The sequence below is a fragment of the Methanomassiliicoccales archaeon genome, from assembly GCA_013415695.1.
Lineage (GTDB): Archaea > Thermoplasmatota > Thermoplasmata > Methanomassiliicoccales > JAAEEP01 > JAAEEP01.
Genome location: JAAEEP010000014.1, coordinates 1 through 57671 on the forward strand (window position 1 = coordinate 1; position 57671 = coordinate 57671).

Annotated in this window: 54 protein-coding genes and 3 tRNA genes (1 of these 57 running past the window's edge); 26 read left to right on the top strand and 31 right to left on the bottom strand. The window is 50.3% G+C overall.

The genetic code is table 11. The features are described 5' to 3' along the window. Positions 1-80 precede the first annotated feature (80 nt). Both GKC03_07630 and GKC03_07635 read left to right on the top strand, forming a co-directional pair. Positions 81-1187 carry a glycosyltransferase gene (locus GKC03_07630; protein ID NYT12399.1) on the top strand — a complete coding sequence of 369 codons (1107 nt, stop codon included), beginning with the start codon at positions 81-83 and terminating at the stop codon, positions 1185-1187. Positions 1188-1236: 49 nt separating this feature from the next. Then, positions 1237-2118, top strand: a complete 882-nt coding sequence (locus tag GKC03_07635; protein ID NYT12400.1) for a glycosyltransferase — start codon at positions 1237-1239, stop codon at positions 2116-2118. On the opposite strand, the gene GKC03_07640 is transcribed toward GKC03_07635, so the two are convergent. Genes GKC03_07640 through GKC03_07650 form a run of 3 tightly spaced genes read right to left on the bottom strand, consistent with a single transcriptional unit; the run spans position 2115 to position 5488 of the window. Continuing rightward, positions 2115-3137 carry a hypothetical protein gene (locus tag GKC03_07640; protein NYT12401.1) on the bottom strand — a complete coding sequence of 341 codons (1023 nt, stop codon included), beginning with the start codon at positions 3135-3137 and terminating at the stop codon, positions 2115-2117. The two genes, GKC03_07635 and GKC03_07640, sit on opposite strands and share 4 nt — an antisense overlap. Then, positions 3121-4581 (bottom strand): hypothetical protein, encoded by a 1461-nt coding sequence (locus tag GKC03_07645; protein NYT12402.1) that lies wholly within the window; start codon positions 4579-4581, stop codon positions 3121-3123. The genes GKC03_07640 and GKC03_07645 overlap by 17 nt, the downstream gene beginning before the upstream one ends. After that, a complete protein-coding gene (locus tag GKC03_07650; GenBank protein NYT12403.1) occupies positions 4565-5488 on the bottom strand; it encodes a glycosyltransferase family 2 protein in 924 nt (307 codons plus the stop codon). The genes GKC03_07645 and GKC03_07650 overlap by 17 nt, the downstream gene beginning before the upstream one ends. 325 nt (positions 5489-5813) lie before the next feature. Here GKC03_07650 and GKC03_07655 point away from each other — a divergent pair, with 325 nt between their 5' ends. The 3 genes from GKC03_07655 to GKC03_07665 all read left to right on the top strand — a co-directional run bounded on the left by GKC03_07655 (position 5814) and on the right by GKC03_07665 (position 7283). Then, on the top strand, positions 5814-6257 hold the full coding sequence (locus GKC03_07655) for a capsular biosynthesis protein (protein ID NYT12404.1): 444 nt from the start codon (positions 5814-5816) through the stop codon (positions 6255-6257). Beyond that, positions 6257-6739 (top strand): beta-1,4-galactosyltransferase, encoded by a 483-nt coding sequence (locus GKC03_07660; GenBank protein ID NYT12405.1) that lies wholly within the window; start codon positions 6257-6259, stop codon positions 6737-6739. The genes GKC03_07655 and GKC03_07660 overlap by 1 nt, the downstream gene beginning before the upstream one ends. A gap of 145 nt (positions 6740-6884) precedes the next feature. Further along, positions 6885-7283 (top strand): ACT domain-containing protein, encoded by a 399-nt coding sequence (locus GKC03_07665; GenBank protein NYT12406.1) that lies wholly within the window; start codon positions 6885-6887, stop codon positions 7281-7283. Here GKC03_07665 and GKC03_07670 read toward each other — a convergent pair. The 4 genes from GKC03_07670 to GKC03_07685 all read right to left on the bottom strand — a co-directional run bounded on the left by GKC03_07670 (position 7280) and on the right by GKC03_07685 (position 11300). Then, on the bottom strand, positions 7280-8116 hold the full coding sequence (locus GKC03_07670; GenBank protein NYT12407.1) for an EamA family transporter: 837 nt from the start codon (positions 8114-8116) through the stop codon (positions 7280-7282). The two genes, GKC03_07665 and GKC03_07670, sit on opposite strands and share 4 nt — an antisense overlap. Positions 8117-8230: 114 nt before the next feature. Beyond that, complete coding sequence (locus tag GKC03_07675; protein ID NYT12408.1) at positions 8231-9256, bottom strand: NDP-sugar synthase; 1026 nt, start codon at positions 9254-9256, stop codon at positions 8231-8233. A gap of 12 nt (positions 9257-9268) precedes the next feature. Continuing rightward, positions 9269-10399 carry a dipeptide epimerase gene (locus GKC03_07680; protein ID NYT12409.1) on the bottom strand — a complete coding sequence of 377 codons (1131 nt, stop codon included), beginning with the start codon at positions 10397-10399 and terminating at the stop codon, positions 9269-9271. After that, a complete protein-coding gene (locus tag GKC03_07685) occupies positions 10392-11300 on the bottom strand; it encodes a DUF89 family protein (protein NYT12410.1) in 909 nt (302 codons plus the stop codon). Before GKC03_07685 ends, GKC03_07680 begins: the two co-directional genes overlap by 8 nt. 72 nt (positions 11301-11372) lie before the next feature. On the opposite strand from GKC03_07685, the gene GKC03_07690 reads away from it, so the two are divergent. Further along, positions 11373-13574: a CDC48 family AAA ATPase gene (locus GKC03_07690; GenBank protein NYT12411.1), complete on the top strand. Its 2202-nt coding sequence runs from the start codon at positions 11373-11375 to the stop codon at positions 13572-13574. 132 nt (positions 13575-13706) lie between these two features. Then, a complete protein-coding gene (locus GKC03_07695) occupies positions 13707-13946 on the top strand; it encodes a PRC-barrel domain protein (protein NYT12412.1) in 240 nt (79 codons plus the stop codon). Between the two features lie 44 nt (positions 13947-13990). Here GKC03_07695 and GKC03_07700 read toward each other — a convergent pair whose 3' ends face one another. From GKC03_07700 to GKC03_07720, 5 genes are all read right to left on the bottom strand, one after another. Further along, on the bottom strand, positions 13991-16195 hold the full coding sequence (locus GKC03_07700; protein NYT12413.1) for a tetratricopeptide repeat protein: 2205 nt from the start codon (positions 16193-16195) through the stop codon (positions 13991-13993). Then, positions 16192-16956, bottom strand: coding sequence for a tetratricopeptide repeat protein (locus GKC03_07705; GenBank protein ID NYT12414.1), 765 nt, complete (start codon positions 16954-16956; stop codon positions 16192-16194). Before GKC03_07705 ends, GKC03_07700 begins: the two co-directional genes overlap by 4 nt. A gap of 106 nt (positions 16957-17062) precedes the next feature. After that, positions 17063-18607: a tRNA uridine(34) 5-carboxymethylaminomethyl modification radical SAM/GNAT enzyme Elp3 gene (locus tag GKC03_07710; protein ID NYT12415.1), complete on the bottom strand. Its 1545-nt coding sequence runs from the start codon at positions 18605-18607 to the stop codon at positions 17063-17065. A 16-nt stretch (positions 18608-18623) separates the two neighbouring features. Beyond that, positions 18624-18893, bottom strand: coding sequence for a hypothetical protein (locus GKC03_07715; GenBank protein NYT12416.1), 270 nt, complete (start codon positions 18891-18893; stop codon positions 18624-18626). Further along, positions 18890-19348: a helix-turn-helix transcriptional regulator gene (locus GKC03_07720; GenBank protein NYT12417.1), complete on the bottom strand. Its 459-nt coding sequence runs from the start codon at positions 19346-19348 to the stop codon at positions 18890-18892. The genes GKC03_07715 and GKC03_07720 overlap by 4 nt, the downstream gene beginning before the upstream one ends. Before the next feature lie 236 nt (positions 19349-19584). On the opposite strand from GKC03_07720, the gene GKC03_07725 reads away from it, so the two are divergent. The 3 genes from GKC03_07725 to GKC03_07735 all read left to right on the top strand — a co-directional run bounded on the left by GKC03_07725 (position 19585) and on the right by GKC03_07735 (position 22400). Then, on the top strand, positions 19585-20673 hold the full coding sequence (locus tag GKC03_07725; protein ID NYT12418.1) for an ABC transporter substrate-binding protein: 1089 nt from the start codon (positions 19585-19587) through the stop codon (positions 20671-20673). 87 nt (positions 20674-20760) lie between these two features. Then, positions 20761-21621, top strand: coding sequence for an ABC transporter permease (locus GKC03_07730; protein NYT12419.1), 861 nt, complete (start codon positions 20761-20763; stop codon positions 21619-21621). Next, positions 21603-22400 carry an ABC transporter ATP-binding protein gene (locus GKC03_07735; GenBank protein NYT12420.1) on the top strand — a complete coding sequence of 266 codons (798 nt, stop codon included), beginning with the start codon at positions 21603-21605 and terminating at the stop codon, positions 22398-22400. Before GKC03_07730 ends, GKC03_07735 begins: the two co-directional genes overlap by 19 nt. Here the strand turns inward: GKC03_07735 and GKC03_07740 are convergent. From GKC03_07740 to trxA, 3 genes are all read right to left on the bottom strand, one after another. Next, complete coding sequence (locus tag GKC03_07740) at positions 22369-22890, bottom strand: helix-turn-helix domain-containing protein (GenBank protein NYT12421.1); 522 nt, start codon at positions 22888-22890, stop codon at positions 22369-22371. The two genes, GKC03_07735 and GKC03_07740, sit on opposite strands and share 32 nt — an antisense overlap. A gap of 5 nt (positions 22891-22895) precedes the next feature. Then, a complete protein-coding gene (locus GKC03_07745) occupies positions 22896-23780 on the bottom strand; it encodes an FAD-dependent oxidoreductase (protein NYT12422.1) in 885 nt (294 codons plus the stop codon). Positions 23781-23940: 160 nt separating this feature from the next. Further along, on the bottom strand, positions 23941-24336 hold the full coding sequence (gene trxA, locus GKC03_07750; protein ID NYT12423.1) for a thioredoxin: 396 nt from the start codon (positions 24334-24336) through the stop codon (positions 23941-23943). A 212-nt stretch (positions 24337-24548) separates the two neighbouring features. Here trxA and GKC03_07755 point away from each other — a divergent pair, with 212 nt between their 5' ends. After that, positions 24549-24812 (top strand): photosystem reaction center subunit H, encoded by a 264-nt coding sequence (locus GKC03_07755; protein ID NYT12424.1) that lies wholly within the window; start codon positions 24549-24551, stop codon positions 24810-24812. Positions 24813-24855: 43 nt separating this feature from the next. After that, entirely contained in the window at positions 24856-25365 is a 510-nt protein-coding gene (locus GKC03_07760) for a gamma carbonic anhydrase family protein (protein NYT12425.1), read from the top strand. Here the strand turns inward: GKC03_07760 and GKC03_07765 are convergent. Genes GKC03_07765 through GKC03_07775 form a run of 3 tightly spaced genes read right to left on the bottom strand, consistent with a single transcriptional unit; the run spans position 25316 to position 26925 of the window. Continuing rightward, positions 25316-25912, bottom strand: coding sequence for an HDIG domain-containing protein (locus tag GKC03_07765; protein NYT12426.1), 597 nt, complete (start codon positions 25910-25912; stop codon positions 25316-25318). The two genes, GKC03_07760 and GKC03_07765, sit on opposite strands and share 50 nt — an antisense overlap. Next, entirely contained in the window at positions 25893-26408 is a 516-nt protein-coding gene (locus GKC03_07770) for a tRNA (cytidine(56)-2'-O)-methyltransferase (protein NYT12427.1), read from the bottom strand. The genes GKC03_07765 and GKC03_07770 overlap by 20 nt, the downstream gene beginning before the upstream one ends. A gap of 19 nt (positions 26409-26427) precedes the next feature. Next, entirely contained in the window at positions 26428-26925 is a 498-nt protein-coding gene (locus GKC03_07775; GenBank protein NYT12428.1) for an ArsR family transcriptional regulator, read from the bottom strand. Positions 26926-27047: 122 nt separating this feature from the next. Between GKC03_07775 and GKC03_07780 the strand changes: the two genes are divergently transcribed. Then, positions 27048-27194: a hypothetical protein gene (locus GKC03_07780; GenBank protein ID NYT12429.1), complete on the top strand. Its 147-nt coding sequence runs from the start codon at positions 27048-27050 to the stop codon at positions 27192-27194. Here GKC03_07780 and GKC03_07785 read toward each other — a convergent pair. Genes GKC03_07785 through GKC03_07795 form a run of 3 tightly spaced genes read right to left on the bottom strand, consistent with a single transcriptional unit; the run spans position 27191 to position 29971 of the window. Further along, positions 27191-27760, bottom strand: coding sequence for a hypothetical protein (locus GKC03_07785; protein ID NYT12430.1), 570 nt, complete (start codon positions 27758-27760; stop codon positions 27191-27193). The two genes, GKC03_07780 and GKC03_07785, sit on opposite strands and share 4 nt — an antisense overlap. A gap of 44 nt (positions 27761-27804) precedes the next feature. Then, positions 27805-29262 (bottom strand): hypothetical protein, encoded by a 1458-nt coding sequence (locus tag GKC03_07790; GenBank protein NYT12431.1) that lies wholly within the window; start codon positions 29260-29262, stop codon positions 27805-27807. Beyond that, complete coding sequence (locus GKC03_07795; protein NYT12432.1) at positions 29246-29971, bottom strand: ABC transporter ATP-binding protein; 726 nt, start codon at positions 29969-29971, stop codon at positions 29246-29248. Before GKC03_07795 ends, GKC03_07790 begins: the two co-directional genes overlap by 17 nt. A gap of 427 nt (positions 29972-30398) precedes the next feature. Between GKC03_07795 and GKC03_07800 the strand changes: the two genes are divergently transcribed. Together GKC03_07800 and GKC03_07805 are read left to right on the top strand one after the other, a co-directional pair. Next, positions 30399-30707 (top strand): hypothetical protein, encoded by a 309-nt coding sequence (locus GKC03_07800; GenBank protein ID NYT12433.1) that lies wholly within the window; start codon positions 30399-30401, stop codon positions 30705-30707. A 57-nt stretch (positions 30708-30764) separates the two neighbouring features. Then, positions 30765-30864, top strand: a tRNA-Asn gene (locus GKC03_07805). A 42-nt stretch (positions 30865-30906) separates the two neighbouring features. Here the strand turns inward: GKC03_07805 and GKC03_07810 are convergent. Next, positions 30907-31524 (bottom strand): DUF2284 domain-containing protein, encoded by a 618-nt coding sequence (locus GKC03_07810; protein ID NYT12434.1) that lies wholly within the window; start codon positions 31522-31524, stop codon positions 30907-30909. Positions 31525-31697: 173 nt separating this feature from the next. Here GKC03_07810 and GKC03_07815 point away from each other — a divergent pair. The 3 genes from GKC03_07815 to dapA all read left to right on the top strand — a co-directional run bounded on the left by GKC03_07815 (position 31698) and on the right by dapA (position 37544). Then, positions 31698-31786: transfer RNA gene (locus tag GKC03_07815), tRNA-Ile, on the top strand. A 660-nt stretch (positions 31787-32446) separates the two neighbouring features. Further along, positions 32447-36580: a hypothetical protein gene (locus tag GKC03_07820; protein ID NYT12435.1), complete on the top strand. Its 4134-nt coding sequence runs from the start codon at positions 32447-32449 to the stop codon at positions 36578-36580. A gap of 70 nt (positions 36581-36650) precedes the next feature. Further along, entirely contained in the window at positions 36651-37544 is an 894-nt protein-coding gene (gene dapA / locus GKC03_07825; protein ID NYT12436.1) for a 4-hydroxy-tetrahydrodipicolinate synthase, read from the top strand. Position 37545: 1 nt separating this feature from the next. Here the strand turns inward: dapA and GKC03_07830 are convergent, their stop codons facing one another. Both GKC03_07830 and GKC03_07835 read right to left on the bottom strand, forming a co-directional pair. Further along, positions 37546-37935: a thioredoxin gene (locus tag GKC03_07830; GenBank protein NYT12437.1), complete on the bottom strand. Its 390-nt coding sequence runs from the start codon at positions 37933-37935 to the stop codon at positions 37546-37548. Positions 37936-38064: 129 nt separating this feature from the next. Continuing rightward, a complete protein-coding gene (locus GKC03_07835) occupies positions 38065-39954 on the bottom strand; it encodes an aldehyde ferredoxin oxidoreductase family protein (protein NYT12438.1) in 1890 nt (629 codons plus the stop codon). A gap of 637 nt (positions 39955-40591) precedes the next feature. On the opposite strand from GKC03_07835, the gene GKC03_07840 reads away from it, so the two are divergent. From GKC03_07840 to GKC03_07850, 3 genes are all read left to right on the top strand, one after another. Next, positions 40592-41761, top strand: coding sequence for a (Fe-S)-binding protein (locus GKC03_07840; protein ID NYT12439.1), 1170 nt, complete (start codon positions 40592-40594; stop codon positions 41759-41761). 48 nt (positions 41762-41809) lie between these two features. After that, entirely contained in the window at positions 41810-43531 is a 1722-nt protein-coding gene (locus tag GKC03_07845; GenBank protein NYT12440.1) for a chloride channel protein, read from the top strand. 61 nt (positions 43532-43592) lie between these two features. Next, the gene (locus GKC03_07850) at positions 43593-46334 is read left to right on the top strand and encodes a DEAD/DEAH box helicase (protein ID NYT12441.1); all 2742 of its coding nucleotides are present in this window, start codon (positions 43593-43595) and stop codon (positions 46332-46334) included. Positions 46335-46357: 23 nt separating this feature from the next. Here GKC03_07850 and GKC03_07855 read toward each other — a convergent pair whose 3' ends face one another. From GKC03_07855 to GKC03_07865, 3 genes are all read right to left on the bottom strand, one after another. Beyond that, the gene (locus tag GKC03_07855; GenBank protein NYT12442.1) at positions 46358-47584 is read right to left on the bottom strand and encodes a pyruvate carboxyltransferase; all 1227 of its coding nucleotides are present in this window, start codon (positions 47582-47584) and stop codon (positions 46358-46360) included. A 259-nt stretch (positions 47585-47843) separates the two neighbouring features. Beyond that, positions 47844-48071, bottom strand: coding sequence for a hypothetical protein (locus GKC03_07860; protein NYT12443.1), 228 nt, complete (start codon positions 48069-48071; stop codon positions 47844-47846). A gap of 36 nt (positions 48072-48107) precedes the next feature. After that, entirely contained in the window at positions 48108-48749 is a 642-nt protein-coding gene (locus tag GKC03_07865) for an RlmE family RNA methyltransferase (GenBank protein ID NYT12444.1), read from the bottom strand. A gap of 95 nt (positions 48750-48844) precedes the next feature. On the opposite strand from GKC03_07865, the gene GKC03_07870 reads away from it, so the two are divergent. Beyond that, entirely contained in the window at positions 48845-49870 is a 1026-nt protein-coding gene (locus GKC03_07870) for a phosphoribosylformylglycinamidine cyclo-ligase (protein NYT12445.1), read from the top strand. 4 nt (positions 49871-49874) lie between these two features. Here GKC03_07870 and GKC03_07875 read toward each other — a convergent pair whose 3' ends face one another. Together GKC03_07875 and GKC03_07880 are read right to left on the bottom strand one after the other, a co-directional pair. Further along, a complete protein-coding gene (locus GKC03_07875; protein NYT12446.1) occupies positions 49875-50429 on the bottom strand; it encodes a DUF531 domain-containing protein in 555 nt (184 codons plus the stop codon). Between the two features lie 39 nt (positions 50430-50468). After that, positions 50469-51527: a deoxyhypusine synthase gene (locus GKC03_07880; GenBank protein NYT12447.1), complete on the bottom strand. Its 1059-nt coding sequence runs from the start codon at positions 51525-51527 to the stop codon at positions 50469-50471. A gap of 484 nt (positions 51528-52011) precedes the next feature. On the opposite strand from GKC03_07880, the gene GKC03_07885 reads away from it, so the two are divergent. After that, positions 52012-53817, top strand: coding sequence for a recombinase RecA (locus GKC03_07885; protein ID NYT12448.1), 1806 nt, complete (start codon positions 52012-52014; stop codon positions 53815-53817). Here the strand turns inward: GKC03_07885 and GKC03_07890 are convergent, their stop codons facing one another. Further along, on the bottom strand, positions 53818-54243 hold the full coding sequence (locus GKC03_07890; protein NYT12449.1) for a hypothetical protein: 426 nt from the start codon (positions 54241-54243) through the stop codon (positions 53818-53820). Positions 54244-54323: 80 nt separating this feature from the next. Next, positions 54324-54420: transfer RNA gene (locus tag GKC03_07895), tRNA-Phe, on the bottom strand. Positions 54421-54851: 431 nt separating this feature from the next. Here GKC03_07895 and GKC03_07900 point away from each other — a divergent pair. The 3 genes from GKC03_07900 to GKC03_07910 all read left to right on the top strand — a co-directional run. After that, positions 54852-55691 (top strand): hypothetical protein, encoded by an 840-nt coding sequence (locus GKC03_07900; protein NYT12450.1) that lies wholly within the window; start codon positions 54852-54854, stop codon positions 55689-55691. Between the two features lie 14 nt (positions 55692-55705). After that, positions 55706-57478, top strand: a complete 1773-nt coding sequence (locus GKC03_07905) for a type II/IV secretion system ATPase subunit (protein NYT12451.1) — start codon at positions 55706-55708, stop codon at positions 57476-57478. A gap of 76 nt (positions 57479-57554) precedes the next feature. Beyond that, a protein-coding gene (locus GKC03_07910) for a type II secretion protein F (GenBank protein NYT12452.1) crosses the window boundary here: on the top strand, positions 57555-57671 show its 5' portion. 837 nt of this gene lie beyond the right edge of the window; the window shows 117 of its 954 coding nt (coding positions 1-117); the start codon lies at positions 57555-57557; its stop codon lies off the right edge, out of view.

The window sequence follows — 57671 nt, forward strand, 5'->3', positions numbered from 1 at the left end:
ATACCTTTCCAGATATCGGTAGGAGGACACAAAAATGATAAATACCCACAACAAATTGTGTTCAATGGGGATGCAAAGCATTGGAAGATAGCGATACGCACAGATTCACGATCGTCCTCCCCACTCTAAACGAAGGGGCAACAATAGTTAAAATGCTAGACACTCTAACTCGCCTCTATCCTGATTCGAGAGTGGTGGTGGTTGACGATTCGTCAACTGATGGTACTATCAAGAAAGTGCAGAAATACTCTATCTCCAACAGCATGGTGTCCCTTGTTGAAAGGACGGGAAAGAAGAGAGGGCTCAATGCCAGCATCATCGAAGGGATTCTGAACTCCAATACAGAGTTCTATGTGGTAATTGATGCAGATTTCCAGCATCCCCCAGAGAGTATCAAAGATGTCATGAACTCTCTAATGGAAGGCAATGACATCGTTGTCGGCGTAAGGAGAAACAGAGAGTCCCTGTCGAGGGGGAGGAAACTGTCCTCAATGGGGGCTCACGGTCTAGCCAACACTTATCTCTGGTGGAAGGGGCAACCCAGGACCTCGGATACAATGAGTGGTTTCTTCGGGGGAGGGACCCAGCTTTGTAAGGAAATCATAGAGGAGTATTCGGACCTATTTGAAGGCCAGGGATTCAAAGCCCTGTTCGATCTGCTCAAATTCGCTCCAAATGATATTAGGGTTGGTGAGATCTCATTCGAGTTCGGTGAGAGGCAGGGTGGTGAGTCGAAGCTCAGCTCTAAGATCGTCCTCTCCATTCTCAACCAGTGTGGCATTCTGGGAAAAAGTGTGGCTGCTGTAACGGGTTTCTTCCTACTCCACATGTTGGGAAGATTCATCGCGACCTTCATCTTGGGATTGTTCGCCACCTTTGCCCTTCTAGAATGGATTGGTGCACCTATCAATGTGTATTCATTCTTCCCCACAATCACCTCATTCATCGTGGGTGTTGTCTACCTTGTCATTGCGACGGAGCTTCTTTTCTCCAACAGAAAGCAAGACAGCCTACTCGGAAGTATCAAGCTGATCTCGGTCGCATCAGCCGGATATCTTTTCACCATATACATGTTCACTGTCTTCGCTGGAACAGAGGTTGAGATCCTTCAGGCTATCTGTATGTTCGTTGGCTTTGGGGTGGCTCTAAGCTGGGACGTGATAGGCTGCTCAATACCCTCGAGTTGAAGTTCTTGGAGAGAATCTTATTTATCAACAACCTTATTGCTGCATCAGAATGATTGAGGTATCTGTAGGCGTGTGTGCATACAACGAGGAAGGGAATATCAGACAGTGCCTTGAATCAATCACCTCACAGGTACTCAAGGAATTCAGTATTATCGAGATCATAGTTGTTTCCAGTGCCAGCACTGACAGGACCGACCGGATTGTAGAGAATTACGCATCGATTGATCCAAGGGTAAGGCTTGTCCGCCAGCAGACCAGGGAAGGTAAGTCTTCAGCTGTGAATCTTTTCATGAGTGAATCAGTCGGGGATGTGCTCATCCTGGTCAACGCCGACAACAGGCTGGAAGAATATACTCTCAATCATCTATTATCTCCATTCATGGACGAGCGCATTGGGATGACTGGTGGACATCCTGTACCTGTTAATAGCAAAGACACCTTGGTGGGCTTTGCCGTCTACATGCTTTGGGACATGCATCACAGATTATCCTTGATAAGCCCGAAGACGGGGGAGTTGGTAGCATTTCGCAACCTAGATATGCAGATCACACCTGGCATTAACACAGATGAGGACTGGATCAGGATGGAGACCGAAAAGAAAGGGCTTATGACGGTATACGTTCCAGAGGCTCTGGTATGGAACAAAGGACCCGAGACGCTACCCGACTTCTGGGCACAAAGAACACGGGTGAATATTGGAGAGAAGTACATGAAGCGCAGATATCAATTCGAAGTTCCCACCTGGCAAGGTAAATACCTTCTTCCTTCATTCCTCTCATTCATCAGAGACAACCGTAGAAACCTGGGAAAGGCTATCGCTGCAATGTCAATAGAAGCTATGTCACGAATTTTTGCGTCAATCTACGTAGCCTTGGACAGAGGAGATCCTTACATCTGGGAAATAGTATCTTCCACGAAGAAACTGGACTAGGTTACTATGGTCACGAAGTTTCTCTGGAAAACATCCTGAAACTCATCTGCGTCAAGAGAGATAGCAACAACATGTTCTGCTATGGGTAACTCAGTAACAATGATCCCATTGGTCGACTCAGGTCCGCAGGTTATCTTCTTCAAGAACGGTTCGCCCTCCATCCATAAAGCCCAACTAGCCAACAACTTAGCTATGTCATTGGCATAGGCTTCCTCCCCACTTGTCAATATTGGAGTGGACATATCACCAGACATGGTGAGAAGTCTACCATTTCCTATTCGGAAGAGCGCTGACGATGTTAGCAATCGATCCCTGTCATACGTGTATCCTATGACCTTTCCCCCTTGTGACTCTACATCGTCGACCACAATACCCTTCGTGGGTGCAACGGTCTCAAATTGAAAAGCATCGGCCATGGTCGAGACTGACATTCCCTCACCAGACCTGAAGGTCAAGTTCTCATATCTTAGAGCATAGTAATCTTCTCCCCCTTCATCGTATCTGGGATCATAGACGAAGGGGACCGAGTTCCCGATACCGATCAGAATCCCGCCTCCCGTGACCCAACTTAAGGCTGCCTGGGCAAGTGATGTGGAATTCGAAGGTTGACTCGCAATTATCAGGGTAGAGTTGGGGCCCATGAATATGTCTTCCAGTCCCTCTCTGTCCACCAATGAGACCGACCCCTCATAACCATAAAGTTGAAGTTTCGGGTTCATGTGGTCATAGAGTCCAAATATCCTGGGGACATACTGACTCTCGGTCCCGGAGGGATCATAGAAGATATAGATTGGATCATCCCTGGTCTCAGTTGCTGGGTAGGTCAATATGTTGACGGACTTGGAATAACCAGTGGAACCTAGAGTGTAATCCAGTCTGACCTGCAATTGTTCGTTCACTGTAACATCAATCTTGGTTGTGATGACCAAATCACCTCCGCCAGTTTGAGCCAGGCATGCGAGGACAACTAAGAGAACGACCATGATGCTAAGAATGGGCTTCTCAATCCTCAGTTCCAACCCTCCATTCACGAATTCTAAGATATGCCAACTCTAGGAGGTCATACTTCTCCGGCAGGTAAATGGTGACCAGTGTGAAGACCCCGACAGCTGTTACTGATAGTAGGATAAGATTGCGAGCCCAGTAGTCGAATGCGGTGAAGAAGTCTATTATGGAACTGCTGAGGGCAGAGGGGTCGAGAAGAGGAGTGTAGACTGCGGCTGGATATAGAACAGCACTAAACGACTGCAGACCTATCAGGAAGAGCAACCCGAGGACTGTCAGAAGGTATACCTTCCTTACCATCCTCCCTTCCCATAAGGCGAATATCATAAGGAATGGGAATATCCAGAGAAAATGCTGAGGATTAGTGACCGGTTGAAGCAGGAGAATCGTGACCAGCACGAACAAGTTGCCCATTATCAAGGTCTTCATGAGGTTGCCATTCTTACTCCGAATTAGTGAGAATATTATCCCGTAGCAAACCGTCACACCAATCAATATGATGAAGAGAAGAAGCGAGATATCGATCGAGTACACCGAGGTGGGAACGGTTGCATCCGATGACTTGAAGTAAGGAGCAATGAAGAATATATTGAATCCGCCGAAGTTTGGAGATCCAGATCTCCTCAAAATGAAGTCGAACATCCAACCGGAAGTGAGTAGGACGGGCAGGACGGTGATGAGGCTCACAAGGCCTCCGGTAATGAACTTGATCACATTCCTGATTGCGACGCCCTTCCAATTTTGGTTGTAGGTCTTGAACTCCCATCCAATTACAAGGATGAGATAGAAAATGATTAGATACATCGGATAGAGCTTGAAGAAGAATCCAATGCCCAAGGCGAGACCTGCAAGAAAGAATCTCTTTCGATAGAAACAAATGAATGCCAATATGGTCAAGATAGCTGGGAAAACATCTATCTGGGCAGAGATCGAGCTGACCCATATCACCAGTGGATTCAGGAACCACAGTATGAAAACGCGCCTTGCCCAGATCTTATCCTTCCACTCTGCCACGAAATCGTAGAGGATGAGGGCCATCAAAAGGTCCCCGAGTATGATGGGAATCTTCACCGCCAGGTTGAAGGCGGGATGGGTCACCGTTGGTATCAACATTCCAGTCATTTGGGCTGCGTCCACCATTTCGAAGACGATCGTACCCCACATGGTTGGATCAAGGAACAGGGAAAGTAACCAAACGAAAGGATAAAGTAGGAAAGCAAAGAGGGGAGGATAAGAGAACACGGCATGACCGTATACCCCAACGCCGGTCAGCATGTCCACTGATGTCCGGTAGAAAGGATAGATGTCCTCCGTCCAAGAAGTCCAGGGTGCTAGTGCAAACCTCACTGCCAACCCGATAATTATCAAGAGCAGTATCTTCCGGGAGGGAATTAGGAACTTGGAGAAACCCCTGAGCAGATCTTGTATTTGGCCAGCGGCATTAGTCAGTGGTCGCACCTCCCCTCAGGATCACCCTGAACCCATCGATCATTCCTCGGAGATACGATCTCAATCCCCCCTTCACGCCCTGGAGTGATATCTGGAGAGTATAATACGGAAGTCTTACCACAACCTGTCCTAAGAGTCGCGTATAGGATCCCTTTGACCAAGGTATATTCTTCACGAGAATTAGCATATTCTTTGCATAATAGTACGAGCGCATTCGAGTCATCACATTCGAGCCTTTCACACCCGATGACGCAGATACTTTATGATGGGCCACCGCTGATGGAATTACCCAGCTCTCCCATCCCTTTATGAGCGCTTTAAGGCAGAAATCGAGATCCTCTGCGTACATCCAATAGCCCTCGTCAAAGAGACCAATCTCCTCGAAGACCTCCCTCCTTACCATCATTACGCAACCAGTTATGAAATCGACCTTCTCCTCTTTGTCTTCAGTAACATCCGCCTCGTCCATGCCTGGGTGGGAGGAAAACCCCCATCTCCAGTTGAATCTCCCTCCTGCAAACCAGATTACATTTCTACCGGAGTAGAGTATCTTGGGGCCTAGAATCCCCGCTTCCTTCCTCCGTTCGGCGGCCTCCAACATAATATCGATTGCATCATGATCAATCGTGGCATCATTGTTTATAAGGAGAATCGTCTGGGCGCCGTTCTCAAGTGCCCGTGATATTCCACGGTTCACCCCTTTGATGTACCCGAGGTTCTCGTCCATTTTCATAATTTGGATAGATGGCATTTCCCTGGAGATAAGCTCCACCGAACCATCTGTGGACCCGTTGTCCACGACAATTATCGAACTGGTTTTCACTCCTGATTTCACAAGGGAGTCTAGACACTCTAAAGTGTCATCAGCCCTGTTCCAATTGACGGTGATGGCGAAGATTCTCCCGGACAGGACCATTGCCAGGAGATGCAAATATGCCTTCTTAACCCCTTCTTCGAACCGTAAGTTGCCCAAAAGTGGAGACGCCACTTCGGATTCTTATGGCGTTGCCCAAAGACGTCGACCTAAATTTGAGATCCGCATAAAACCTAAGTCCGATTGCAGTTCATCGGATAATTGGTACGAAGCATTCATCGAGTATATCAGACTGCCAGCAGCAAAGATTTATACTGATGTATCATGTTCGGTTTTTCACTATCTCATGTAAATTGAAAGTAAAAATGATAATGATCGATTCGAGGGGTTTGGAGAAACGAAGGATAGGAATTCAATCAGTGGTCCTATGAAGATTGCATTGATCTGTTCTATGGGGGGTCATCTCACTGAGATGATGCGTCTTATGGATGCGTTTGAAAGCCATGATATCTTCTTCGTCACTCATCAAAGCCCTCGCACGGAATTGATTGCTGCGAGGAAGTACTTCATCAAGGAACTTGGTAACAATTGGCTCAGGGTTTTTCTATCGATCATAACCTTCATGAGAATCTTCATGAAGGAGAAACCTTCCGTTATCATCAGTACTGGGTCTGAGATTGCTATTCCTGCATTCTATGCAGCCAAGCTCCTTAAGATCCCTAGCATCTTCATTGAAAGCTGGTGCTGCGTGTACAATACCACTGGTGCTGGTAGGCTTGTTTACCCTGTTTCGGATGTTTTTCTAGTCCAATGGCCATCTCTGATCGAGAAATACGGCAGTAAGGCCAAATTCAAAGGTGGGGTGATCTAATTATTTTCGTGACAGTTGGGTGGCACAATCAGCCATTCTTGCGACTCGTCACGAAGATGGATGAGATCGCAGGAAGAATTGAAGAGGAAGTGGTCATACAAAAAGGCCATACAGAGTACGAGACGAAACATGCGATATCTTTCGACTTTCTCCCTTCAGATGAAGAGTATCTAGAGTATTTCAAGAAAGCAAGGATCATTGTCTGCCACGCTGGAGCTGGAACTCTTTTAAATTCCCTTTCGTTTGGAAAGACAACGATTGTCATGCCCAGACTGAGGAAATATGACGAACACATGAATGATCATCAGCTTGAGTTGGTCGGCGCTCTTAAAGTGAAGAAAGGCTTAACTGTGGTACTTGAGGCGGATGCACTTGAGGAAGCCATTGCGAATGCGAATACCAACTCCACTATACCAATTGAGTCCGATCTATCACTGTGCAAATATATTCGAAAGTGCCTGCAGGATCTTACAGGATCTTGATCTCATTTCACAGTATCAGAAACGGTTCAAGACCAGCCATTCTTGCCATTGATGAATAATTGCTTGGCGCTACGCAATCAACTACATTGAGATTATGAACAATCTGAGTCAGCACTTATTTAAGGAGAAATCACCAATAGAATAGATGATGACGCTGATGCAGTTTGAGATCAGTGTTCAGAACAAACCAGGGGAAATTGCCAGGATTGCTGAACTGTTGGGACGCAATTCTGTAAACATCCAGGGAATTAGCACGGAACTGAACGCCAAGAAGGGCTTTATCAGAGTGATAACCGATGATGAGGCCACCGCTCGCAGGTCCCTCCAGGTTGGAGGATTGGATTTCTTAGAAAGAGAAGTATTAGAGATCTCCTTGCCAGATCGACCTGGGGAGCTTGCCAAGATGACTAGAACACTGGCCAGGGCTGGAATCAACATCGAATCTCTGTTCATTATGGGATCTGGGACCGCTTTTGAAAAGGTTGCCCTAGGTGTCAATGATTTAGACAGAGCGAAAGAGGTTCTCTGGAAATACCTTGTCTAGTCAACCTCGAGCTCCGGATCACGAAGTTGATTGTTGTTCCATAGTGAGATTGCCGCAATTGCCAGAACAATCAGCGATCCACCCAAGATGACTGGTAAAGTTGGAATCTCAGATAGTATGAGGTAGGCGAAAATCACCGCGAAGACAATCTCTAAAAGGAGGATTATCGAAGAGACCGTAGCACCAACCTTCATTAGACCTGCGTTGTAAAGGATAAAGGCGAGCCCGGAACAGAAAATACCAGTGTAAACAGCGCTCGCCATTCCCAAATCGGTCACCGAGAAATTCGATGTGAATGGGAGGCTCATGGGCACCAGGAAGATCGTAGTTAGAATCATGACCACCGCTGTGATCATCAGCACGTTGACCTCCCTCATGAGCACCATTTTTTGATACACTATATAGAAAGCCCAAAGGATGCCCGAGATGAAAACGAGCATATTCCCCAGGAATGTCCCAGATAATACGATGGACAGATCCCCACCGGTAGTGACCACCACAACACCGGTGAGACCCAAACCCAAACCAAGGCCGATTCGGTAGTTAAGCCTCTCACCCAATATGAACACCGCCAGGATGGCAACGAACACGGCGTTAATATCTACCAGAAGAGCGGCGTTCGTGGCTGTGGTCATTGATATCCCTACATGCTGGAAGTTGTATGCAATAGCGTTGACAAGGGCGATCCCCCAGATGATACGATCCTTGAAGAGTCGTGGCTCGTATCTCTTGGCAACCAGTACTACGACCATAAGAAACAAAGAACCTATCAGGAACCGGAGGAAGGAATAGAAAAAAGGGTCGATCTCCTCCACACCGATCTTAGCCGACACGAATGAAGTTCCCCAAAGCAAGCTGGCCAGAATGATATATCCCTCGTGGCGGAACCCCTTTGTCGCCATCCGTTGGCAATTAAGATGCGTGTATTTAACGGGTGGGTGGCGACTCTAGTCCAACTGTTCTCCGATCAAGGTTGTACCTGGTGATATCTCGGTACCATCATCTAGTACGCATCCAACGAGTCTAGAGCCTTTCCCGATCATGCATCCTATCCCGAGGGCGCTCTTCTCAATATGACATTGATTCCCGATCTCACAGCGGTCCATCAACAGGGAGTCGACTATCTCAGCTCCCATATGGACATGAATCGAAACGCCAAGCACAGATCGCCTTATGATCGAGCCGCTCTCGACAACAGTATCACATCCAATGTGGACTGGGGGATCGATGCCATCCATCCGGGGATATTTGCCTTTCTTCGAAGCCATCTCAATGTTGGCCTCTATGAGGTCAGATGGTCGACCTATGTCCTTCCACATTCCATGAATCGGGGCGCCAAATAGAGCCTTGCCCATGCCCATGAGTTTAGGAAATAGATTCTTTGAAAAGTCGAACATCTCCCCTTCAGGTATGTGTTCAACCACACCCCTTTCCAAGATGTATATACCAGCATTGACAAGGTTGGAAAAGACCTCATGGCGGGCAGGTTTCTCTTTGAACTTCACTATCCTGTTGTTGGGATCAAGTCCGACAATACCAAACTCTTCTGGCCTGTCCACAGTGGTGAGGGCCATTGTAGCGAAGGCTTCCTTTGCCCGATGTCGCTCTATCAAGTCCTTCATGTCCACATCAGCCAGGACATCACCGCTGGCCACCACAAATGTCCCGACAATCCTTGATTCAAGGAGCTTCACGGCTCCGGCCGTGCCCGCTGGCTCGTCCTCGTAAGCAACTGTGATCTCCGCACCTTTGGAGTCGAATCTGCGAAGTGCGTTCGAGAGATCGTCGGCTCTGTAGCCACAGGCCACGAATATCTGTCCAATCCCCGCATCGATTAGAGCACTCAGGATGTATTCGATGCAGGGCTTTCCAAGCACTGGAAGCAGGGGTTTAGGCCGATTGTTAGTAAGCGGCCTGAGCCTGGTTCCCCTTCCACCAGCCAGAACGATTGCCTGTTCGACGTCCTTGGCCAACAGTTAACCTCCTCACCAGCCATTGAATTTCTCATATCTAATTGCTTTCCAATCAATATGTGATCCTTCAATCGATTGACGGTCTGTGCTCCCAAGATCGATGCCCAAGCCCGGAAGCGGAAGGGTGGAGAGGAATCCCTTTTCCATGGATATTGCCGATGTGGGATCATCGATGAGTGAGAGGTGAGAGTCCAGGTCTGCATATTCCACGCAATCTTGGGAAAGAGCAAAGTGGAGTCCGGCCGATATTGACGCCTCGCACTCCGACATGCAGCCCACCATCGCCTTCATTCCATGAAATTCACATCTTCTTGACAATTCAATAGCTGGTAGTATCCCCCCGACCTTGGCGAGCTTGATGTTTACCAATCTCACTCCTTGAAGGCGGCCAATTCTTTCGATGTCCTCCGCTGATCTAACAGACTCATCGGCCATAACCGGTATCTTGGAAGACCGACCCACTTCGCAGAGACCTTCGACATCATCAGCGTCGACAGGCTGTTCAACGAATTGGATTCCAATTGGCGTGATCGCTTCCATGAAAGCATTGGCTTCCTCCGTGGTGAATGCCTGGTTGCAGTCGACCCTTAACACCATTTTGGGATAGCGTCGTCTGACCTCATTAATGATGTAGAGGTCACGATCAAGGTCAAGGCCGACCTTAAGTTTCAGGATCTGGAATCCGGCCATAGAACGCTGATGGATAGCCGCAAGGGACTCTTGAATGCCCATGATGCCTATTGTTACTGAGGTCTCGATTCGATCCTTGACCCGTCCCAATAGGTCGCATAGTGGCTTTCCTTCCATTCGAGCGAGAAGATCATGAAAGGCTGTGTCCACTCCGCACTTGGCAGCGTTGTCCTCCTCGGAGATGGAGGACATGAGATCGTGCAACTGGGCAACAGTCAACTCCTCGGATGGTAGAACCCCTATTAAATCCTGAAGAAAATGGATGGCTGACTCCGGTGTATCACCGGTGACGATGTTAGGAGCAACGACTCCTATGCCCTCGTTACCACCAGACCTCACCCTCAATAGAACATTGACCACCTCCTGAGAGCGGTGGGTAGCGATGACAAAGGGTCGCTCCCTCGCCATCCTGATGAACACATAATCCAATCCATCGATGCGAGCCTTACTCATAAAGCTTCACAACGTTGTCATCCTTCTTAGCTCCAATGGCCTTGGCAACGGGTCGGCATTTGGCCCTCATGACGTAAGCAATAGGGCGGAAATCGTGATCCGACAGGGCCTCGAAGTTGGCCATTCCTTTGGCAATTATGAGGTCCGCCCCTTTCATATATTCTAGGAGGGTATTACTCATTCTCTCCAGGCTGACTCCGACAGCGAAGGTTCCCGTGTCCAGGACTCTGTCGAACTGGTCCAGGATTGAAGATCGCCTGGCATCCTCTAAGGTTACATCGGTGAGCACTGGCCTTCCCTTGACCACGCCTGTAACCTCGACCCCGATCGACTGGATCTCCCTGACCAGGAGCTTGTCGAAAACCTGCTCCCCACAGTTGTCCAAGAAGTACAGCACCTTCTCCGAAGATTCCAGCAACCTCTCGATCTCTGGAAGATCGTTGATGCCAAGAGGCTGGGCAAGAATGGAATCGAACGCCTCCACCAGATCCTCAGGGTCGTCGAAGCCCTTCCCGATACCGAAGTCCATGACATTCCCAGCAATGGCGCAGAGAATGGCTGCATTCAACCTGTCCGTCGATGCATCGATGTACTCTTCGGCTCGGGGTAGCAACGAGAGCGCAACCTCGTCCGCCCTGATCTTGAGTTCCAAGTATGGATCCTCTGATCCCATGAGGTGATAAGCTCTCCTGTGTACCTCAGTTGCCAACTCTGCTGAGTTCACGCCTTCATAGAATCCATTGTTAAGGATCTCTAGACTTTCCTTCATGACCCCCAGTGCCCTATTCGGGGCCACAAGCTCGGTCTCGAAGAATACCCGTCCCAGTAGGCAAGGGATGCACTCGGGGTCCATCTTCATGCTCCCTGGAGGTATCTGATTGGTGAAGAACTCTTCTATCAATATCCAGGATGAGCGGGAAATGGTCGCAATACCTTTATGAGGAACACTAGAGATTTGCCGAAAGGGACCAAGATGGCGGATTCTTTGACTCTGAGGGTTGCCCGTGCCCACCACCAGTCTGAGGTGGGCCTGGGGAGAGCGAGGATCGATTCCAAGACCCGGAAGCAGCTGGGGGTGGAAGTTGGTGACTTCATCGAGATTGTTGGAAAGAGGACCACAGCGGCCAAGATCTTCAGGGCTTCCCAGGATGATGAGGGAAAGGGAATCATTAGAATCGACGGCATGATCAGATCAAACGCTGGGGTTTCGATAGGCGAGAAGGTGTCGGTAATCAAAGCGGATTCTCAACCTGCATCCAGGATCGTGGTGGCTCCCAAAATACCCCAGGGAAAGAGGGTCCGTTTTGGTCAAGGAGTGGAGAGCCTTTTCAAGAAGGGACTCCTGAACCGTCCCCTGGTCAAGGGGGACGAGATCATCATTCCGAACATCGCGCTTATGGGCGGCTACCTACCCTTCATGGTAACAGCCACCACCCCCAATGGCGTGGTCGTTGTAGGAGATCACACAGAATTGGTCGTGAAGACGGAGCCCATGGAGATGATTGGAGCGCCCACTGTTTCCGTGACATATGACGACGTTGGGGGACTCGAGGAAGAGCTCCAGAGGGTAAGAGAAATGATCGAGCTTCCACTCAAGAACCCTGAGTTATTCGACCGTCTTGGCATAGATCCACCAAAGGGTGTTCTCCTTTACGGCCCGCCGGGAACTGGGAAGACGCTCATGGCAAAAGCGGTGGCAAACGAGGCAGGGGCTAGCTTCTACTCGATCCAAGGACCTGAGATCATATCAAAGTACTACGGGCAGAGCGAGGAGAAGCTAAGGGAGCGATTCGAAGAGGCGGAGAAGAATGCTCCATCGATAATCTTCATTGATGAGATCGACTCCATCGCTCCCAGAAGGGAGGATGTCCATGGAGAAGTGGAAAGAAGGGTGGTGGCGCAGCTCCTCACCTTGATGGACGGCCTAAGCGGGAGGGGTCAGGTGATCGTCATCGGAGCCACCAACCGGGAGGATGCCATAGATCCCGCCCTCAGAAGACCTGGTAGATTCGACAGGGAAATCGAGATCGGAGTTCCCTCCAGTGATGGCAGGATGGTTATCCTTGAGATACACACTCGCGGAATGCCCATGGAAGATGATGTGGACCTGGAGGAGTTCGCCAGGACCACCCATGGTTTCGTGGGGGCTGATCTGGCAGCCCTTGCCCGCGAGGCTGCAATGAACTGCTTGGCACGTCTTGTTCCAGAATTAGAGCTGGGAAACCCGATACCAACAGAAGTCCTAGAGAAGATGAGGGTGACCCTTGAAGACTTCAATGGGGCCCTAAGGGAGATCGAACCCAGCGCCATGCGTGAGGTGCTTGTGGAGATCCCGCGGGTCACATGGGATGATGTGGGAGGCTTGGATGATGTGAAGAGGCAGTTGAAGGAGATGGTGGAGCTGCCTATAGAAAAGCCCGAATCCTTCAAGAGACTGGGCATCAAGCCCGCCAAGGGCATATTGCTCTATGGCCCACCAGGAACCGGGAAAACTCTCATGGCCAAGGCCTTGGCCAATGAGTCCAATGCAAACTTCATCTCCATAAAGGGGCCAGAGATCATGAGCAAGTGGGTTGGCGAGAGCGAGAAGGCGGTGCGCCGGGTCTTCAAGAAGGCAAAGCAGGTCTCGCCCGCGATCGTATTCCTGGATGAATTGGATTCTATCGCCCCTAAAAGGGGTAGTGATGGCGACAACAACGTGACAGAGAGGGTGGTGAACCAACTTCTGACCTCTTTAGATGGATTGGAGGGACTTGGCAAGGTGACGGTCATGGCGGCCACCAACAGGCCAGATATCGTAGATCCGGCTTTGCTTAGACCGGGAAGATTCGACCTGCTGGTCCTGATCCCGATCCCTGACGCAGTTGCGAGGAAGAGTATACTGGAGATACACACCCGCGAGATGCCTTTGGCCGAGGATGTTGATCTTGAGTCCATTGTAAGAAGGACTGAGGGATTCGTTGGAGCAGATATCGAATCGCTTTGCCGGGAATCAGGTCTCAACGCAATGAGGGAGAATGAAGAAGCGGAAAAGGTCGAGATGAGGCATTTTGAGGCCGCCCTGGAGAAAGCTTGCCCCTCCGTGGACAAGGATATCATGCGGCGTTATGAAGAGATGTCAAAAAGGCTAGAGAGGGTTCAATTGGACTTCGATAGCCTTGGTCCTTACAGATGAGCGGGGTTAAAAGGCCAGCTAATCGATTGAGGACTCATTTCCGGTCCAAGGCCAGGGTACGAAATCGACAGGATTATATACAGACACTCTCATTCTTTATCCAGTCTTCCTGACTATCTGGCAGGTGCTGGGATGAGGAAATTTATTACCGAGCTAAGAGGCAAGACCGTAATGACCAATGATGGTCAGATTCTGGGCATGATCGACAACTTCGTTGTGGACACCGACTCCGGAGAGATCCAGCACGTCCTGGTGGTTCCGGCCGAGGAGATCGAGGCCAGGCTGTTTAGGAACGACTCTCAGGGAAGGCTAGTTCTACCCTTTAGCGAGATGAGGGCTGTTCGAGACGTCGTGGTCATGAACATCGCCTGATCATTAATCAGGAGAACCCCATCATTCCAAATGGGCACAATACTCTATTCTTCCAGGAGCTTGGCTACTCTTTCCTTGTTCATCCTGGCATCGCTGAACCCTGGGGCTCTTTGCAGTGCTACCTCGTAGAACTCGATTGCTCTGACAAGTTCCTTGTTTCTCTCGGAGACTATGCCCATTCCATTGATCGCCTCTGGGGTCTGCTCCATCCTCAGCGCTGAGATGAAAGATTCTCTTGCGCCCTCAATATCTTCGAGCGCCAGTTGACAAAATCCAAGATTTGTGAGATAAAGAGGCATCTGTTTGGTCAGCAAAGACTGTCTGAAACATTTCTCTGCATCCTCGTTCTCACCCTTTAAATACAGGGTGCAACCGAGGTTGTTCCATGCATCCGAATACCCAGGTTCGATTTCGACAGCTTCTCTGAAGATGCTTTCAGCCCTGTCCAAGTCCCCCTTCATCCTCGTTGCGACACCTTGAGCACTCATGAGCCATGGGCTTCGAGGATAGATCTTGAGCAGTCTATCGAGGTTCAACAGGGCGTATTCAGCCTTTCCTTCCCCTATCAATGCGATAGCACTTATCGACTCCTCAAGCTCCCCCTCCCCCAGACGCTTGGCACACTCCATAGCTCGTCTTGAGTCCCGCTGCTCCAGAAGAACAATACATTTCCTTCTAAGAGCCTCGGGCGAATCCTTGACCAGTTCAAGAATGCCTGAGGACTCGGCTAAACGACCCATCCTGTGCATAAGCGCTTCAAGATCGAGCAGGGATTCAGTTGAGGCTGAACGCCTTCCGCTGTCTCCCACGGAGGCCAACGCCTCCTCAAAGTTTCCAGTCTCCATCAAGATGTGGGACCTTCTCAGAAGTGCTTGTGGATTGCTAGGTTCCAGTTCAAGACACTTATCCACCTCGCTGAGCGAGGCCTCGAGGTCTCCCATTGCCTCAAGCAGGAGCGAGGCATCCATGTATCTACGGCAGATAGTGTCCTCCCCCGTCTCCCCGCCTTCGATTATTCCCGCGGCTTCCAGAGCCTTGTCCCTATGATCTGATGCATCCTCAAGGTCGGGATCAAGTGATGCGGCAACCGCGAATGACCTGGCGGCATCCTCGAAGAGGCCTGCATCCATCTGTACCCTTCCCAGCTCCATCCATATCCTTGGCTTCGATCTGTCCAAGGCGAGTGTGTCCCTCCAGGCTTGAATTGCCTCCTCCTCTTCCCCCCTGTCAGTGAAGATGGAAGCCCGGTTCTGAAGAGCGTCCATATTGTCGGGATCGATGGAAAGGGCCTTGTCGAGATCGGCGAGGGCTTTCTGATGCTGTCCCATTGCTTTCCGCACCAGCGCCCTGTTGTTATATCCCATTGGATCCCTAGGAAAGAGTTGGACCAATCGATCGAAGGTCTTCAGTGATTCATCCAAACGTCCCAACTCGAAAAGGGTGGCACCCTTGTTGATCAATGCATATGCCATCCTTGGATTCAATCTGAGCGTGGAATCATAGGCGACCAGTTCCTCCTCAAAGTCGCCATTCTCATGCAATAATAAGGCCAGAAGATACCAGTTGCTCGGATTTGATGAATCCAATTGAGAAGCCCATCTGCAAGAGACAATGGCACCCTCAAGGTCCCCCTTGGCTTGCAATGCCCTAGCTTTCATTCTCCATACCGAATCCTGATTTGGCTTGAGTTCGATGGCTTTCTCGAGCTTGTTAAGAGATTCCCCGTACCGCCCCTCCTTCATATCATTCTCTGCAGTCTTGATCAGAGAATCGTACCTGCCGCGGCTGGGAAGGTAGCGGCCTCCCTCCTCCTCCAAGATGTGCCTGTCGACATCGCTGAGCACCCTGTCTTCCATACCAAACTTGCTCAGAAGATCAATGAGCTTGGAGAGGTCAGCATATGCAATGTCATTCTCATCGGCGAAGAACTTCGCCTCCTCACTCATCTCATGAGTGGATACAATCACAGGAAGTCTTTCCACGAAATCCGCTTTCTCCCTCAGCTTTCTGAGGGAGTTGATCGATATCTTCTCCTTCCTCTGAGAAGCCGTGACAAGATATGGACCATCTTTTCCACGGGCTTCAATTCTCACCGTGTCTTCTGATATCACTGCAGCGTTAACCTCAAGTCCTAGGTTCTCAAGCACGGCGATCACTAATGACTTGAACCGATCTTCATCGAGCTTGTTGAGTCCTGAGACGACCCTTTCCCTCAACCTCTCATCCAGGACCTCGTCAAGACTCCTCATTCCCCACCACCCAGCACTTGTTTTATTAAGCTCAATCTAAAATCGACGAGGTCATCAGGAACCTTTGCTATCAGCTTCCCAGCTTCCTGAACTCGGTCGATGTCCATAAGCACTGATGCCTTCTTAATGATGGCCTCCAAACGATCCTGGTCGCTCAGCTTTTTCTTCATCACATACTCTAAAAGGGATAATGCCTGATCGTGATCGCCACACCAGTGCTCGAGTAGAGCCTGGTTGGAAATAGCTACCCATCTAAGCTGAGGGAAAGCATCCCCTCTCTCGTACATGCCCTTCGCCATACCTGCCCATCTTTCGATGAACGCAACCTTAGCCTCTTCGATCACTGGAAGAGATCTCACTCGACGAACAACGAGGGATATCAGGTTTCCCATGCGTATGGATGCTCTGGCCCAGGGAAGTACATCGTAGTCCAGGGTTAGGGATGCCTCCAGAAAATCGGAGATTATGTCCCTTCGTGGGACACGCTCATCCCCCCTCAATCTAATGCCCACACCCATGAAAGAAAGATAGCGGTCCATTATATTGGGGACCTCCCTCTGGTCGCCCTCCATCGACGATCTGAATCTCACAGCAACCTCTGGACCCTTATTGAACACCACTCCTTTCGAAGGAGAAGGACCTATCATCATGGAAGGAGAGCACACCCTCATGAATCTGCGGTCAGAGTATGGGTCAAAGGCCCGGGGCAGGAAGATGAACGGATCCTTGATGCCCTCGAAGCAACTAGTGCAGAGCAACATTCCTTCCGATATTCCAGAACCGCAGCCAAGGCAGTGCAGAGAAATCCCTCTCCTTGATGTATGTTGAGATTATTTTAAAACATTAATTGATTCGTTACGGAAAGGGCTAGAGCCTCTTGCTCATGTACACTCCCTTCCTTGAGTAACCAAGGGAGGCATAGTATCTTCGCACACCCACCCCGCTTGTCACATGCATCTCTCGACACCCCTCCTCGCGACTGATTGATTCTGCGATCTCGAGAAGACCCTTGCCGAACCCCTTGTGCTGCCATTCATCGCTGCCTGGTTCAAGCGGAGCCATCCTCCCAAAGACCTTGAGCTCTCTCAGGCGTGCCAGGCTGTCTTCTTTGGGCTCGATTCGCAAGCGAGCGTAGCCCACCAGCGGACCATTTTCATCGAGCACGAATGATATGAAATGCTCCATGCCGCCAGAGGCATCGTAACTCATGATCTCCGTCTGGACCTCCTCCTCGGATGGATCTAAGCCCAACAAACCTACCTCCCGGCACCGGATGCACTTGCATCCTCCTCCCATTTGGGCAAGACGTTCGGCGACCAACTGTCTAAGATGTCCCTTATCGACCCCATCTTCTATCAGGGGGACCGGTATGTCCCTCTGTATCCTTTGTATCCTCACATATGAGGGCACAATGGCCTTCATCTGGGCGATCACCTCCGCAGCCTGGTCGGTCGAGTAAGGGAGGTATTCTCCATGCTCCCACATCTCGTATAGTTTGGTGCCCTTGACGACCAATGTAGGATATATCTTCAGCATATCCGGTCTGAATCTAGTATCGGAAAATACTCTCCTGAAGCACTCCAGATCGTTCTCAGGAGATGAGCCTGGAAGTCCAGGCATGATGTGGTAGCAGACCTTCAGACCTCTTTTCTTAGCCACTTTTGTCGCTTGAGCGACCTCCTCGATGCCGTGGCCTCGTTCCACCCCGGTAAGAACATCATCATCCAGTATCTGGACGCCGAATTCGACACGAGTGGTGCCCATGTACATTGAGAGGTCGGCGGTCTCATCATCAAAGGCATCGGGCCTCGTCTCCACGGTCATGCCAATACAGCGATGTCTCGCCGTTTCGTTGAGGGCATGGGCATCTTCCAGATCATTGGAATGGATCCCATTCATGGCATCGAAGCACCCCTTGACAAAGGATTGCTGGTAGTCAGGCTCGCGTTTGGTGAATGTGCCCCCCATCACGATGAGATCGATCTTGTCGGTCCTGTGACCGATGGCCTCCAGCTGCTTGATACGATCGATGGTCTGCCTGTATGGATCAAAATCATTTCTCAGGGCTCGTCTGGCCGCTGGCTCCTTGCCAGTGTATGACTGCGGAGATCCATTGGTAACCCCCCCAGGACAGTAGATGCAACGACCATGGGGACAGTCGGCGGGGGAAGTCATGACGGCAACAACTGCAACCCCACTGAGAGTACGTACCGGCTTTCGCTGCAATAGAGGGATTAACAAAGGTAGGATTTCCTCGTCGGCCCACCTCAAAGTTGCTGAATTCGGAGGTACGCTGGATAGCCCTAGCTCACGACAGAGTTCTATCTTGCTCCTCTGAAGTTCCAGCTTGTCCCTCACCCGTCCTTCCAAGATGAGGGATATGAGTTTCTGGTGGTACTCGGCCTCGACCATGTTTTCTCGGTCCAGCTCATCCGAAATATACCCTTGTGGCTTCCGTGTCCTCTTTCTCTGGCTCCTTGGACTCGATGACATCGATAGCATAGATAGCCATGAGCGGGATGATCCTGATCCCACCCTGCCCCTCTTCCGAATCCAGCTCGATGCATATCGCGGTCCCGTTGCCGAAAGAGGTATAGTACTTGAACTCACCAAAGCTGACAAGGAATTCATCACCTGGCCCCTTGCTCATGATCCTGTATTTGGATCCCTTGGTGAAGGTCGGTTCTATATCCTTCATTCCCTCGCCTCCTTCTCCGCAAGCTCCTGGAAATGATCAATGGTCTTGCGGTAGCTCTCCATGGCCATCTCCACATTGGCTTCGGTGAAGCTCCACGCCTTGCGAAGGTCGCCATATCGTATCCTGTAACCCTTCTTCATCTGTCCATCCCGTTCGGTTTCCGACTCCTCAATGACATCCATCCCTTTCAGCTTGTTCAGATGCCGGTAAATGGTAGGGCGGGTGGTCTCAAGATATATGGCCATCTCATCAACCAGCCAGACACGTTTGATGTTACGCATGAAGCAGTCCATGAAGAGCCGGTATGGAACGCTTTCCTGGACGGTCCTGGCTTCCGTCTTGGGATCGTATCCTTTGGGGAGATAACCGATCTGTCTTAGAAACTGAAGAGCCACATCATCGATGTTGGTGAGTGGTGTCAGTGGGGTGTTGCTAATAACACTTAACTCGAAAATTTCATCACCAGATCACCACTAATGAAGTCATTGAATTTAATTATTTTTAATTCACCTAATTATTGAAAGGTGTATCATTCACTATGCATGTGATCGTCTTTTCCGTCGTGATTAATGATAGGTTATCACACTTGGGTACAATAAGGACTAGCAACCTGTACATATAGGATAACATATTCCTAATTATAAAAAAATGATAAATATACCCTTTTTATTCCAGATTAGTAGGTGTTAATATGAATTTCAAGACAATATTGGCAGCGGTGATAGTCGCGGTTATTGTGATTGCTGGAATTGCCGGTGCGTATTGGCTTACTCAGGAGGAGGAGGGAAATGTTGTCTACTGGACGCCTATTGCCCCAAACCTCCAGAAAGCCGCCGTTGCGTCCGGAGAGGTTGATGGTGGGGTTGCTTGGGAACCCTACTGCTCAGACGGATTCCTAGACGGCACCACCAATGTCTGGAAGTGGTCTGACGAGCTTTGGCCGGGGCATCCATGTTGCGTAGTCGCAGTGGATAACCAATTTGCCGTTGATCATCCTGATTTGGTGAAGAGAGTAGTGAAAGTCCATGTCGAAGCCAACCGTTGGATTGCCGAGGCTCTCTCCAACACCTCAAGTGCCAACTATACAATGCTCTTGGAGATGGGTGCTGATTTCAGCAACAGGAACACAACAGTTATTGCGAGCTCCCTTGAGCATCTGAAGTTCCAGTACGAATTCGATCAGGAGTTCATGGACGGTCTTGAGGTCATTACTGAGAAGTACATCGAGCAGGGACTAGTAGCAGAATCGAAGATTCAGGAGAGAGGTTACTCCAATATTAGCGACTTCGTTGCCTCCTTCATCAACCCGGCATGGTTGGTGGACATCGATGATGTTCAGCCAAGCGAAACCATCTTGGGTCAGGTGAGACTCGCATATCTCACTGGGGATGTTCATCAGCTAGCAAGAGTGGTCGCGATGAACACCACTGTCGGTGGCGGGGAGAACCTATTCGTGAAGTACGGTATCGGCATCATTGATCCCAATCCTGGTGGTTATGCGAACGGTGGTGCGGTCATGACCGCTTTTGCCGGAGGCCAGTGTGATATTGGTTTCCTGGGAAGCCCACCTGCGATCCTTCAACATCTGAACGCAGGGGTTGACATAAGTCTCGCATCTGTCGTAAACACAGAGGGATCTGCTATTTTCGTAAACCCCTCGATTACATCGATAGATGATTTCAAAGGGAAGACCTTTGCCACGCCTGGGGTTTCATCCATCCAGCATCTGATGCTACTGGACTACCTGACCGGCCAGGGTTTTGAGGTCAAACAGGCGTGATAGCTGCACTTCCTCAAACCCCTTTTCAAACCTTTTAACAAACTTTTTAAATCTGTTAAATATAGTCCCGTGAGAGGCTGGGGTTAGATGAATAGACCCGTGGTAGATGATAACAAGACCAATGGGGATCGTCCTTCTCGCAATGGAATTGTGAAATGGTTCACGAGGCTTTTCGATCTTAAGGTCATCAGGACTATCGTAATCACCATCATATCGCTCACGGCATTCGTAGTGGTCTGGCAGGTAATAGCCAATGCATTGTCCAGCGAGTTCTTACCCCCGCCTGGTGATGTCTTTGACGCTTTCATTATCGTTTTCCAAGGACCAGATCCAGCCACAGGTCTCTCGATGTGGGACCACATCTGGGCAAGCCTTCAACGCTTCATTCTTGGTTTCATATTGGCCTTTGTTATTGCAGTCCCGCTTGGTTTAATAATGGGATTCTCGAAGATCGCCGAGGATTTCGGTAAGCCAATCGTTGAGATATTCCGCCCAATACCGCCTATCGCCTGGATTCCTTTTCTCCTCATCGTTCTTGGCTCCATACTCGGTCCAGTCGTCGCTATCTTCATCGGTGTATTCTTTCCAGTCCTGTCCAATGTCATCTTCGGAGTGAAGAGTGTGGATCCTATCCTAATGGATGCGGCAAGAACGCTTGGTTCAAGCAAGCCCACGCTCTTCAGAAAGGTCATTTTCCCGTCGACTGTTCCCTATCTGATGACCGGGATAACAATAGGATTGGGCATAGGGTGGATGTGCATAGTTGCAGCGGAGTTCTTTGGAGCTAGAGGAGGGGGGGTGGGTCAATTCATCATTCAACAGAGCAACATTGGAAGATGGGATTGGATGTTCGCGGGACTGATCGTGATCGCCATCCTTGGTTTCGTCACAACCGGATTCAGTCGTTTCATTGAAAGGAGGGTGTCTAATTGGATGGGACAAATGTAGTGCTTTCCATAGAGAATCTGAAGAAGGTCTTCGAGAAGGACGAGGACACCCTGGTTGCCATCCATGATTTCAATCTTAATGTGAGTAATGGTGAGTTTGTCTGCGTACTTGGTCCCTCGGGTTGTGGAAAGACCACACTCCTGAGGATAATTGCGGGCTTAGTCGAACCATCAGGTGGGCGAATCCTACTCAACGGAAAAAAGATAGAAGGACCGGGTTCTGATAGAGGGATGGTGTTTCAGGAATTCGCCTTATTCCCTTGGAGAACGGTCAGGAAGAACATTGAGTTTGGGCTTGAAATCAAGAACATTACCAAGGAGGTCAGGCACGCTACATCTCAGAAATACATAGAATTGGTTGGCCTCTCTGGATTCGAGAACTCTCACCCCTATGAGCTTTCTGGTGGAATGAAACAGAGAGTGGGTATAGCTCGAGCCCTTGCTAATGACCCGTCAATCCTATTGATGGACGAACCATTCGGTGCCCTGGATGCCCAGACAAGGAATCAAATGCAGAAAGAGCTCCTAAGAATCTGGAAGGAGACAGGTAAAACTGTGGTATTCATCACTCATTCCGTGGATGAGGCAGTTTATCTTTCTGACAGAATAGTGGTGATGAGCCCCAGACCAGGTACTGTAGCGGATATTTTCGAGATTACCCTCCCTCGACCGCGGGACAGGGCCGATGTCGAATTCGCTTCTCTAAGGAAGAGTATCCTCTCGGAGATCGAGAACATGGCAAATGCATCTAAGCCGACTTCTCCGCCGCATCCTCAATAGCCTTGAGCATACTCGCTTTGGGGATGATCACGGTAACAGGGACAGTCAGAAGCTTTTCAATTGTCGGGGCAACTATTGGGGCACATACCACCGCTATCGCGCCATCCTTTTCCGCATTCACGGCGGCGATTATTGCCTCCTCAATTGTGGTTGCGGGGTATTCCTTGACCCTGACATTCTTTTCGCCAATTCGAACGATACGTTCCACTATCGTGTTGAGGACTGGGCGACTAGCGATAACCGCTATGAAGTTGCCTCCTGGGTGGTTCTCAAGCTTCCTTACGGCATATATGATGCTCCTGACGGTCCGAAGGTTGGGTTCTCTCTCCTCCTGCATGATCTTGTAGACCGTGCTCTGGGATATCCCAGTACGGGAGCAGAACTCATGAATGCTCATCTCTAGATCTTCGTCCAGAACTTTGCGCAGAGAAGTCTTAAACCCTCCCGAACCGCGAAGGATGCCGGCTATCAGCTCGTCGACTAGTGACATTTGATCTATTCCCCTTTCACCATCTTGGCGGCGTTGTCACCAGCGATGCATCCCTGACCCACCGCCCGGGCCAACTGCCATGGTTTTCCAGTGACGTCTCCGCACGCGAAGGCCCCCTTCACCTCGGTCTGGCAATCCTCATCAACCTTGATCTTACCAGATGGATCTGGGATAATATCGATATCCAGAGCAAGCTCCATGGAGCCTTTGGCTCCAAGCTCGATGAAAACCCCGTTGACCTCGATGATCCTACCGCCTTCGAGTTCGATCCCAGTGACCAGCTTCTCACCGAGAATCCTCTCGATCCTCCCCGGGTGAATGACCTCAATGTCACTTTTCTCGACCTTCGCCATCAGAGGTTTGGCCACCTGCATTTCATCTGCTATCCAGTAGACCTTGGATGCGTACTCCTTCAACAGCAATGCAGAGGCAGCCGCCTCACTCTCCCCTCCCACTACGGCTACCACCTTTCCCCTGAAGAAGTTGCAGTCGCACTGAGCACAGTAGCTTACCCCACGACCATAATACTCTTTCTCGCCCTCTGCTCCAAGCTTCTTACGAGAAATACCAGGGGCCAGGATGATCGCTTTTGTGGTAATCTCTGTGTCGTGGTCTGTAAGGACCTTGAATCCATTATCGATTTTCTCTAGCTTCACTACCTCTTCCCTTAGCACCTCAGTACCGAATCGCTCTGCCTGGTGAACACCTGCATCCACCAGATCTCTTCCATTAATGAGCTTTATTCCGAAGTAGTTCTCCACTTCATGACCAAATATGGCACTCTTCTCAGGATGCCCGATCATTATTGTATCAGCTTTCTTCCTTGATGAATGAATAGCGGCCTGGATCCCAGCTGGACCGCAACCGATTATTGTAACATCTGCCTGCAAAGCATCTCCCCACTTCCTATTGTCTTAAGTGCCTCTTAGAGATTTCGAGTAGATGGATTTGAAGTGAGCTTGAAAATTGTAAAATCGATGGTCTAGCCAATCAAGGCCATGAGAAAGGCTAGACCACGTTTTTCAGGATGAATTAGGATTTTCAATTGGTTCAGATGAAGGTGTTCAGCTTCTGCTTGAGCGCTTCTTTGGGAAAGGCTCCAACGATCTGATCAATGATATGACCTTCCCTGAACACCAGCAAAGTGGGAATAGCGTAGATGTTGAAATCTCTCGCAATGCCTTGGTTCTCGTCGGTGTTGAGCTTTCCGAAGGCGATCTTGCCTTTCATCTCGTGTGAAAGCTCCTCGATAATGGGGGCTATCATCTTGCAGGGCCCACACCAAGGAGCCCAGCAGTCGACTACCGTTATGGGATACTTACTTACAAAATCGCCGAAGTTACCGTCATTCACCTCGACCGGTCCAGTGGGCCAACCGTTGCCCTTAGAAGCCTCATTCATGATATCATCCATCATCTTCTTCTTGATCTTATCAATCTCGTCCATAAGGATACACTCCATCGGTTGTGCAATCCTGGTGCAAAACCAAATCCACAGAATCTATTAAAAACCTTTTGCTCCGACAGCCTATGAATATTGAACGAAATTTCTTCTTCGAAAAATGGATTTCTGGTAATGAAATCGAGGAATTGCTGCATTGGGGCCAGTTCCGAAGCATTTTTAAGAAGCAATTGCAATACGAGCGACTGTGATTGCAGATGTTGGAGGAAGCGTCTGAGTTCATTGGGCTCCAGGTGTACACCCCAAAGGGAATCTTCTTGGGGAACGTAAACAACCTCGTAATTGACCTCGAGAAGAAGCTGATCGACGGTCTGTTCGTCAGCGAGACCAACCCCCTACTGGTGGAAGATTCGAAGCCGGTCAATGTGCCATTCAGATGGATCCAATCCGTGGGAGACATAATCCTTCTGAAGTACTTCCCGAAACGGGTGAGCACTAGACCGCAGGGTCCCCCTCTGTGATCGGGTAAAATCTTTTTCTATTCATACCCCTCTAGCTTCCAGTATGTGCTTTAGTTTTGCCGAAGGGATCTATATCGATCCCACTGCAATTATTATCGGAAATGTCAAGATCCATGAGGGAGCTAGCATCTGGCCGTATGCCGTGATCCGCGGGGACGCGAATTCTATAGAAATCGGAGAAGGGTCTAACATTCAGGAGCATGTCATGATCCACGTTGATCACATCGATACAGCATTCATTGGCAAGGATGTTTCGGTGGGCCATGGGGCCGTGATTCACGGTGCCCATATAGGCAACAGATGCATCATTGGAATGCATAGCACGATCCTCAATGGAGCCGAGATAGGAGATGACTCCATCATTGGGGCGGGAACCGTGGTAACCAGCGGAATGAAGATCCCGCCAAAATCGATTGTGGTGGGTGTGCCCGGTAAGATAATCAAGGAAAATCAGGAATCTAACAGGGAGGCTGCAGAGACGAATGCGAAGGCTTACCACAAGTTCAGGGACGAGTATATCGCGGGGAAACATAAGCGCTACATGGGCCCCTAAGCCCAGACGAAGGGTCTGCCTCCATCAGTAGGATGTCGGGCCTTTTTCCTACCAGAGCGGTGATCTCCTCGCTCATGGCCTTCATTCTCTTTGCTGCCTCAAAAAGCCCTTTTGATTCGAAGAACGCCACGGAATCCTCAAGTGTGGTAATCTCGTCGCCATCAATCAGGTTGTCAGAATGGCAGACTATCTTCTCCTCAATGGTTACTGGTAGATAATCCCCGTCCGGAAGGTCAAGAGCCTCCACCTCATCTTTCAAGAGTCCGGCACCAATGTGTCTCTGTATAATCCTCACGACTGGATCAGGCAACCCAATAGAGCGAGCGATCTCCGCACTAGCAGCCACGTGCCCTATACCGTGTGTTCTTGACCTTCCGATATCATGTAGAAGAGCCCCTGCTCTAACCAGTTCGACATCGGCTCCGCATCTATCGGCCAGTAGGGCGGCAGCGGCGCTGACCACACAGCAGTGTCTGATGACCTTTCCTGAGCACCCGGCCTCCTTCAGAAACCGGAGGCATTCCTTCTCACTCGGTATCGCCTTCAACCCTCTTCCCCCTCTCGGTGGGGATTATCCTTAGTCTTCCATTGAAGTCCTGGCGTAAACCCTCACCGCCGGTGAACCTGTCCATCACTACAGCTAGTGCAGCCACTTCAGAATGTGGCTGGTTACCCACGGCCAGGTTGATATCTGCAATCTGGTAGACCTCAGCAGGGACCTTTTCCGCCCCAACCACGATGCAGACCCTTCCTGATTCAATCCGCTCGAGAGCGTCATCGATGTGCAATCCATACATCGTCAGATGGACAACCTGCCCATCGAAATCTTTCAGGAACTCCTTCCATTTGACACCGGTCCTGATCTCGAAGTCCCCTCCGAATCGGCTCACCACGTCCCGTATCCCGGTTTCCAGCTCCTCATCCTTTGTGGAGATGATGATTCCCCTGGCGCCCATTGCTCGAGCAGTTAGAGCCACGTGGGTGGTGACCCGCTTATCCCTCGAGGGACGATGGCCTAGCCTCAGAATCCAAATATCCTGCATTAGAACGACCAGATATGTCTCAACTTTTCAACCTTTCTATCCGATGGCCCCTGTAATCCAAAAGGATGGATCTCTTGACTAAGGAACGAAGCATTGTGGATGTGATACCCAACAACTCCGCTACATCTCCAGCGAAACGGCCATCTGGTCCCACCTCATCAAGTATTCTCTGCTCGATGCTCTTGAAATCCTCCTCGGCCATCATGGCAACTGCGAGCACGTCTGATATCTCATATACGGGCCATGAGGCGTTGATGTGGAATGAGGTATAATATGTATGATAGGATTTTTCAGGATATGAGCCATCGGTCGACTGCCATCGAGTCTCCACAAGCTTCATCTTTTCAAAGAAGGTCAGCGCCTCCTTTCCCTCGGGACCATACTTCTCCTCGACCTCTTTCGCGGTCCTCCACTCCAAGGTCACCTCCTTGAGAACCTCTCTTTTAACCTTAGTATCAACCGCCCTCAACATCGGAACCAGTTCCGAGGGTTCGTTGATGACCTTGATCCTGTTCATCCCTACCTAATTGGGTTTGCTAGATATAAAATGCTAATGGAAAGGCTTGGATGTGGACCTTTGGCTTCCCTAAATCGTTCCATGGATAAGCATATTAACGGGTTCCGACTTTCGGGTTTCAGATGGAGAGGAAGAAGAGATATCAATGCCTCGTGTGCAACAAGCTGCATGACACCGAGGATGCCGCTCGTTCCTGCCACAATGGTCCTATTCAGGGCATAGTGCAGGGTTACGAGGACTACAAGAAATCTTGGGTTGGAGCACATTAGATCGGAACTAGTTCGAACACACCCCATATTCCGATGAGTGGCACCACCAACATCAGGAAGTCATCGTCCAGGTACTTCAATCTTGGTTTCTCAATGGCGATGGCCAGTATCGTGGCGACGATGCTTGCGAGTACGACCTGAATGTTGAATCCAATCAAATAGGTCATGGTGAACAAGGCGATAATGAAATAGGCGGTGAGCGGCAGTGCTGGATATAATCTGCTCTCGACCTTTCTCAGTTCACCGCACAGAGGGTCGACCCACCCCATCCCTACGACCACAGGAGCAGCGTACTCCAGGGGAAAGAAGAGGAAAGTGAAGGTCAATCCCAGAGCCGCCCAAGTTGCAGCTGATACTCTCTGGTACTCGTAACTCCGAATCCCCAAGATCTTCGGCTTGAAGGTCAGCCGATACGCCTCGAAAACCAATATGATTATGAGGGCGCAGATTAGCAGAAACTCCTTGCTCGGACCCCCCTCCCAAATTGGACTGGGTACAGCATAGTACACAAGGAAGAGAGGGGCGAGCATATGGATGAATCGCCTTAACCAGTGCCCCCTATCCATGAATGGGAGAAGGACCCCCATATAAAAAATCGTTCCCCTCACTTCTATGAGAATGATTTAGCTGACCACTTCCGTTCAATACCCAAATAGAAGAACAGAGTGCTTAACAGGAGCACGATACAGACTATCGAGATGCCTACTGCCGCCAGGTATGGCGAGGTGTCCAAGATGAATGACAGAATCGTGAGGCAGAGGTCAGGAAGCAGTGATATGATGGTGAACTTGATGAGTATCTGCGGGTTGAAAAGGAACGATTGCGGGCTGATGCCTGTCAAGTAAGCCGTGGCAATCACCATGTATGTGGACATGATGAAGAGTACCGGTAGTGCCAGCCAAAGGATGCTCAGCTCGTTATTGGCCAGGGCGATCATCAGGACGAACGCAGTGGAGATGCCGTAGGTGAGAAGAAAGTAGGTTATGAGTTTCGTTCTTATTAGCTCGGGAACCGTGACCGGCAGAGTCTCGTAATAATCGACCATATCCACATTCGTGAGCCAGCTGTACAGAATCACCCCAAAGAAACCTACCATTGCTGCATAGAAAACAGTGTTGAATCCCACCGGGATTCCAAGTCCATTGTTCACGTACCAGGTAGTCAGGCTGAGAAACACCAGCGGAGCTACGAAGGAAAAGGTCATTTTCCATATCGTCCCGCTGCGTATCAGGTCCACGAACTCCTTTGAAATGAGGGATTGATATCCACGGGTGAAGGTGAACTTGGGAAAGTAGGACGGAAGAATATCCTCGTAGCTGGAACGCGCGTTCTCGTAGCTCTCCCTGACGAACAGTACGGCAATGTCCAGGAAGATCAACACCAAAGATACGCACAGGATGGCGTATATAAGGGCGGCGGCGGGATTGAAGGTGAATGGTGGAAGTACGAACTGTAGCCCATATGATGGCAGCACCAGGTCCATTCCGTACAGGCCAAATGCGTGTCCAATGATGACAAGGATGAATGAGGTCACAAGGATCATGAACGCTATTAGGCTACGGGTGAAGATCACAGAGATGGCGAAGCTGAGCGAAATACCGAATAAGAAGGAGAGGAGGATAGGTATGAAGACCACGCCCACCGATACATATGAGAATCCGGCCAGGGGAGCGACCAGGATTAGACCGACGAACGCTGGAATAAGAATGAGGGCCAGGTAGAATATGACATCTCGAAGGTACATCCCCAGGAAGGCTTTCCTGAAAGATATGGGTAGAAAGGAGGGCGTTGCAATAAGATAATTATCCTTTCCATGTCTCCTCTCGATGTATGTGCGCCCGAGAAATCCGAATGCGCCCACGCTCAAACCGTACAGGAATATGCCCATGTTGGCTAGCGTGAGAAGTTCCACCAAAGAGACGTTCTGTTCAAGAGTACGGAGTGTCAAACCCAGGAAGAATGAGACGGTGGCAACGAAGAATGGAATGGCCAGGAATATGCTCCGGGAGGAGTAGGATACATGCATCCTATACTCTTCCTTCAGCATCAGACTAAGGAGCGACTCCATCCCTCCCAACGCATCGGAGGAACACGGTCTCGAGGGTGTCCCCCCTTTCCTTCATTTCAGCTATGCTCATGTGGCCCATGATCTTTCCCTTGTCCAGAATGACCACTTCCTCGCAGAGCCTTTCCGCGATTTCCAGAATATGAGAGCACATGAAGATAGTCCGTCCGTTGTCCCTTAGGTCCAAGAGGTAGTCCCTGAGCTTTCGCTGGTAAAGTGGATCAAGATTAATGAAGGGCTCATCCAGAAAAAGCAACTTAGGCTCATGAATGAAGGCGGCTGCCAGCATTACCTTCTGCCTCATGCCTTTGGATAGGTCCTTACATAACTTCCCCCTAGCCTCATCCAAATCGAAGAAATCTAGCCACTTATCGATCCTGTGGTCGATGTCATCGAGAGCCCGGATCTTGCCAACGAAGTAGAGGAACTCGGATGCGGTGAGATAACTGGGGGGACTCTCGACTTCAGGAACCAGTCCTATTGCCTTCTTTATTTCCTTTCCCTGGGATCTCGCATCCAGCCCTAGCACTTTGGCCATTCCAACGGTCGGCTTGAGTTGACCAGTAAGAATCCGTAGAAGTGTGGTCTTGCCAGCACCATTTGGGCCAAAACATCCAAAGAACTTGCCCTCGTTGACTTTGAAGCTAACATCGTCAAGAGCGACGGTTTCTCCAAAACGCTTGACGATGTTGCTCACTTCGATGGCAGACATTCATCGGTGCATTCCATGGACGGTTATTTAATTTCTGTCATCAAAAAAAAGGGGTCTGGGGGCCTCTCCCCCACTGGCGATGCTGGGGAGAGGAAAAGGAGGTAATGGCTTTCAGGACAGGTTCTGACATCTAGTCGAGCCCGACTCTCCCCGCATCTGAACCTCCTATGTTGCAACTAATATGATTTTAACTTTACTATATGAATTCGTAGGTGGGAAAAAGAAATCACAGAATATCATCTATTAAGAAACGATTTTCAAATCTTTGATTCCCTTTCCATTCATACGTGTCAAAGTATATCACGTTCCCGTATGTTATATGGCGTGCTTCAAATTTGGATGGTTGTGATAATTGCTATGGGATTTAGAGACTTATGAATATCGTCAAATATGTCAAACGCTATCACGTCACTATCCGAGGGGGCACATGAAAGGAAGAAGCGTGTTAACCAGCAAGATCGAGGGGGAGATCGATCTTCTATGTAGACATGTCCAGATGCTTCAAGCAATTATGGAGCACGAACCCATTGGTATCATCAGACTATCCGAGCAGCTCAACATCCCCCAGCATAAGGTACGATACTCTCTTCGAATACTGGAGCAAGAAGGGTTGATCCAGCCCTCACCGGACGGTGCCATAATCACAGATAAAGTACAAGTCTTCCTTGATCACCTGAAGGATATTCTGGATTCACTTTCTCAGACCGTTAAGAAGCTCAGGGACACCCTGGACTGAAGTGCGATAGGAGCGTAAAGGCTTAATAGAAGACTAATATTCTCCAACCCAAGTCAAGCCGTCGTAGCTCAGTCGGTAGAGCGTGTGGCTGTTATTCCCCGACCAAAGGGGAGTGGAGACCACAAGGCCGGCGGTTCGAGCCCGCCCGACGGCGCCAATTCTCGACCGATCATCGGCCAAATCGATTAATTACATTCGTTCATTCTACTAGGAGCAGTCCTGTCCAATATGCATCCTTTCCATTCTGTCCTTTCAAAGGCATACCCGCGTTTTCCGCGGTCTTGAACACGTCAATGCCAAGGGCTTCCATAGATGGACGGGCCTTGAGCGGATTCTTACATGGTGCTCCGGTCTTCTGACCCACGCATCTCTCGCACAGCTCACAGGGGCCACCAGAGAGGCCAGCGGAGAACCTGTAACCCATGTTCACCGAGTCCCGCTCCAGCTTGCAGATCAAATCTATGAAGTCAACGAGACTTTTCCTAATGGTCCTTGGATAAGCGGACTCGGCCCTGAGTACCTCAAGAGATCTTCCTCCCATGAATTCTTCTATCTTCTCAGGATCGTTGCATATTGGAAATTGAATCACTATTGTGTGATTGTATTTGGCCAGTATCTTAGAGAACTCATCTGGACTCATCATTTTTGGTGGACACATTAAGTTCACACCATAGTTGGGACATACAGGTACCAGGCACTTTAAGCGGACCCTCTTATCTACAACTACTTCACTAGCGGGCAGGACGGAGACTCTTGCCGCCCCGTATGCTTTTGCCTTCGAACAGAGTTCTGAAAGGTCCTCTTCGATTCTTGACATCTCCTTTCTCCCCAAGATGCGCGGAAAATCGACTGACCCCTATTTCTTACTTACCACATGATTGCCTGAATCCGCTATTTGAAAAGGCTTGAAATATGATAAGAAGAGCCAGGCTTTCACTCGAACCGACAATAGATTTATATCAAACATGTTATTAACCAAACTGGCAACAAGGGCCCGTAGCTTAGTCTGGCGGAGCGTCTGGCTCATAGGATCCAGCTGGGAAACCAGATGGTCGTCGGTTCAAATCCGGCCGGGCCCACATTACCCTTTTGACCCTTTGAAAACATGACATCCTCTTCAGCATCTAGAGCGGGTTCCGACGTAATCGCATATGTCCGATCGATCATGCTAATGGATCTTGATTAGTACGTTGAATCCATTTCGAAGCAAGAGTGGGGCTATTATGAACACCAACCCTGTGCAAATAAGAATAATCCCCAGATGTTGGAATTCTTCATTCACCTGTCCAATGAACACAGAAAAAAGCCCCCAGAAGACAAATAGAATTCCGGCTGACAGAAATCGTCTTTTCACCAGATTCAGAAGCATCGATGCGAAGTAACCCACAGTGAGAGAAAGGATGATTATGATTGGGTTGAAATAGGCCGGAATCCAGACGCCTTCTCCATATATATGAAAGAATTCGAATACAATAACTATGGAAATATAGAACACTATCAAGATTAAGATAATCTTCCCAATTCTTCCCCACTTCGACTGTGATTTCGTAGAAATCACCTGCCATCATATCTGGTCCTATGCAGATATATATAACGTCTCTCCCAATCATATATCAGTTGAATATTCGTTTGAAGTGAATCGATGAGTCTCTGGGTGAGGGTCCACTTGAACAATGAGAGGAGAGTGGGAATGAAAATCTATTTCTTTACTCATTGACAATTAGTTGGGGGGATTTGAGATGAAAAGGGCAAGGTTCTGCTTCTTCATCGCCTGGATTCTACTTTTTTCTCTAATCGCGGTTTCTATTTCATTCACTACTTGCCTGGCTGCTGATACCATCATAGTGGCTCCAAATCCAGCAGACGGTGACTACACTAGCATACAAACGGCGATCGATAACGCCCAGCCTGGCGATACGATAATGGTGCTATCTGGTACGTATGTTGAGACGATTATCGTCGATAAGAGCCTCTCTATCATCAGTGAGGATGTGGACGCCGTTCTCATAGACGGTGGAGCTGCAGAAAGCGTGGTAACCATCACTTCAAGCTGGGTGAACCTCACAAATTTCAGCATCATGAACTCCCTTTCCTTTGGTTCGGGCATCCTGGCGATTGGTATTTCCCATCTGAATTTATCAGGTAACTACCTTACACAGGTGGGAAACGGCATTCATTTGGTGAATGTCAGTAACTCTACAATATCCAGCAATACTATCTACGATAGTCAGCTGGACGGTATGAGAGTTCAGAGCGGTCACAATAATACCATCGTGGAGAATCTGCTATCCGACTGCAATGGATTTGGTGTCAACCTGACATCATCCAATTCCAACCTCCTGTTCCACAACAACTTCCTGTCGAACGCTGGGGGGGCGAGTGACGATTCGAGCAACTTCTGGAATTGGAGCTACCCATATGGTGGGAACTACTGGTCAGATCTGGATCCCAACGATCTCATGGGCGGTCCGGACCAGGACTTACTAGGATCAGATGGCATAGTTGATGATCCATACACCAACATCAGCGGTGGGATGGTATGGGATCGTTTTCCCCTAGCCTCGTCATGGCCATTCTCAGACACATTTGAACCTGTTCTTAGGCTGAACTCACCATCGAATGACTCTATGATCGTGCCGGGTGTGGCAATAGATTTCGATGCCTGGGATATGAACCTTCTCGCTGTGTCTTACCACCTGGATGGAGTGTTTAGGTCCGAATTACCATGCCCATACCTCATAGACTCATCATCCTGGAGCGATGGAGTTCACTACGTTTCCATCAAAGCCAACGATACACTGGGAAATGTTGGATACCTGAACCTGACCTACACGGTAGATTCCACCGCTCCAACCGTCATGATGACCTCACCGTTGAATGGCTCCACTAATGTGCCCCTTGAGACGCCCATCTTCATCGTCTTTTCAGAACCGATCGACCCGCTGACGATCGATGTTGATTCCGTTCTTACGAGCCCTCTCCTCGACCTTTCACTGGTCCTTTCGGAGAACGATACCAACCTCTCCGTCGCCACGTCAGCAGCCCTTTCATACGGCACATCCTATGAACTGACACTCACTTCTGCCATTACTGATCTGGTCGGTAACCCCCTGGAGGAAATGAAAATCGTTTTCAGCACTGAGCCCGTTCCGGAGGGGATCGTAAGGGGAACATTGCTCGATGTTTATGGAGATCCTGTTGAGGAAGTCTGGATTGTCTTCAACGATACTGAAGGCAGCACGGTAGGGAATACCACCACAGATGTGGATGGCTCGTTCAACATTACCCTGCCCTTCGACCATTACAACATGACCGCCCTGAAAGATGGCGAGATCATATTGGAGACCGGGGTGGAAGTGGACTGGATCGGTCCGATAGAACTCGGTGACATGGACACTATGTGGGACCCGGGCGTGATCGATTATGGATCCGTGACCGGGAGATTGCTGGACGTGAACGGAGACCCGGTCAACGGGGCAGAGGTTTCGTTCAGGGATAGTGAAGGAGATACCGTTGCCAGCGAGTTCACGGGGGAGGATGGTAACTTCAACTTCACGGTGCCATATGGCCTGTACAACATCACGGCCGTCAAGGAGAACGAGACCATACTCGATGAGGGGGTGAACGTGACACTCCCGAGCATCGATCTCGGTGACATTGACACCATGTGGGATCCGGGCCCACTGCCGCAACCTCCCTTTGATCCGACGATCCCACTGCTGATCCTGATCATCCTGATCATAATCGGCATACTGGGATATCTCGGGATACGGAAATGGGGTGAGAAGCCTCCAAGGACCTTCGAGGAACCGCCACCTATTGATATTGAAACGGGTGCCGAGAGGGTTGAAGAGCCCTCCTATCTCGAGCCTGAGCTCAGAGGGCCTATAGTCGCTCGATATCCACCATCAGGTCGAGCGCAACCACCCGCTTCATCGGAAGCCGTGCCCGAGGGGAAGGGCAGGCCCTGCAGGGAGATCATGGAGGACAGAGGTCGATCAGCACTGGGCGAGGCAACGGCCAATGCAAGGGAGGCGCAGCGTCGTGCAGAGGAAGCCCGAAGGGCAGCCGAGGAGGCGGAAAGAACGGCGGAAGAGGCTCGACGTAGAGCCGATGAAGCCGAGGAGTCCGTGAGGGAGGCCGAGGAGGAATTCGATCGAGAGGTCACCCAACCAATGGAACGGGCGAGGCAGGCCGAGGAGAGAGTCCGTGATATCCAGAGGCGCCTTCAGGAGATGAGGGAGAATATCCCTGGGGGGTATGGCATTTCCTTCGAGCCCCGGCCCGGTTGGATAGAGGGAGGAATAGGCCTGGGCGATATGCTCAGACCGATAAGCATCTGGTACAGGGACCAGCAAACCTGGAACGAACATGCGGACAGACTTCGCGATATCTACTACAACGAGTACAAGCCCCTCAAGGCGGAGCTGGAGAGAGCCATTAGCGAACTGGAGGAGATCAGGAGATCTGCAGAGGAAGCGGCCGCCAAGGAGCAAAGACTGAGTCAGCGAATCGAGGAGCTAAGGCAAGAGGCCGAGGAAGCCCGCAGGACGGCGGAGGAGGCGGAAAGAGCGGCGGAGGAGGCAAAGAAAGCCGCTGAGCAAGCGAGGGAAGAAGAACGGAGGGCGAACGAGGCCGTTGAGAACGCTCGAGGAGGGGCAGATGAAGCTGAAGCGCAAGCACGGCTGTGCGAGGAATGCCTCAGCCAGGTTCAAGCCCTTCTGGAGGAGATAGCACGCCTCAGAGAGAGATATCAAGAACTGTTGTCTGGAGATGACCTGAGGGAAGCCCAGGACCAGCTGGATGGCATTGATGGAGAGGGAGTCTGGGCTTCATGGTGGGACTCATTCAAGCGTTTCAGGGACGAGGTAAAGGCCATGGCCGATATCAAGAATCTGACTGATGCTGACCTGCCTTCCGAGTTCACAGGGATTTGGGATTGGGGAGGACCAGTCGGAACCGCCGTCGGATACGGGGTCGAGGATGTGGCTGGTGCGGTCATTCCGACCTACACCATTAACGCCGTGGGAGAGCTCTACAGGGTGTTCCAGGCACTCTTTGATCCAGATACCGCCCTGGGGGCCAGAATACTCATGGAGCAGCTCGGAGCCGCAGACGCACCCAAAGCCGCGGATGCTTTCAACGACTTCCCAGATGTGATGAGAGATGCCATAGAATCATTTGAAAAGCTAGAAGAACTACGCGGTCTGGAGAACGAGATCTCGTCACTCCTGAATGGTTGGGGCAATTGTCTCGATACTCTTCCTGAGATCCCCGACATGCCGATAGTAGACCTGGACTCACTGTGTCTTGAACAATGTCGGGATATAAGGGATGAGCTTGAGAAATTGAAAGACAGGTTGGAGAGCTTGATCGAGCAGGCTGAGAACTGTCGCCCTGAAGGACTGGACGACAAGTTCGGTGAGATTGAATCACTCAAGAGACAGCTAAGGGGCATCAGTGGCAGGATGGACCGGACGAGAGAGGGGCTTCAACTCTACCGGAGGGCGTACAGTCAGCACTTCAAGAGCAGGGGATGTTTCATCTCGACCGCAGTGTATGGGACTTCGCTCGCACCTGAATTGGATACCCTTAGATGGTTCAGGGACGAATTAATGGGGTCCAATCTAATAGGAAATATTCTTGTCAAACACTATTTACGCTTCTCTCCCGAAACCGCCGATCGAATGATATCAAGACCTCTGGCCAGAGAGAAGATCGCTCCATATGTGGCTCTTTCATTGTCATTGATTAGGAACATAATGAGATCTGGGAAGTTATCCAGAAGCATCCTGACTGGATTTGCAGTAGTGGTTTACGCTTTGGGTTGCCTCAAGGCTTGGCTTCTCACAAGGGGAGACATTGAGGAATGAATTCCTGAATCAGAAGAGATGATTGGAAGAATGAAAATAGCTCCAGTATCTATTCCAACATGGGAGGGACATGATCGAATTTAAAGGAATCATAGTGCCGATGTTGACACCATTTCGACCGAATGGGGAAATCGATCAGCAGATGCTTGAGAAATTGGGTGCCTTCCTGATAGAGAGAGGCGTTCACGGTCTTTTTCCATCCTCTTCTATCGGGGAGGCTTCAAGCATGAGCCCCGCTGAACGGAGGGTTGTGATTGAGAAGGTCTTTGAAACGGCAGGCGATAGGGTTCCCGTAATCCCAGGGACAGGGTCAAGCGACCTCACAACCACCCTGGAGCTTACAAGGTTCGCAGAGGATCTCGGCTGTGACGGCGCAATAGTGGTGACAACGTACTATTTGAAGCCGGATCAGGATGGCTTGATCGATTACTACTCCAAGGTGGCAGAATCCGTGAACATCCCGATCTTCCTATATCAGATACCTATGGCCACGGGGGTGGCTATCAGCCCAGAGACGGTTTCACGGCTTGCGGAGGAACACGACAACATCATAGGAATGAAGGACAGCTCCGGAGACTTAGCTGGCCTCATGAGGATCAAGAGCATGGTCAAAGATGATTTCTTGATTTTCCAGGGATCGGACACCTTGCTGCTTCCGAGCCTGCTCATAGGCTGTTCCGGCGGAATGGTGGGAACGTCGAATATCGTTCCAAGGCTGGCTCTTGATCTATTCAGTGCATTTGGGACGGGGGATATCGCAAAGGCAAAGGAGATACAGATGAAGAAACTGGGCCCCTTTTTCCAGGCATGCATGGGAAATGGAGTCTTCCCGGCAGGATTCAAGGAGGCATCAAGATTGATCAGCCTTGATATGGGACCGGCTCGCACACCCGTAAGGAGACTTAGTCGTAAAGAGAAAGAAAAGCTGAAGAAGGATCTGAGATCCTTGGACTTCATGAGCTGATTCAACCAAACATATCGATATTGTATCGAATCGGGGAGGATTTAGATAAACAGTCCTTCCTTCGAAGCATCATGTCCCCTATCGTGTTCCTTAGAGCTGTGACATTCATGAAGCCCACACTCTCACCTACCGAGCGGACTTGGCAGAAGAATTTGAAAGTGGGTGTTCCAACCACATTGAATCTCTTGGTGAGAAGAGGGTTCTGATCGACGTCGACTCTGAAGAACAGGGCTTCGTTGACCATCTCTTCGGCTACCAGTTCATATATGGGGGCGACTGCCTGACAATGAGGGCATGTTGTAAGATAGAACTCGACCACGACCAACTTGTCCGCAGATTCCAAGGTGGAATCTATGTCCAAAGTGGAGAGATCTCTCACATGCCCGTTCATGAGTCGGCGCTATCCTTGAGACTTATTATAAAAATTATTCTTTTAAATTCAAATTTTGAATCCGATCTAAATTAATAAAAATGAAAAGTGTTGGCCCCGTTAGGGGCTCAACTCCTTTGGGTTTCTTGATCAGAAGAGACCATCGACCACCGGGAAGGTCTTGATGTCCTTGGCGGTATCACCGATGCCGAACTTCTTGAGTGTCTTGACGGTCGGAACGCCGTTCACCCAACCCCTGGCATCGTAGTACTCGGCGAGCATCTTGGTGAAGGGTGGGACCTTACCGGCCGCACCGCCCTCGGCAAGAGGCTGGTACATCTTGGGTGGAATCACGTCGTTCTTTGTGGGTATCAACCCATGCTTGAGACCGAACATTCTGCACATCTGGCAGACTCTTCCCCCGACCTCGACTATGAGTTCCTTGGTGTCTGTGTCCCATCCTGTGATGGCGTTGACTATGTCAGCCTTCCACTGATGCGAGTAACCGGCAAAGTCGTAGAACAGGCAGTAGGTCAGCGAGTTGTCGAACATTGCCATGTCCTGCCAGGCCACGGCGGCCTTTCCCTTCAGGTCTGGACTGAACCTGTCCATTCCCGGAAGGTCATACTCTGGGAAGGGCACTCCAAGTTCGGAACCCTCTGAGAATCCGGTCACGTGACATGGTCCGCGGGGTCCAGTGGCGTAGTTGACAGCCATGGAGTAGAACGCCCTACCATCGTGGGCAGGAATGATCGCGTTGTTGACGGTCACTGCAAGCTCTGGGCAGCCAAGCTTCTCGGCTGCTATTCCTACGCCCTCTCCGAGCAACTTGCCCATCTCGTTCTTCCTGAAGGCGATGAGCTCAAGGAGCTTGACCATTCCCTCGCCGTCTCCCCACTCAAGGGTGAAACCGAGATCCTTCTTCTTGATGAAGCCCTTCTCGTAGGCCTCCATTGCAAAGCCGACCACTCCGCCGAAATCGATGGTGTCGATGCTCCACATGTTGCAGAGGTGCCCGGCGTAATTGATGGCCTTCAGATCGTCGACGAGACAGTTGCTGCCCATCATTCCCAAGGTCTCGTACTCCGGACCGTAACCATCCATGTCAAATGCTGTTCCCTCCTTGATGGTCACGCGACGGTGGCAACCCATAACGCAGTTGGAGCAGGTATCCGGCTTTGGCTTCAAAGTGGGATTGAAATCTCCGCCAGCGGAGCCGATCTTCTTGGCGCCATCTGCCCAGGTTCCAAGGTCGAAGTTCTTCATGGGAAGCAGACCGAGCTTCTCCCTATCGATGACGGCCATGGCCTGGCCCTCCTCACGGTTGGCCTTGGCAAAGTCATTGGCCTTGACGGCATCGGCAACGTCCTTCTTTATGGCCTTCAGCTTCTCTGAATCCTTGACATCAATGGCTTTGTCGCCCTGGATGACTATGGCCTTCAGCTTCTTGGAACCCATGACCGCACCGCCGCCCATTCGGCCGGCATTTCCATGTCCATCTTCGATGGTGAGCGCCGCGTACCTTACAAGGTTCTCGGCACCCTGACCAATGGGCACTACCTGCGCCTTGGGGTCACCGACCTCTTTGCGAAGTGCTTCTTGGGTCTCGCGGATGTCCTTCCCCCAGAGGGCCGAAGCGTCCTTGATCTCCACCTTGTTCTCATTTATGTGGATGTATACCGGCTTCTTAGCCGCTCCCTTTACCGCGATTCCATCCCATCCTGCTTTCTTTACCGCCTCTGCCAGATGGCCTCCACCAGTGGAGCTGCCCCAGAATCCGGTCAGAGGGGATTTGAAGCAAATGGTGAATCGGCCAGAACCCAAGACGCCCGTCTTCCCCTGAATGGGACCTACCCCAAGGAAGAAGATGTTGTCAGGTCCTAGCGGATCGGCACCTGCCGGAATGTTATCGTAAAGGAGTTTCACTCCAAATCCGGCTCCGCCGAGCCACTTCCTTGCGAAAGCCTCGTCGAATTCCTGGGTGGAAATTTTCTTGGTGGACAGGTCCACCCAAAGTATCTTTCCCCAGTATCCATACATTTTTCAATTCCTCCTATATGTCCAGATCGAACCAGACATTCTACATCCATCTGAAAAGCAATCTGGTTTAGAGTGTCCCCGCTAGCGCACGTCCCCCTTGATTTGATGTACGATAGACCGCAATGTCCCCCAGTAGCTCCTCAAATGAAGGTATCCTAATCTAAATTAGATTTCATGTGTAATATTAAACGTTTCGATTGCTATCGTTAACATTACTCATACCTTGAAGATAATAGCAATTGTATTCGAAAAAACAAATAAATAATATACAAAATCATCTAGTCGACCGGGTGTAATGTCTTCTGGTCCACGGAAGTCAATAGAACTTAGGAAACGATCGAAACACATGAAAAAGGACAAATTTTCACATCGAATTTTGAATAGCATAAGAACATCGCACCCTCCTTTCGAAATTATCAGATGATAGGCCTTTACGGTGCGAAAAGGATAGATCGCTCTATCGTGATATGCGTTCAATTCGGTATCTGGCTTCCAAGAAACCACGAAAATCGGAAAGGTAGATGCAGAAAGCATAAATATGCGATTTCCATCCATTAGCCCGCATTAACGTCAGTAATGGATTGACGTTACGGCACCGAGTCCGATATGTTCCCGACGGGGTATTGAAATGGTTAAGATGCCAGATATAAACAGGGAGTTGCTTGCCTGTCTCCAGTGTGGTTATTGTGTCAAGGTATGCCCGGCCTACAGCCAGATGCCCTGGGAGTCGGTGACACCTAGAGGCAAGGTCTACTACCTGAATCAGCTGGCCAACAGATCTCCAATGGATAAATGGCTGGGACGGAAGGTGGAGGTCGATGACGAGTTCGTGGACGCAGTGTATCAATGCACTGGGTGCGCAAGGTGTCATACAGTATGCCACGTTGGGATCGAGTTCGCCGAATTCTGGGAGAAAGTCAGGGAGTGGATCGTGGACCAGGGTGCTGGTCCCAAGCCGGTGCATCGCAAGATCGACGAGCGCATCTCCCAAGTGAGAAACCCATACGGGGAACCAATGGAAAAGAGGGATGCATGGTGGCCATCTGATGTTCCAAGAACCGAGATACCAGATGTGATCTTCTTTGCTGGCTGCACCGCATCCTATAGAGAGCAGGATATCGCCCTGGCGAGCGTTCGAGTCCTGGACAGAGCAGGAGTCGGCGTCAACGTCCTTGGGGAGGCGGAATACTGCTGCACATCACCTTCGCTGAGAACAGGACAGACGGGAAATGCTTACGATTGCGCAGAAAGCATCGTGAGCACCACGGAGAAAATGGGTGCAAAGACCATGGTTACAGCTTGCGCTGGGTGTTTCAAGACCATTTCCCATGACTTCGAGCGTTTCTATTCCAGCCCGACGTTCGAAGTGATGCACTTCACAGAGTATGTCCTGAAGTTGCTCAAGGAGAAGAGGCTCATGTTCTCGAGTGAGTTCAACAAGAAGGTGACCTACCATGACCCGTGCCACCTTGGTCGACACGGTGGAGTCTTCGAACCCCCCAGAGAGGTTTTGAAGCGAATGCCGGGGGTGGATCTGGTGGAAATGCCCCACAACCGTATGGACTCGAGGTGCTGCGGTGCTGGCGGTGGATACAAATCTGGCTACAACGCCTTCGCCACTAACATTGCTGCAGATAGAGTGGAGGAGGCTCTCTCGGTTGGAGCTGAGGTAATAGCTACTGCATGTCCCTTCTGCGTTCTGAACCTTCAGCATGGCGCTAATCAGATCGGCTCTGATATCCAGATTGTGGATATCGCTGAGCTTATCGAGGAGCTCACCAGGCCGGTGGAAGCGAAAGAAGAGTAAGAAATATTATGAACACATCTCCTGCCCAAACAGACAGCGGGTTGGGAGATGAGCGTCAATCCAGGGACAGATAGGAGTCCGATCCACATTATCGAGAGCAGACTCACCCAACTTCTGACCCTCAATGTCCGGGAATATCTCAGGAAGTGGCTTCCCCTCAGCATCTTCATAGGCATCGTGGGTGGGATAGGAGCCATCATTTTTCAGATCCTTCTCGATATTGTGTGGACGCTCTGCTACGGCCAGGGGACGGTGCCATGGTACCTGATACTCCTTTTTCCTGCCGCCGGCGGCTTGATCGTGGGATTGATCGTACACAGGTTCGCCCCCGAGGCCGCTGGACACGGTACCGATTCGGTGATTGATGCCTTGCACCAAAAGGGTGGGAAGATCAGGATACGGGTAGTTCCAGTCAAGATCATCGCCAGCGCCATAACCATCGGTACTGGTGGCAGCGCTGGTAGAGAGGGACCAATAGCCCAGATCGGTGCTGGACTAGCATCTTGGCTGGGGACAAAGCTCAAGCTGAGCCGTTCCGACCTGAGGATATTCGTGGTCAGCGGGATGGCCGCTGGATTCTCGGCCATATTCAAGGCCCCCCTTGGCTCGGCCATCTTCGCCATGGAGGTCCCCTACAAGAACGACCTGGAGACGAACGCCGTAATCCCTGCCATGATATCGAGCGTGGTTGCCTACCTCACGTTCATACCGTTCTACGGGACGAAGCCCATCTTTAATGTGCCGGTCTCGGAGCTGGCGATATCCAGCAGCAACATTTTTCTCGTGTTCCTAGTGGGGATACTAGTGGGAGTGTTGGGAATCGTTTTCGTCAAGGTGTTCTATGGGGCCAGGAACTTCTTCCGATCCTTGAACATGCCATTCTTTCTCAAGACCGGTTTCGGGGGGCTGATGGTGGGCGTCCTAGGTCTGGCCCTCCCCGAGGTGCTCGGTCTTGGATCCAGTACCATTCAGGGAATACTGAGCGGATCGTACACCTCGATCACATTCCTCCTGGCGATCGTGGTTGGCAAGATGGTCGCTACCTCCTTCAGTATCGGCTCTGGGGGGAGCGGGGGTGTGTTCTTTCCCTCGCTGCTCATAGGTGGAGCCCTGGGAGGGGCGGTGGCCTCCTTGTTCGGAATGGAATATCTTCCTCTTTGCGTGCTTGTGGGGATGGGGGCCATGATGGCCGGGGTTACCAAGACCCCTGTGTCCACTTCCATCATGATCACGGAAATGGTAGGGGGATACATGGCCCTTATCCCCATCATGATAGGCTCGGTGATAAGCTACATCATCACTGGAAGATGCACCATTTACGAGAAACAGATTGCCCAGAAATCATTCTCAATGGACGTTTCCTGCCTTAGTATGGTCAAGGTAAGCGAGGCCATGAACGACAGGATCATCACTATACCCTACAACGTGTCGATCGATGAGGCTTACCGGATCGCGAGAGACAATCCACACTACCTTTACCCTGTCGTCGATGACAACGGCAGGATCCTGGGGGTGGCCCCCAGGGAGAGGATAGACGAGGTCCATCAAAGGCTCCCGGACTCCTCCGTGATGCAGGTACTCCAGACCCACTTCGAGCCCGTGGACTCCGACAAGGAGGTCCTCACGGCCTTCGAGATCATGAACAACAAGCAGATCTCACGTATGATAGTTGTTGATCCAGAGGACCGAAGGAGGGTGGTGGGGACCATCACAAGGTACGACATCCTGAACATTATGGAGCATCTCGATGAGAGGCACCACGAGTACTGATGTCCTTCGGTAATCCCGATAAGTTGAAATACGGCAAGCCCCTGAAAGCGATTTGCTGGCTATGGTGTTCGAACTTCTGGATGAGCGGATACAGAGTGTCCTCGACGGAAAGGGTATAGGGGAGCCTACGGGCCCCCAGCGCGCCGCCATACCAGTGATACTAAGCGGAAAGAATGTCCTCCTGGTTGCCCCAACCGGAATTGGAAAGACCGAAGCGGCCATGCTCCCCATATTGCACAATCTTCTGGGGTTGGAAGGAAAGGGCATCAAGTGCCTATACATCACTCCCTTGAGGGCTCTGAACAGGGACATGCTTCGTCGACTGGAGGAGTTTGGTCAGCAGCTGGGAATAAGCGTGGCCGTCAGGCACGGAGATACCACACAGTCAGAGAGGAACAGGCAGTCCAGGAAACCGCCGGATGTCCTAATCACCACCCCCGAGACACTTCAGATATTGTTCACGGGAAGGAGGTTGAGAGAACATTTAGCCAACATCCGATATCTCGTGGTTGACGAGATTCACGAACTGGCAGATGACGAGAGAGGCGCTCAGCTCTCGGTGAGCATGGAGCGATTGGTGAGCCTGACCGGTGAGTATCAGCGTGTCGGCCTCTCGGCAACTGTGGGAACCATCGAAGAGGTAGCACGGTTTCTTGGAGGCAACGGCAGGAAAGTCTCCATCATCAGAGGTGACATCACCAAGGAGATGTCGGTTCAGGTGCAGAGCCCTGGAACAACCGATGCTGATAGGGATCTTGCAGGTACCCTTCAAAGCGATCCTCAGCTGGTTTCCTGCATGAGACGATGCCGTGAACTGGTTGAGAGGCACAGGTCCACGCTCGTGTTCGTGAACACCCGTGACACGGCGGAGGCTCTCGCCGCACGGTATCACGTCTGGGACGAGAATTTCCCGATCGGGGTTCACCACGGTTCATTGTCCAAGGACATTCGTATCCAGATGGAGGATGACTTCAAGGAGGAGAGATTGAGGGGCCTCATATCAACCTCCTCCTTGGAGATGGGGATTGACATTGGTTCGGCGGATTTCGCGATCCAGTACAACTCTCCGCGACAAGTTACCAGATTGATACAGAGGATGGGTAGAGCAGGTCACAAGGTCGGACTTCTTTCAGAGGGTGCGGTAGTGGCTTCCAATCCCGATGAGGTCGGGGAGGGCCTCGTCATATCCCGGAGAGCGATAACGGGGGAGATCGAGCCCTTGAGGGTCCGGGAGAATCCTCTTACGGTGGTGGCGAACCAATTGTTGTCGATGGGGATGGTCGGTGAGGTGGAAACCGATTGGGCTTATGAGACCATCAGGAAGGCGTACCCGTTCAGGAACCTGGCACGGTCGCGGTTCGATGAGGTTTTGGAGCAGCTCTCCCGTATTGGGCTGGTTTTTGTTGGCAGCGAGAGCTACCGCAGATCACGTAGGGGGATGAAATACTTCTACGACAACATCTCCATGATTCCCGATGAGCGCACCTTCAAGATCAGGGATATTGGCACCAGGAAGATTGTGGGCACCCTGGACGAGAGCTTCGTGATAACCTTCGCCGAACCCTTCGCCACGTTCATCACCCGTGGAAGAAGCTGGAGGATCGTGGAAATCGGAGAGGACGAGTTGCTGGTGGAGCAGGTGAACGAGATAGGCTCTGTCCCTTCATGGGTGGGAGAGGATATCCCCGTACCCATGGAGGTGGCAATGGAGGTGGGAAGGTTGCGAAGAACCCTTGATCTGGAGGGATATCCAGGTGACGAGGGAGCGCTGACGGTATTCCGTGATTTCGTCGAGGAGGGGGGCGAAGACTTCCCAGTGCCCACGGACAAGCTAATCACGATTGAGGTAGGAAGGAAGATGGTCATCATCAACGCGTGTTTCGGCACCCGTGTAAATGAGACCATCTCCAAGATACTGTCAGTGCTGCTTACTGCAAGATTGGGGGAGAGTGTAGGCGTCCGTACCGACCCTTACAGGATCATATTGGAATTACCGAGAGATCTGAACCCCCAGATCATTGTGAATACAATGAAATCCATCAGGGCAGACAGCATTGAATCCCTTATGAAGCTCGTCCTCAGGAACTCGAGTTATCTACGGTGGAGATTCGTATACGTTGCGAAGAAGTTCGGGGTTATAGAGAGGGATGCAGACCACAGGACAATACGCTTCCAGAGGCTGGTGGAAACATTCGAGGACACCGTCCTGGTCCAGGAGGCTATTGACAAGGTACTCTGGGAAGATCTGGACCTGGAATCCACTAGGGAGTTATCCAGGAAGATCGAGGAAGGGGAGATAGAGTTCCAGGTTTGTGGGATATCTCCATTCGGCAGGGCTGGACTGCAGCATTCAAAGGATATGATTATGCCCCAAAGGGCTGACCACTCCATACTCATGGCTCTCAAGAAGCGACTGGAGGTAGAGCCCCTATATCTGACATGCCTCAACTGCCACAAGCAGTGGAGAACCACACCGCTGAACGCGGAAAAGAAGATAGTGTGCCCTCATTGCGGAGGACACATGGTAGCCGCTCTTCACGGGTACAATAAGGAGGATGTGAAGCTCCTTAAAAAGAAGGATCCCAACGAGGAGGAGGGGCGTGAGGTGCGCCGTATGTACAAGAACGCGAACCTCGTCAAGGAAAATGGAAGACAGGCTCTCCTGGCGCTTGCCGGGAGAGGGATTGGCCCTGACGCTGCCGCCAGAATCCTCTCGGGGTTCTATGATAATGAGGACGAGTTCCTGAGGGACATCCTCAGCGCGGAGATCAACTATGCCAGGACCAAACGATTCTGGGATTGATCACCCCTATAGGCCGGGTTCTATCAGAACGGAAGAACGCCCTTTGCTATCTCCTCAAACTCTTCGTTCGTCAGTTTCCGCTTCTTCTCTATCGCGAATTCTTTCACCTTGGCCAAGATATCCATCGCTTGATCATCGGTTGGTTCCGGGAATCCAAGCTCCTCGGCTTTCATCCGGATGGATGAGATCCCTGATTTCTTTCCGAGTACGATATGCACATCATCCTGCCCGATCGTCTTAGGATGAATGGGGAACATGACCAGCGGCATTCCAAGCTTCTTGAGCCGCTCCCACCAGCCTATTACGATCCCAGATTCGCTGGCATAGAAGTTGTCTCCAACTATCGGCTTGTTGTCTGGCATGATGACATTGGTTCTTTCCTGTACCAATTTGGATAGTTCGTAGAGCTTGTCGAATTTGATATGTGAGAGATCGACACCATACAACATTTGCAGAGCACACAGGATCTCTTCGAGGGAACAGTTACCAAGTCTCTCTCCTATTGCGTTGACTGTGGTATGTACCACTTGACCTCCGGCCTGCAATCCAGCGATGGAGTTGGCCACAGCAAGGCCGAAATCATTGTGCATGTGCATCTCAACTGGTTTCCCAAGCCGCTTGATGATCTTCTTTGTCATGTATCTGATAGTTTCTGGAGTGCAAACACCGAAGGTATCGACGAGCGCAAAGGAATCTGCATGACCTTCGGTACTGACCTTCTCCATCAGATCGAGATACCAATTGATATCTGCCCGGGTGGAATCGATGCAGAAGAAGCAAGTGTAGAGACCGTGTTCGCCAGCATATGCGGTTGCCTCGATCGATTTTCTCATCGCAGTTTCCATGGTCCAACCATAAGCATACTCGACAATTTGGGTTGAACTAGGGATCTCCATGATGACTCCGTCGACACCGCATTCAAGGGCCAATTCAACATCACTCTTCATACACCGAGTGAAGGCGAAGACCTTGGCGTCCACCTCCTTGGCAATCTCCTTGACGGCTGCCTTATCATCTTCCGATACGGCGGGCATTCCTGCCTCGATGCGCTCAACTCCGACCTCGGCCAGTTTCAGGGCTATTGCCATTTTATCTTCTTTTCTAAGTACCACACCGGCCTGTTGTTCACCATCTCTAAGCGTTATGTCCTCAAATTCAATGTTTTTGGGAAAATCCACGAATGTCTCTTCGATGAAATTGTATGGTGATACCCACCATGAATCATTTTTCCACCTTGAATCGTCTTTCATTCCTGATACCATCCCACTTGCGATTTCGACCTTATCGGATTGTGCATATCGTAAACACACAACCAAATATTGTGGTTTTCATGATGTTAGGGAACATATTTAACAATATCTTAGAAATGAAACTGGCTATAGTTTTCCAAGCCTTCGACCTGCATATACCAATGTAATAAGTTCCTTTTCAACCACAAATTCGTAGCCCGAAGACACTATCATAAGAGGGCTTACCGCTGGCCTCAGAATTATCTAGAAGTGTTGGGTATCAATCGTTTACGGTTTCCAGCTTGAACATGACTCCCATCCCCTTCAAGGTAGCCTGCACCCTGTCGGCGAGGTAGAGCGCCTCCTCAATCGTAGCCTTATCATCCCATCGGTAGACGCTGTCATAATTACCCGTGGTAGCCTCGAAACCGAGGTTGTGAAGGGCTTCGATGACCTTGGAGGGCCTTTCCCCCTCGGAGCTGAAGGTTATGGTCAGGTACGTGAGCATCAATAATCATAATCTATAAACGTGGATAAAAACCTATCAACCCTGAGTCGGTATCTCATCGTCCAAGATGAGTTTTTCTGGTTGAAACCCTCGAGCTATGATGTAAATCTCGGAGCTGCTGGACCTCGAAGCCTTAGGAGAGTGAAGTTTGACTTCCTTGAAACATGACTCGACAACTCGACGGAGATCTCGGATCATATCCCCCTCGAACACCTTTGCCAGGAAACTTCCACCCGGACGAAGGGTTACCTTGGCGATGCTTAGGGCTGTTTCTACCAGACCGACCGATCTAGCGTGATCGGTCGAGTAGTGGCCGCTGATGTTGGGTGACATGTCGGAGAGCACCACATCTGCCTCTCCCTCAAGAGCGGCGAGCAACCTTCCAACGGTCTCCTCCTTCCTGAGATCGCCCCTGATGGTTTCCACCCCATCGATTGGAGGAATGGTTTGGAGATCGACGCCAACGACCTTTCCGCTTGGACCAACCGCCTCCTTGGCTACCTGGAGCCAACCTCCTGGGGCCGCACCGAGATCAACGACCCTGTATCCCTCCCTGAGCAGATGGAACTTGTTGTCTATCTGCTTCAATTTGAAGGCGGCTCGGCTCCTGTAATCCATCTGCTTGGCCTTCTTGTAGTAGTAATCGCTCCTCCTTGTTTGGAGCCAGCGCTTGGTCATCCCACTCCGATTCACATGAGAAAGTGATAAACCTTTGGTCTCCGGCAACAGAAGCATTTTTCAGCCGGTGGTCCATTATCCCATGAGGTACCTGGATGAGCCGCAAAGGTTGGACCTACGCCCAATCGGGAGTTGATATCGACCGCAAGTCGAAGGCCATAAGCACCCTGGTAGCCCAGCTAGCTTACAGGCGCAAAGGCCGGGGGACCATGGTCAAGGCAGAGGGGCAGTTCACCGGAATGATCGATTTCGGGGATGTTCTTCTGACCCTCTGCACTGACGGGGTGGGGACCAAGCTACTCGTGGCTGAGACAATGGGCCGTTGGGATACGGTGGGTATCGACTGCATAGCTATGAACGTCAACGACACCATCGTTGTTGGTGCAGAGCCGATGGCCTTCGTTGATTACATTGCTATAGACCGCCCTGACGAGGAGTTGACCTCGCAGATAGGACTCGGTCTTGAGCGCGGGGCGGAGCTCGCCAACATGGACATCGTTGGTGGGGAGATAGCGGTCATGCCAGAAGTCGTGAACGGAGTGGATATCTCGGGAACCTGTCTTGGATTTGTTCCCAAGGAAAAAGTGGTGAATTCCGACAGCATAGAGGTGGGCGATATGATCATCGGTCTGCCGAGCTCGGGTATCCATTCCAACGGACTAACCCTTGCTAGGAAGATAATGGCCTCCGAGAATGTTGACTACTCGGAGAAACCATCCGTTCTGGAGAGATCCGTGGGCGAAGAGTTGCTCGTTCCTACTGAGATCTACGTTCGTAGCGTATTGAAGCTTCTAGATAGCTGCCAAGTGAGGGGCATGGTCAACATCACTGGGGGTGGACTTCGCAACTTCCTGCGCCTGAAGGGTGGTGTGAGCTTCGAAATCGAGAAGCCTTTGGATCCAAAACCAATATTCAGCTACCTCCAGGACCTGGGTTCGGTCGAGGACCGAGAGATGTACCAGACATTCAACATGGGAATGGGCTTCGCGATTATCGTCTCCGAAGCAGATTCCGGAACTGCTCTAGAAGCTCTTGGCAATGATGCGAGTATTGTGGGCAGAGTCTGCGAGGGAAATGGCGTTGCCATCCCCCAGATGGCCATCTCTTATTTTGAATACTGATCCTTCATCGTGTTGACTGCCTCACGCCGTGGGCGATCACTGCAGAGACCGCTCCCATCGCTGTGCAGGTTTCCAGCGACATACCCCTCTCGCTTATGTCCAGGTGCGCCTTGGCTATCTCGTGAACATTCTTGGGAACTCCCCTTGGACCAAGTCCGAAGATGAGGCAAATGCCCTCCCCTCGAGAGAGCTTGTCTATCAGTTGCTGCACGCTCACTCTCTTATTCTCCTGGGGCTTACTGGTTGTCAGTATCACATCTCCAAGCTGGGGAGGGAATCCCCTGGCCGGATAGGAGAATGATTGGAAGCGCCCCTGTGAGGCTAGCTCTCTGAGATATCTCCCATCATCCCCAATGGTTGTAGTTTCGGCCACCCAATCGGCCAGCTCCCTCGGTGTAGATGGTCCATCTGGGAATGGAAAACCAAAGGTTGCCAGGTTCTGATCCAAAGCCAGTGCTAAGGCCCCGGCCCTAGCCAGTGCCCTGCGGTGAGCCTCCCTGAAGTTGTTAGGATCGTATGAATTGAAAAGGCCAATTGTGGCCCTACCTAGCCTTGCCACGGCATCTAGAAGGTTCTCATAGTATTAACCGTGAGCGGGCTATTCGAAAATCGGTACCTTCTTCACATTCACCAGGGAGTCCCCCTCCCATTGGAACCTCAGTCGATCCCTTCCCTTCCACACTCCCTTCTTGAGGATGTACCCTACCATCAAGCTCATGCCAATGGTCGCCTCCACATATGCAACGCTCTTGGTGGCCTCCCTGTTGATTTTTCCCCAGGATTGGGCCTCCTCGAAGGTGCAGCCTGAGAGACCCCCCCAGAACGGCACATCAGTCGTTATCTGGACAGCATAGTGGTGGCCCCCCTTGTCGTATCCCATGGTCTCGGCTATGACCTCTATCTGCTGGATGAAGTTCTTAGGTACCCCACCACCGATGTATATGACGCCGGTCTTCTCCGATTTGAGCTTGATCTGGGTAAGCTCCCAATTATCTCGGATTGGGTCTAGACGCATGAACTCTTTGCCTTTCTCTCGATTCCGAACATGAGCGCCCGTTAGACCTATACCGATGGAGGAATCGTTCAAGGCTGGAACGAATATAGGGACGCCATATTTGTATGCGTTGTGCAGGATAGAATTCTCATCATCAATGGTGGATCCAAGAATTTTCATGAATTCCCGACTAGAATATGTTCTGGGTTCCAGAGTCTCGGCGATGTCCCCAATGAAGGCATCGGTCTCCCTGAACTTCTCCTCATCAACGAGAGTATCATATATGCGATCGATAAAGTGATCTCGAAGAAGGAGATCGTCAATATTTGGAGAGCACTTATAGTGACTATATCCTCTTGCCTGGTAGAAATCCTGATAGGGGATAGCCCCGATAGAGACTATGGCGTCAACAATACCATAGCGGATCATGTCCGCTATCACCTTTCTCAGACCGCCCGCCACCAAAGGACCTGCCAGGCCCATGATTATAGTTGGCCGTGATTCATCCAATAGAGCCCTTTCATAGGCTATAGCGCAGGTTGCCAGTGCCCTGCTTTGAATCGAGCTGTCCTTGAATGCCTCTACAAGATCCGCTACCGTACTTATCGATTCGAAATCGATCGATCTGACCTTTTCATTCAGAAGGTTCTCCCTAGAGCCCATACTAATTCCCTCTTTCAAGAATACATCTTACCAAAGAATATAAAAGTTCGATCCGGGGCTTGCCATCTAGTCCGCTCCGCCCTTCCTGGGCCTGCTGCATATGGCATACTCATCACCATCAAAGAATACGTCGAGGTCTGGATGCTCTGCTTGGATCTCTTCGATCTTCTTGAGGACCTCGCGGAGTGTAAGGTCTCCGTGCTTATCAATCCTTACATGGACACGCTTCTCCATTTGCAACTCCTGGCCTCAGCCCGATTGCTAATTAGATGCATAGACAGTATATATCTTTTTGTCCATATTGGATGTAAAATTGATATCATTCATTGTCTTGAATGGTAACATTCAGAGATATTTCATGAACATATGCCATGAGATAATACTTAATAATGAACGATTCACAAGAGCCGAGCCAGAGCGAAATCATAAAATAGGTACTGGGGTCTGCTTGACAAATACGAGCGAAGCCGATGGGTGAGTTCGATTGAGCAATAAACGAGAGGAAGACGGTGACGGGCCTCGATCCAGCACCGACAAACCCATGCCGGGAGAATCAGGAGCCCTTGTGCAGCCAATGCCCGATCATGGCAGCATGGAGAGATTAAAGAACTGGCTTCTTGAGGATGACGAATCCACTGAATCCTGGATCGGAGATGTGGCAGATTCGATAGCCATTTCAGACCAGACCTCTCATGTATTAGATGACGATATTGGCTCGAATTTGACTCATGCGGTTGCCTCAGACTCGGCACTAGTCGAGGAAATCAATGAGCTTCGGAAGCAGAATTCCGAAATGAGAGCGCGAATGGATATCGCGATTGAAGGACTTCCTAATGATCAGGCCAGCGTCCTAAAGAAGGAAATGGAACTGATGGACCTGGAAATGAATCTCAGGGAAAGAGAGAAGAGTATCGAGGAGTCCATGAGCACCCTATCCAACAAGGAACCCGGATTGGAGGAGCGGTTCCAAGAGGAACTAAGGGAGAAGGAGGATGAGTTCCGTAAGAGGGAGGCTGAGTTCAACCAAAGGATCGAGCAAATGGAAAAGGAGCTCAAGGAAAAGGAATCTGAGACCCGCTTAAGGGAAGAGGAACTCAGGCTGGCAAAGATGAACGGTCCAGAGGTTGAAAGGGAGTTCGAGGCGAAATTAAAAGATATAAAGAAGAAAGAGCAGTTCGTGGACCATCTTGAGGAAGAGGTGAAGAATCTCAAGGCGGAGATGGTCCAAAAGGATGAAGAGTTGAAAAAAATAAAGGAACTGCTGAGTTTCAAGGATTCTGAGTTCGGCCATAGGGAGGAGGATCTTCTATTCAGAGAGAGACGGATGGAAGAAGAGAGGCGAAGATTCGAAGAGGCGAAAAAGGAGGCTTCGGGTCTCGAAGAGGTGGAGATGAAGAAGCGCCTTGAGTCCCTGAAAGAGGAGATCCAAGCCAAGGAGGAAGAAATCCGCAACAAGGAAAAATATCTTTCCTCTAAAGAAAGTGAGCTGAGGAGGAGAGAGCATAAAATCATCAACGAGGAGATCGAAGCGCGTGATGAGGAAAGGGCCATCGAGATCCAACAGGCAAAGGTCAAAACGGGTAACCACAGGTTCGATGACCTGCTGTTGGGGGGCATTCCCTTCGGTTCGAACATCCTTGTTCACGGACCTCCATTCACTGGAAAAGAGGTCATGATGGGGCAATTCGTTGCCGAAGGACTTACCAAAGGTGTTCCCTGCGTCTGGGTGCTCACTGACAAGACCCCCTCTGACATCAGAGAGGAAATGAAATTCATCATCTCCGGTTACGAGGAATACGAGAGGCTTGGTCTCGTGAGTTACATCGATACCTATTCGATGAGCATGGGTCAGACCACGGAGGACCCGTACACGGTCTTCATAGACGATCCGACAGACCATAAGAAGATCATGGACACTGTTGAGAATAAGACCCATGAGTACTTGGAAAGCGGCCACAAGTACTACCGTTTGGCTTTCCGGTCCTTATCAACTCTCATCGCTTATTCTGACCCTATCTCCACATTCAGATTCATGAGCCCGTTCTGTGGAAAGCGCAAGAGAGACAAGGCTGTTTCGTTGTTCGCAATGGAAAAAGGAATGCACGGGGAGCAGGAAATCCAAATGATCGGTTCAGTTATGGATGGCATGATCGACTTCAAGATAGATCAGCTCAAGACCTTCTTCTCGGTCAAGGGAATCACTGACGTTCAGTCTCGCTCCTATATACGATACACGGCCACCAAGTCTACCCTCAGCATAGGGTCCTTCTCGCTCGATCACATCAGGTGATCAGGCAACCTCAATACCACCCTGGTGAGGTTTTCCGCCTTTCTTCTGGATGTCGACTCTCGGAAGGGGGAAGGGTGGAGGGAGCTTGACATCCCTTGAAACCAGAAGAGCCGTTGGCAGGCAGTTACTGACGATCACGTTGTGGACGATGTTGGCCTCCTCGACTGGCATCGTCGAGGTTTTGCTCCACTCATCGATAAGTGGATCGACCCCCTCACCGACCATCACTGAACCTTCGATCTTTATGTACCCCCTGTTGGCATAATTGATGAGAAGGCGGAACACGATGTTGGCGGAGTCCACACCAGTCTTCGTTATCTCTGTAATGGAGCTGTTCTGATCCACACGCACGTTCTGCGTTTTCTCGCTAGCTTGGGCAAATCTCTTGGCCTCTATTGCTAAAATCTCGAATGAAGTAACTTTCATGGGATCACCGGAAAGGGCAGACCTCAATTGGCCTAGGAAGCTTAAGACCTTTACGACAGTATGATAATAAGAAAGAGAAGTGCCGCGGGCCGGACTCGAACCAGCGACTTCAAGATTTCGGATCTCTCCGAGGGAGAGAACTTCAGTCTTGCACTCTCCCAACTGAGTTACCGCGGCTTACTGGTTTGGGAAAAAGAGAATCGTTGTAATAAACTTTGGGAAGATTTAGACCAATGGTAATTCCTCAAAGTATCGACGACCCTAACTGATAAAGAGGGTTTATGACCCAATATTACTGATCGACTAGAGGCAACGATCAGGCGGCGCAATTCCATTAAAAGTCCAATCAGGAGCATTAATCTATATCTTAAATGATAATAAATGAGGAAGTCGGACTCTTTGTCGTATTGCGCAGGTAGTAATTTTCAATATTTGGCCTGCAGCCAGTAGGTTATAAATAGTCATAAATAGCTAGAATCCCAGAATCGGATGCCTGGCTAGGTGTATTGATGTTGAGCTCTTCAATTCGTAGCAAAATACCGAAATCTAAGAGGCGAAGATTCCTCAAGCGGGATCGCGAAGGAGTAGCCTCAACTGTCGGTACAATCATGGCTCTCCTGGTGTTCCTAGCATTCCTTGGTCTTTTCACCAACACATATATCCCAATTTGGATGCTCGATAACGAGCGGGGGCATATGAACGAAGTGATGAATGAGTTCGGTGAATTCAAGTCCAGGATAGATGCGTTGATAGTTAATCACCAGACCACTGGATCAAGTTCCATTACCATGTACACCCCATTCACCCTGGGAGCTGACGGTGTGCCCGTGTTTGCCTCACCGACTATCGGTCAAATGAGTTACGCGCCTAGCGGTACATCGAATGAAACAGGAATCGATGTAGACTTCAGCTATGACCCCGGAACAGGGACCGTAGAAGTCAATAACTCTGGTGGAGGAAAGATGGAGCTTTACGCCCCCAATAGATACTATGTCCAGCAGTGGGTAGCGTACGAGAACGGGGCAATATTTGTAAGACAAGTAGATGGCCAATCTATTAGGGCGTACCCTAGCATCAATGTCCAAAAAATGAGTGCGGGTCAGGTCAATCTCAGCCTAACGCAAATCGATTTCATAGGCTTGAACTCCTCGGTTTCGGGAACAGGATCCGTGGGAGTGACCATCCAGCTGGACTATCTTGATTCACAGTATTATACTTCGATAGCAGGCGAGGTTCGAGTTACAATAACTACGCTTTACAACTCATCGTGGATGAGTTACTTCACCGGAATATGCTCCAATGCGGGGTTGGTAGAGGGTGTCTCCGGTAACTACACACTGACGGATGTGCAAGTGACCGACGAGATACACAGTATCGAATTCACCATACTGGATTGTGGTTCACTGACCTATAATCGTGCGTATGTGACGGCCACCATTCAGACCTGAGGAACGGTGTGAATATGGAGGAAGTGGAATCAATAGGCCCTGGGGAAACCAGGGGGACAGAACCTTTCGAGGATAGCGGAGAGGACTTCGAGTACTTCTCAGGTAAAACGACCTTCAAAGATAGGGTCAGAGACTCATATCTCAAATTCCTCAGAAGGGTTTCTCACAACAAGGCTTCACGAGTAAGGCTTCCTATTGGCGAACTGGCCCAGAGAATTGAATGGTCCAAAGGCCGTGGATCGGTCATCACCGAGATTCCTCAGATAGATGACCCTGAGATCGAGACGATTGATGTCTATCAGGTATCTGAACCCTACTCATACATCCGCGTCATGTTCAATAACAGGAACAACGAGTATCTTGTGGAACCGATTGAACCCAGACTCTCTGAGAAGGAGGATAAGCTCTTAAAACTCATCAAGGACACATTGCATCGTACACTGGGTTATGAGTGGGATAAACTCTCGGAATTCGATAAGGAAGAGTACTTGACAGAGAGTGTTGAAAGTTACATCTCCAGCAGGGGTACTAAAGTTGATCCTATCACCAAGAAGAAGATCGAATATTATATCATACGGGATTTTGTCGGATATGGATCTATAGATGTCTTCATCAAGGATGAATGGGTGGAGGACATTTCCTGCGACGGTGTGGAGGTCCCGCTATTCATATTCCACAGGAAATACGAGAGTGTCAAGACCTCCCTCATATTCAACAAGGAAGATGCCCTCAACTCATATGTCGTCGCCCTTGGCCAAAGATGTGGAAAGCAGATTTCGGTTTCCAATCCAATACTTGACGGGACGACACCCGAGGGTCACAGGATCCAGGCCACCTATGCTCGAGAGATCACTACTAGGGGCTCCACCTTCACCATCAGGCGCTTCAAGGAAAAACCATTCACACCAGTGGATCTTGTATCCTCGGGGACGGCGAGCCCAGAGATGATGGCATATTTCTGGCTCGGGGTAGAGCATGGAGAATCAATGATAATTGCGGGCGGTACGGCGAGCGGCAAGACATCTACACTCAATTCAGTCGCCCTATTCATCCCTCCTGGTGCCAAGGTAGTCACCATGGAGGACACTAGGGAGATAAATCTCCCGCACGAGAACTGGATACCTGGAACCACCAGAACTGGGACCGGGGAAAAGGGTCCAGATGGTAAACATCCGGGCGAAATAGACATGTACGATCTGGTCCGTGCATCACTGAGGCAGAGACCTAATTACATCATCGTCGGTGAGGTGAGGGGACGTGAGACCTACATCATGTTCCAGGCGATGGCGACTGGGCACACTACATATTCTACCATGCACGCCGATTCAGTCAAGTCCATGGTCAACAGGCTTGAGAATCCACCGATCAACTGCCCAAGGATCCTCCTAACCGCATTGAGAAATGTGGTAATCCAGAGCCATGCAAGGGTTGGAACGGATCTGGTTAGGCGTATCAAGCAGGTGATTGAAATCGTGGGTTTTGAACCTGAAACGAACGAGCTGATCAGCAACACAGTATATGAGTGGGATCAGGCCACTGACAAATTCATCTTTAAGGGTCACAGCTTCCTGTTCGACAAGATAATGGAGATGAAGAGCCTCACCCATGAGGAGATGTCGACGGAGTTCGAGAGAAGGGTTGACATAATCCGCTACATGGTATTCAAAGATATCAACGATCATCGGGAGTTATGGTCCCTGATCAACAATTATTATAAGAATCCAGAAAAGACACTGGCAAGGATTAGGGAAGAGATGAGAGAAGGAGGGTTGGACATTGTCGCCTGAGATTTCCGACATATTTGCCAGGATGGAATCCACGAAGACGGAGTACCTGAAGACAAAGAGAACGGAAGATAAGAGAATGGACTACGGCCCTCACCAGATTCGCCTTCCCGTTGGCGCGACACCAACTTACATCAAGCTGACGAAGTACCAAGAGTTCTGCTGGAGGATTCTTGGCGGATTTGTACGAATGAGG

What these genes read in the sequence shown, in the direction of transcription:
- GKC03_07780 (NYT12429.1), top strand. Translation starts at nt 27,048, where the DNA reads ATGGAGAGGAAGAAGAGATATCAATGCCTCGTGTGCAACAAGCTGCAT.
- GKC03_07715 (NYT12416.1), bottom strand. Translation starts at nt 18,893, where the DNA reads ATGAAGGATATAGAACCGACCTTCACCAAGGGATCCAAATACAGGATC.
- GKC03_07870 (NYT12445.1), top strand. Translation starts at nt 48,845, where the DNA reads ATGAGCCGCAAAGGTTGGACCTACGCCCAATCGGGAGTTGATATCGAC.
- GKC03_07740 (NYT12421.1), bottom strand. Translation starts at nt 22,890, where the DNA reads ATGTCACTAGTCGACGAGCTGATAGCCGGCATCCTTCGCGGTTCGGGA.
- GKC03_07860 (NYT12443.1), bottom strand. Translation starts at nt 48,071, where the DNA reads ATGCTCACGTACCTGACCATAACCTTCAGCTCCGAGGGGGAAAGGCCC.
- GKC03_07725 (NYT12418.1), top strand. Translation starts at nt 19,585, where the DNA reads ATGAATTTCAAGACAATATTGGCAGCGGTGATAGTCGCGGTTATTGTG.
- GKC03_07650 (NYT12403.1), bottom strand. Translation starts at nt 5,488, where the DNA reads ATGGTCCTGTCCGGGAGAATCTTCGCCATCACCGTCAATTGGAACAGG.
- GKC03_07810 (NYT12434.1), bottom strand. Translation starts at nt 31,524, where the DNA reads ATGTCAAGAATCGAAGAGGACCTTTCAGAACTCTGTTCGAAGGCAAAA.
- GKC03_07705 (NYT12414.1), bottom strand. Translation starts at nt 16,956, where the DNA reads ATGTTGCTCTGCACTAGTTGCTTCGAGGGCATCAAGGATCCGTTCATC.
- GKC03_07760 (NYT12425.1), top strand. Translation starts at nt 24,856, where the DNA reads ATGTGCTTTAGTTTTGCCGAAGGGATCTATATCGATCCCACTGCAATT.
- GKC03_07830 (NYT12437.1), bottom strand. Translation starts at nt 37,935, where the DNA reads ATGAACGGGCATGTGAGAGATCTCTCCACTTTGGACATAGATTCCACC.
- GKC03_07855 (NYT12442.1), bottom strand. Translation starts at nt 47,584, where the DNA reads ATGAAAGACGATTCAAGGTGGAAAAATGATTCATGGTGGGTATCACCA.
- GKC03_07635 (NYT12400.1), top strand. Translation starts at nt 1,237, where the DNA reads ATGATTGAGGTATCTGTAGGCGTGTGTGCATACAACGAGGAAGGGAAT.
- GKC03_07850 (NYT12441.1), top strand. Translation starts at nt 43,593, where the DNA reads ATGGTGTTCGAACTTCTGGATGAGCGGATACAGAGTGTCCTCGACGGA.
- GKC03_07730 (NYT12419.1), top strand. Translation starts at nt 20,761, where the DNA reads ATGAATAGACCCGTGGTAGATGATAACAAGACCAATGGGGATCGTCCT.
- GKC03_07880 (NYT12447.1), bottom strand. Translation starts at nt 51,527, where the DNA reads ATGGGCTCTAGGGAGAACCTTCTGAATGAAAAGGTCAGATCGATCGAT.
- GKC03_07795 (NYT12432.1), bottom strand. Translation starts at nt 29,971, where the DNA reads ATGTCTGCCATCGAAGTGAGCAACATCGTCAAGCGTTTTGGAGAAACC.
- GKC03_07665 (NYT12406.1), top strand. Translation starts at nt 6,885, where the DNA reads ATGATGACGCTGATGCAGTTTGAGATCAGTGTTCAGAACAAACCAGGG.
- GKC03_07655 (NYT12404.1), top strand. Translation starts at nt 5,814, where the DNA reads ATGAAGATTGCATTGATCTGTTCTATGGGGGGTCATCTCACTGAGATG.
- GKC03_07835 (NYT12438.1), bottom strand. Translation starts at nt 39,954, where the DNA reads ATGTATGGATACTGGGGAAAGATACTTTGGGTGGACCTGTCCACCAAG.
- GKC03_07790 (NYT12431.1), bottom strand. Translation starts at nt 29,262, where the DNA reads ATGGAGTCGCTCCTTAGTCTGATGCTGAAGGAAGAGTATAGGATGCAT.
- trxA (NYT12423.1), bottom strand. Translation starts at nt 24,336, where the DNA reads ATGGACGAGATTGATAAGATCAAGAAGAAGATGATGGATGATATCATG.
- GKC03_07785 (NYT12430.1), bottom strand. Translation starts at nt 27,760, where the DNA reads ATGGATAGGGGGCACTGGTTAAGGCGATTCATCCATATGCTCGCCCCT.
- GKC03_07800 (NYT12433.1), top strand. Translation starts at nt 30,399, where the DNA reads ATGAAAGGAAGAAGCGTGTTAACCAGCAAGATCGAGGGGGAGATCGAT.
- GKC03_07775 (NYT12428.1), bottom strand. Translation starts at nt 26,925, where the DNA reads ATGAACAGGATCAAGGTCATCAACGAACCCTCGGAACTGGTTCCGATG.
- GKC03_07755 (NYT12424.1), top strand. Translation starts at nt 24,549, where the DNA reads ATGTTGGAGGAAGCGTCTGAGTTCATTGGGCTCCAGGTGTACACCCCA.
- GKC03_07700 (NYT12413.1), bottom strand. Translation starts at nt 16,195, where the DNA reads ATGAGGAGTCTTGACGAGGTCCTGGATGAGAGGTTGAGGGAAAGGGTC.
- GKC03_07690 (NYT12411.1), top strand. Translation starts at nt 11,373, where the DNA reads ATGGCGGATTCTTTGACTCTGAGGGTTGCCCGTGCCCACCACCAGTCT.
- dapA (NYT12436.1), top strand. Translation starts at nt 36,651, where the DNA reads ATGATCGAATTTAAAGGAATCATAGTGCCGATGTTGACACCATTTCGA.
- GKC03_07905 (NYT12451.1), top strand. Translation starts at nt 55,706, where the DNA reads ATGGAGGAAGTGGAATCAATAGGCCCTGGGGAAACCAGGGGGACAGAA.
- GKC03_07710 (NYT12415.1), bottom strand. Translation starts at nt 18,607, where the DNA reads ATGGTCGAGGCCGAGTACCACCAGAAACTCATATCCCTCATCTTGGAA.
- GKC03_07865 (NYT12444.1), bottom strand. Translation starts at nt 48,749, where the DNA reads ATGACCAAGCGCTGGCTCCAAACAAGGAGGAGCGATTACTACTACAAG.
- GKC03_07770 (NYT12427.1), bottom strand. Translation starts at nt 26,408, where the DNA reads ATGCAGGATATTTGGATTCTGAGGCTAGGCCATCGTCCCTCGAGGGAT.
- GKC03_07845 (NYT12440.1), top strand. Translation starts at nt 41,810, where the DNA reads ATGAGCGTCAATCCAGGGACAGATAGGAGTCCGATCCACATTATCGAG.
- GKC03_07820 (NYT12435.1), top strand. Translation starts at nt 32,447, where the DNA reads ATGAAAAGGGCAAGGTTCTGCTTCTTCATCGCCTGGATTCTACTTTTT.
- GKC03_07900 (NYT12450.1), top strand. Translation starts at nt 54,852, where the DNA reads ATGGCTCTCCTGGTGTTCCTAGCATTCCTTGGTCTTTTCACCAACACA.
- GKC03_07680 (NYT12409.1), bottom strand. Translation starts at nt 10,399, where the DNA reads ATGAGTAAGGCTCGCATCGATGGATTGGATTATGTGTTCATCAGGATG.
- GKC03_07695 (NYT12412.1), top strand. Translation starts at nt 13,707, where the DNA reads ATGAGGAAATTTATTACCGAGCTAAGAGGCAAGACCGTAATGACCAAT.
- GKC03_07840 (NYT12439.1), top strand. Translation starts at nt 40,592, where the DNA reads ATGCCAGATATAAACAGGGAGTTGCTTGCCTGTCTCCAGTGTGGTTAT.
- GKC03_07890 (NYT12449.1), bottom strand. Translation starts at nt 54,243, where the DNA reads ATGAAAGTTACTTCATTCGAGATTTTAGCAATAGAGGCCAAGAGATTT.